The 57,261-nt window shown below is 63.1% G+C and carries 49 protein-coding genes (2 of these 49 only partly in view); 24 read left to right on the top strand and 25 right to left on the bottom strand.

The window, feature by feature from the left end:
* Both glgA and ATC00_RS15225 read left to right on the top strand, forming a co-directional pair.
* On the top strand, positions 1-1,329 hold the 3' portion of the coding sequence (gene glgA, locus ATC00_RS15230; protein ID WP_064253430.1) for a glycogen synthase GlgA. It extends 126 nt beyond the left edge of the window; the window shows 1,329 of its 1,455 coding nt (coding positions 127-1,455); the start codon falls outside the window, past its left edge; its stop codon occupies positions 1,327-1,329.
* A gap of 115 nt (positions 1,330-1,444) precedes the next feature.
* Entirely contained in the window at positions 1,445-2,356 is a 912-nt protein-coding gene (locus ATC00_RS15225) for a DMT family transporter (protein ID WP_064253429.1), read from the top strand.
* Between the two features lie 36 nt (positions 2,357-2,392).
* Here ATC00_RS15225 and ATC00_RS15220 read toward each other — a convergent pair whose 3' ends face one another.
* The 4 genes from ATC00_RS15220 to ATC00_RS15205 all read right to left on the bottom strand — a co-directional run bounded on the left by ATC00_RS15220 (position 2,393) and on the right by ATC00_RS15205 (position 5,327).
* Complete coding sequence (locus ATC00_RS15220; RefSeq protein WP_064253428.1) at positions 2,393-3,232, bottom strand: fumarylacetoacetate hydrolase family protein; 840 nt, start codon at positions 3,230-3,232, stop codon at positions 2,393-2,395.
* 283 nt (positions 3,233-3,515) lie between these two features.
* A complete protein-coding gene (locus ATC00_RS15215; protein WP_153045216.1) occupies positions 3,516-3,962 on the bottom strand; it encodes a hypothetical protein in 447 nt (148 codons plus the stop codon).
* A 113-nt stretch (positions 3,963-4,075) separates the two neighbouring features.
* Complete coding sequence (locus tag ATC00_RS15210) at positions 4,076-4,897, bottom strand: BA14K family protein (RefSeq protein WP_064253426.1); 822 nt, start codon at positions 4,895-4,897, stop codon at positions 4,076-4,078.
* 151 nt (positions 4,898-5,048) lie between these two features.
* Positions 5,049-5,327 (bottom strand): hypothetical protein, encoded by a 279-nt coding sequence (locus ATC00_RS15205; protein ID WP_037384125.1) that lies wholly within the window; start codon positions 5,325-5,327, stop codon positions 5,049-5,051.
* Between the two features lie 331 nt (positions 5,328-5,658).
* Here ATC00_RS15205 and ATC00_RS15200 point away from each other — a divergent pair, with 331 nt between their 5' ends.
* Complete coding sequence (locus ATC00_RS15200) at positions 5,659-5,925, top strand: DUF2277 domain-containing protein (RefSeq protein ID WP_037384122.1); 267 nt, start codon at positions 5,659-5,661, stop codon at positions 5,923-5,925.
* Between the two features lie 333 nt (positions 5,926-6,258).
* Here ATC00_RS15200 and ATC00_RS15195 read toward each other — a convergent pair whose 3' ends face one another.
* The 5 genes from ATC00_RS15195 to ATC00_RS15175 all read right to left on the bottom strand — a co-directional run bounded on the left by ATC00_RS15195 (position 6,259) and on the right by ATC00_RS15175 (position 11,172).
* Entirely contained in the window at positions 6,259-6,678 is a 420-nt protein-coding gene (locus tag ATC00_RS15195; protein WP_082912358.1) for a DUF1236 domain-containing protein, read from the bottom strand.
* Positions 6,679-6,936: 258 nt separating this feature from the next.
* Positions 6,937-8,007, bottom strand: a complete 1,071-nt coding sequence (locus ATC00_RS15190; protein WP_064253425.1) for an ABC transporter ATP-binding protein — start codon at positions 8,005-8,007, stop codon at positions 6,937-6,939.
* A gap of 24 nt (positions 8,008-8,031) precedes the next feature.
* Positions 8,032-8,880 carry a carbohydrate ABC transporter permease gene (locus ATC00_RS15185; RefSeq protein ID WP_064253424.1) on the bottom strand — a complete coding sequence of 283 codons (849 nt, stop codon included), beginning with the start codon at positions 8,878-8,880 and terminating at the stop codon, positions 8,032-8,034.
* Positions 8,873-9,811 carry a carbohydrate ABC transporter permease gene (locus ATC00_RS15180; RefSeq protein ID WP_064253473.1) on the bottom strand — a complete coding sequence of 313 codons (939 nt, stop codon included), beginning with the start codon at positions 9,809-9,811 and terminating at the stop codon, positions 8,873-8,875. Before ATC00_RS15180 ends, ATC00_RS15185 begins: the two co-directional genes overlap by 8 nt.
* Before the next feature lie 62 nt (positions 9,812-9,873).
* Complete coding sequence (locus ATC00_RS15175; RefSeq protein WP_064253423.1) at positions 9,874-11,172, bottom strand: ABC transporter substrate-binding protein; 1,299 nt, start codon at positions 11,170-11,172, stop codon at positions 9,874-9,876.
* A 205-nt stretch (positions 11,173-11,377) separates the two neighbouring features.
* Between ATC00_RS15175 and ATC00_RS15170 the strand changes: the two genes are divergently transcribed.
* The 4 genes from ATC00_RS15170 to ggt all read left to right on the top strand — a co-directional run bounded on the left by ATC00_RS15170 (position 11,378) and on the right by ggt (position 16,166).
* A complete protein-coding gene (locus ATC00_RS15170) occupies positions 11,378-12,583 on the top strand; it encodes an ROK family transcriptional regulator (RefSeq protein WP_064253422.1) in 1,206 nt (401 codons plus the stop codon).
* A 43-nt stretch (positions 12,584-12,626) separates the two neighbouring features.
* Positions 12,627-13,727, top strand: a complete 1,101-nt coding sequence (locus tag ATC00_RS15165) for a Gfo/Idh/MocA family protein (protein WP_064253421.1) — start codon at positions 12,627-12,629, stop codon at positions 13,725-13,727.
* A 17-nt stretch (positions 13,728-13,744) separates the two neighbouring features.
* A complete protein-coding gene (locus ATC00_RS15160) occupies positions 13,745-14,386 on the top strand; it encodes a ThuA domain-containing protein (RefSeq protein ID WP_064253420.1) in 642 nt (213 codons plus the stop codon).
* Between the two features lie 160 nt (positions 14,387-14,546).
* Entirely contained in the window at positions 14,547-16,166 is a 1,620-nt protein-coding gene (gene ggt, locus ATC00_RS15155; RefSeq protein WP_064253419.1) for a gamma-glutamyltransferase, read from the top strand.
* 222 nt (positions 16,167-16,388) lie between these two features.
* Here ggt and ATC00_RS15150 read toward each other — a convergent pair whose 3' ends face one another.
* Entirely contained in the window at positions 16,389-17,591 is a 1,203-nt protein-coding gene (locus tag ATC00_RS15150; RefSeq protein WP_064253472.1) for an MFS transporter, read from the bottom strand.
* A 377-nt stretch (positions 17,592-17,968) separates the two neighbouring features.
* Here ATC00_RS15150 and ATC00_RS15145 point away from each other — a divergent pair, with 377 nt between their 5' ends.
* The gene (locus ATC00_RS15145) at positions 17,969-19,477 is read left to right on the top strand and encodes a winged helix-turn-helix domain-containing tetratricopeptide repeat protein (RefSeq protein ID WP_064253418.1); all 1,509 of its coding nucleotides are present in this window, start codon (positions 17,969-17,971) and stop codon (positions 19,475-19,477) included.
* A gap of 24 nt (positions 19,478-19,501) precedes the next feature.
* Here ATC00_RS15145 and ATC00_RS15140 read toward each other — a convergent pair whose 3' ends face one another.
* The gene (locus ATC00_RS15140; protein WP_064253417.1) at positions 19,502-19,894 is read right to left on the bottom strand and encodes a GFA family protein; all 393 of its coding nucleotides are present in this window, start codon (positions 19,892-19,894) and stop codon (positions 19,502-19,504) included.
* Between the two features lie 204 nt (positions 19,895-20,098).
* Between ATC00_RS15140 and ku (ATC00_RS15135) the strand changes: the two genes are divergently transcribed.
* Genes ku (ATC00_RS15135) through ATC00_RS15125 form a run of 3 tightly spaced genes read left to right on the top strand, consistent with a single transcriptional unit; the run spans position 20,099 to position 23,791 of the window.
* Positions 20,099-20,965, top strand: coding sequence for a non-homologous end joining protein Ku (ku, locus tag ATC00_RS15135; protein WP_064253416.1), 867 nt, complete (start codon positions 20,099-20,101; stop codon positions 20,963-20,965).
* A gap of 3 nt (positions 20,966-20,968) precedes the next feature.
* Positions 20,969-23,521: a DNA ligase D gene (gene ligD, locus ATC00_RS15130; protein ID WP_064253415.1), complete on the top strand. Its 2,553-nt coding sequence runs from the start codon at positions 20,969-20,971 to the stop codon at positions 23,519-23,521.
* Between the two features lie 42 nt (positions 23,522-23,563).
* On the top strand, positions 23,564-23,791 hold the full coding sequence (locus ATC00_RS15125) for a KTSC domain-containing protein (RefSeq protein ID WP_064253414.1): 228 nt from the start codon (positions 23,564-23,566) through the stop codon (positions 23,789-23,791).
* Here ATC00_RS15125 and ku (ATC00_RS15120) read toward each other — a convergent pair.
* Both ku (ATC00_RS15120) and ATC00_RS15115 read right to left on the bottom strand, forming a co-directional pair.
* A complete protein-coding gene (gene ku / locus ATC00_RS15120) occupies positions 23,788-24,597 on the bottom strand; it encodes a non-homologous end joining protein Ku (RefSeq protein ID WP_064253413.1) in 810 nt (269 codons plus the stop codon). The genes ATC00_RS15125 and ku (ATC00_RS15120) overlap by 4 nt on opposite strands.
* A 97-nt stretch (positions 24,598-24,694) precedes the next feature.
* On the bottom strand, positions 24,695-26,098 hold the full coding sequence (locus ATC00_RS15115) for an aminotransferase-like domain-containing protein (protein ID WP_161951910.1): 1,404 nt from the start codon (positions 26,096-26,098) through the stop codon (positions 24,695-24,697).
* 38 nt (positions 26,099-26,136) lie between these two features.
* On the opposite strand from ATC00_RS15115, the gene ltaE reads away from it, so the two are divergent.
* Entirely contained in the window at positions 26,137-27,249 is a 1,113-nt protein-coding gene (gene ltaE / locus ATC00_RS15110; RefSeq protein ID WP_234782315.1) for a low-specificity L-threonine aldolase, read from the top strand.
* A 495-nt stretch (positions 27,250-27,744) separates the two neighbouring features.
* Here ltaE and ATC00_RS15100 read toward each other — a convergent pair whose 3' ends face one another.
* From ATC00_RS15100 to ATC00_RS15070, 7 genes are all read right to left on the bottom strand, one after another.
* Positions 27,745-30,714 (bottom strand): NAD(P)-dependent oxidoreductase, encoded by a 2,970-nt coding sequence (locus tag ATC00_RS15100; protein WP_064253410.1) that lies wholly within the window; start codon positions 30,712-30,714, stop codon positions 27,745-27,747.
* Between the two features lie 268 nt (positions 30,715-30,982).
* Positions 30,983-32,563 (bottom strand): BCCT family transporter, encoded by a 1,581-nt coding sequence (locus ATC00_RS15095; protein WP_064253409.1) that lies wholly within the window; start codon positions 32,561-32,563, stop codon positions 30,983-30,985.
* 143 nt (positions 32,564-32,706) lie between these two features.
* A complete protein-coding gene (gene sucD / locus ATC00_RS15090) occupies positions 32,707-33,606 on the bottom strand; it encodes a succinate--CoA ligase subunit alpha (RefSeq protein ID WP_037384078.1) in 900 nt (299 codons plus the stop codon).
* Positions 33,607-33,618: 12 nt separating this feature from the next.
* A complete protein-coding gene (locus ATC00_RS15085) occupies positions 33,619-34,803 on the bottom strand; it encodes a malate--CoA ligase subunit beta (RefSeq protein ID WP_064253408.1) in 1,185 nt (394 codons plus the stop codon).
* A gap of 12 nt (positions 34,804-34,815) precedes the next feature.
* Complete coding sequence (locus tag ATC00_RS15080; protein ID WP_064253407.1) at positions 34,816-35,757, bottom strand: HpcH/HpaI aldolase/citrate lyase family protein; 942 nt, start codon at positions 35,755-35,757, stop codon at positions 34,816-34,818.
* Between the two features lie 13 nt (positions 35,758-35,770).
* The gene (locus ATC00_RS15075; protein WP_064253406.1) at positions 35,771-36,958 is read right to left on the bottom strand and encodes an aminotransferase class V-fold PLP-dependent enzyme; all 1,188 of its coding nucleotides are present in this window, start codon (positions 36,956-36,958) and stop codon (positions 35,771-35,773) included.
* 178 nt (positions 36,959-37,136) lie between these two features.
* Positions 37,137-37,778 carry a response regulator transcription factor gene (locus tag ATC00_RS15070; protein ID WP_037384068.1) on the bottom strand — a complete coding sequence of 214 codons (642 nt, stop codon included), beginning with the start codon at positions 37,776-37,778 and terminating at the stop codon, positions 37,137-37,139.
* 304 nt (positions 37,779-38,082) lie between these two features.
* On the opposite strand from ATC00_RS15070, the gene ATC00_RS15065 reads away from it, so the two are divergent.
* On the top strand, positions 38,083-39,294 hold the full coding sequence (locus ATC00_RS15065) for a GGDEF domain-containing protein (RefSeq protein WP_412458389.1): 1,212 nt from the start codon (positions 38,083-38,085) through the stop codon (positions 39,292-39,294).
* A gap of 55 nt (positions 39,295-39,349) precedes the next feature.
* Here the strand turns inward: ATC00_RS15065 and ATC00_RS15060 are convergent, their stop codons facing one another.
* From ATC00_RS15060 to ATC00_RS15050, 3 genes are all read right to left on the bottom strand, one after another.
* On the bottom strand, positions 39,350-39,676 hold the full coding sequence (locus tag ATC00_RS15060) for a GYD domain-containing protein (RefSeq protein WP_037384063.1): 327 nt from the start codon (positions 39,674-39,676) through the stop codon (positions 39,350-39,352).
* 79 nt (positions 39,677-39,755) lie between these two features.
* The gene (locus ATC00_RS15055; RefSeq protein ID WP_234782316.1) at positions 39,756-40,892 is read right to left on the bottom strand and encodes an adenylate/guanylate cyclase domain-containing protein; all 1,137 of its coding nucleotides are present in this window, start codon (positions 40,890-40,892) and stop codon (positions 39,756-39,758) included.
* A gap of 132 nt (positions 40,893-41,024) precedes the next feature.
* Positions 41,025-41,588 (bottom strand): methylated-DNA--[protein]-cysteine S-methyltransferase, encoded by a 564-nt coding sequence (locus ATC00_RS15050; RefSeq protein WP_064253403.1) that lies wholly within the window; start codon positions 41,586-41,588, stop codon positions 41,025-41,027.
* A 303-nt stretch (positions 41,589-41,891) separates the two neighbouring features.
* On the opposite strand from ATC00_RS15050, the gene argE reads away from it, so the two are divergent.
* From argE to ATC00_RS15015, 7 genes are all read left to right on the top strand, one after another.
* Positions 41,892-43,016, top strand: a complete 1,125-nt coding sequence (argE, locus tag ATC00_RS15045; protein WP_064253402.1) for an acetylornithine deacetylase — start codon at positions 41,892-41,894, stop codon at positions 43,014-43,016.
* Between the two features lie 125 nt (positions 43,017-43,141).
* A complete protein-coding gene (locus tag ATC00_RS15040) occupies positions 43,142-44,065 on the top strand; it encodes a 2-hydroxyacid dehydrogenase (RefSeq protein ID WP_064253401.1) in 924 nt (307 codons plus the stop codon).
* A gap of 27 nt (positions 44,066-44,092) precedes the next feature.
* On the top strand, positions 44,093-44,446 hold the full coding sequence (locus ATC00_RS15035; protein ID WP_064253400.1) for a cupin domain-containing protein: 354 nt from the start codon (positions 44,093-44,095) through the stop codon (positions 44,444-44,446).
* A gap of 665 nt (positions 44,447-45,111) precedes the next feature.
* Positions 45,112-46,575 carry an aldehyde dehydrogenase family protein gene (locus tag ATC00_RS15030; protein ID WP_064253399.1) on the top strand — a complete coding sequence of 488 codons (1,464 nt, stop codon included), beginning with the start codon at positions 45,112-45,114 and terminating at the stop codon, positions 46,573-46,575.
* A 9-nt stretch (positions 46,576-46,584) separates the two neighbouring features.
* A complete protein-coding gene (locus tag ATC00_RS15025) occupies positions 46,585-47,628 on the top strand; it encodes a tartrate dehydrogenase (protein WP_064253398.1) in 1,044 nt (347 codons plus the stop codon).
* A gap of 15 nt (positions 47,629-47,643) precedes the next feature.
* Positions 47,644-49,101, top strand: coding sequence for an NAD-dependent succinate-semialdehyde dehydrogenase (locus tag ATC00_RS15020; protein WP_064253397.1), 1,458 nt, complete (start codon positions 47,644-47,646; stop codon positions 49,099-49,101).
* 377 nt (positions 49,102-49,478) lie between these two features.
* Positions 49,479-50,678, top strand: coding sequence for a CAP domain-containing protein (locus ATC00_RS15015; protein WP_064253396.1), 1,200 nt, complete (start codon positions 49,479-49,481; stop codon positions 50,676-50,678).
* A 139-nt stretch (positions 50,679-50,817) separates the two neighbouring features.
* Here the strand turns inward: ATC00_RS15015 and ATC00_RS15010 are convergent, their stop codons facing one another.
* Complete coding sequence (locus tag ATC00_RS15010) at positions 50,818-52,095, bottom strand: NAD(P)/FAD-dependent oxidoreductase (RefSeq protein ID WP_064253470.1); 1,278 nt, start codon at positions 52,093-52,095, stop codon at positions 50,818-50,820.
* Positions 52,096-52,106: 11 nt separating this feature from the next.
* Complete coding sequence (locus ATC00_RS15005) at positions 52,107-52,775, bottom strand: haloacid dehalogenase type II (RefSeq protein WP_064253469.1); 669 nt, start codon at positions 52,773-52,775, stop codon at positions 52,107-52,109.
* A gap of 325 nt (positions 52,776-53,100) precedes the next feature.
* On the opposite strand from ATC00_RS15005, the gene ATC00_RS15000 reads away from it, so the two are divergent.
* The 4 genes from ATC00_RS15000 to ATC00_RS14985 form a co-directional block, all read left to right on the top strand.
* Positions 53,101-53,937, top strand: a complete 837-nt coding sequence (locus ATC00_RS15000; RefSeq protein ID WP_064253468.1) for a GNAT family N-acetyltransferase — start codon at positions 53,101-53,103, stop codon at positions 53,935-53,937.
* A gap of 317 nt (positions 53,938-54,254) precedes the next feature.
* A complete protein-coding gene (locus ATC00_RS14995) occupies positions 54,255-54,971 on the top strand; it encodes an HAD-IA family hydrolase (protein WP_064253467.1) in 717 nt (238 codons plus the stop codon).
* A gap of 70 nt (positions 54,972-55,041) precedes the next feature.
* Complete coding sequence (locus ATC00_RS14990; protein ID WP_064253466.1) at positions 55,042-56,652, top strand: ABC transporter substrate-binding protein; 1,611 nt, start codon at positions 55,042-55,044, stop codon at positions 56,650-56,652.
* 85 nt (positions 56,653-56,737) lie between these two features.
* A protein-coding gene (locus ATC00_RS14985) for an ABC transporter permease (protein ID WP_064253395.1) crosses the window boundary here: on the top strand, positions 56,738-57,261 show its 5' portion. It continues 427 nt past the right edge of the window; 524 of the gene's 951 nt are visible here — the first part of the coding sequence; the start codon lies at positions 56,738-56,740; its stop codon lies beyond the right edge, outside the window.

The following is a 57,261-nucleotide window of genomic DNA, read 5'->3' as shown; positions in this document are numbered from 1 at the left end:
GGCTACGCCTCCGTCATCGAGGCTCTGGAGGCCGCGACACCGGTTGCCCGCTACGATTATCTTTTCGGAGAAGAGGCGACGCTGCTTGCCGGACGCGCCGCGGGGTTGGAGCTCTTCGTGCTCGATGCGCCGGGGTTCTTCTACAGATCGGGCGGTCCCTATACGGATGAGCACGGGGTGGACTATCCGGACAATTGGAAGCGTTTCGCCGCCTTCTCCCTGGTCGCATCGCAGATCGCGGGCGGACTCGTGCAGCACTGGCGGCCGGACATCATTCACGCGCACGACTGGCACGCCGCCTTGAGCCTGGTCTACGCCAAATACGCAGAGGACGTGCCGATCCCGCGCGTCCTGACCGTCCATAACATCGCCTTCCAGGGGCAGTTTCCCGCCCATCTCTTCTCCGAACTCGGCCTGCCGGACGAGGCTTATTCCATCGATGGCGTCGAATATTATGGCGATCTCGGATATTTGAAGGGCGGCCTGCAGGCCGCGGACGCCATCACCGTGGTCAGCCCCACCTATGCGCGCGAGATCATGACCCCGACCTTCGGGATGGGACTCGAAGGGGTGGTGAATGCGCGCCATCAAGACGTCGTCGGCATCGTTAACGGGATCGACGTCGACGTATGGGATCCCTCCATAGACCCCTATATCGAGTATTCCTATTCGGCGAGAACGCCACTCCGGCGGCTGCCGAACCGCGAGGCGCTGCTCGAGCTCTTCGGACTGCCGCATACGCGCGGTCCGGTCTTCGCCAGCATCAACAGGCTGACTTGGCAGAAGGGCATGGATCTTCTCGCAGCCGTCGTCGACGAAATCGTCGCGATGGACGGCCGGCTGATCGTGCATGGCAACGGCGACGCGGACATCGAATACGCCTTTCTCGACGCCGCCCGGCGGTTCCCGCACCACGTCGCCATGAGGCTCGGCTATGAGGAGCAGATCGCCCACAAGATCCATGCCGGCGCCGACGCCATGCTCGTTCCCTCGCGCTTCGAACCCTGCGGGCTGACGCAGCTCTATGCGCTTCGATACGGCTGCGTCCCGATCGTGGCACGAACCGGGGGCCTGTCGGAAACGATCATCGACGCCAATGTCGCCGCGCTCCAGGCGCAGGCCGCCACCGGAGTACAGTTCTCCCCGGTCGATACGGAGGGATTGCGGCACGCGCTGCGCCGCGCCCTCAAGCTCTTCCGGCACCGGCGCGTCTGGGAGAGCCTGCAGCGGCAGGGGATGAAGACCGACTCTTCCTGGCGCCACAGTGCGGCCAAGTATGCGGAGCTCTACGGCGACCTCACCGCGACCGACATGCGCTTGGCCGGCTAGCACCAGCGGGTCAGCTTGACGTCTCATTTGCAACGCTGATGAGTCGATCAAGAACGATGCATGGATTGCGGCGCCGGAATATGCCAAGGGCTAAGCACTCCACGAGGACTCCGCCATGGCCGTCGAGACCGCGCCCGCCGCCCTATCCACCGCATCAAACGCCACCCGCACCGGCGTGCTGGTCATGCTTTCCGGCATGCTGATGTTTTCGCTCAACGACGTCATGGGCAAGTGGCTGGTCGCAACCTATTCGGTCGGTCAGGTCGTGCTGATCCGCAGTCTCGCCGCGGCGATCCTGCTTGTCCCTTTCCTCTGGCTCGGCGGGGCTCGCAAACTTTTCGCCATCGAGCGGCCGTGGCTCCAGGTCGCCCGCGTCGTTGCGTCGACGGCGGAGGTCTTCGCCTTCTATTTCGCCGTCGTCTACCTGCCGCTTGCCGACGTCATGACCTACTGGCTGGCAGCGCCGATCTATGTGGCGGCCGCCTCGCCGCTCCTGTTGAAGGAACATGTCGGCTGGCGGCGCTGGACGGCGATCGCCTTCGGTTTCGTCGGCGTCCTCATCGCACTCGAACCTTCTTCTGAGGCGCTGACCCTGCCGGCGCTGATCTCGATCCTCGGCAGCATGTGCTTCGCCTTCATGATGGTGTCCGGCCGCTCGCTGCGCGGCACGCCGGATACGACGCTCGCCTTCTGGCAGCTGGTCGGGGCGGCGCTTGCCGGCCTCCTCTGGGCGCCTTTCGACTGGACGCCGCTGAAGCCGCTCGACACGGCGCTCCTCTGCCTGCTCGGCGTCGTCGCCATGATCGCCCATGTGCTCGTCAACCGGGCGCTGAAGCTCGCCGACGCCGCGACGGTGGCGCCGCTGCAATATACGCTGCTCTTCTGGGCCATCGTCTTCGGCTGGCTGATCTTCGGCGACACGCCGCGCCTGCCGATGGTGCTCGGCGCCGGTCTCATCGTCGCCTCCGGCCTCTTCATCTTCTTCCGCGAGCAGCAGCTAAAGCGGCAGGGACGGCTGAAGGCCTAGACCCGGCGGCGCCCTCAAGGGGCGCCCCCGGCAATATCAGTCGTCCGCAACGACCGTCTGCTTCTGCTTGCCGAGCCCTTCGATGCCGAGTTCGATGACGTCGCCGGCCTTCAGGTATTGCGGCGGCTTGAAGCCCATGCCGACGCCGGGCGGCGTACCGGTCGAGATGATGTCACCCGGATGGAGCGTCATGAACTGCGAAAGATAGCTGACCAGATAGGAGACGCCGTAGACCATTGTCTCGGTCGAGCCATTCTGCTTCGTCTCACCATTGATCTTCAGCCACATCGCGAGGCTTTGCGGATCGGCGATCTCGTCGCGGGTGACGAGCCAGGGACCGGTCGGACCGAAGGAGTCGCAGGACTTGCCCTTGGTCCATTGGCCGGAGCGCTTGATCTGGTAATCGCGTTCCGAGACGTCGTTGATGACGCAATAGCCGGCGACGTGGTCCATCGCTTCGTCGCGGCCCACGTATTTGGCCTTCTTGCCGATCACCACGCCGAGTTCGACTTCCCAATCGGTCGCGACCGAACCGCGCGGGATGATGACATTGTCATTCGGACCGACGATCGCCGAGGTGGCCTTCATGAAGACCACCGGCTCAGGCGGAACGTCAAGGCCGGACTCTGCCGCATGGTCGGCGTAGTTGAGGCCGATGCAGATGAACTTGCCGCTACCGGCGACGCAGGGGCCGAGCCGGGGCGCGCCCTCCACCAGCGGAAGGCCTTCGACGTCGAGACCGCGCGCCCAGCCGAAATCGGCGATTGCCGGACCGGCGACGTCGGTGATCACCGCCGAGAGATCGCGAATTCGGCCGGCACCGTCCAGGACGCCCGGCTTTTCTGCCCCTTCGGGTCCGTAACGCAACAACTTCATTCTGTTCCTCCAAGCGGTCGAGACGAAAGGCTGTGCCTCACAAACCAAAGGAAACGGTGGATGTAAAGTTGTTTTGCAAGGTGGCGGAAGAAAAGCGGATCCTCGTGAGGTCCGGACCGCGGCGGAGGGCACCAACTGGAATCGAAAGAGGTGGAACCTTCCCGTCACCGGCCGGTTCGATGCGCTGCGCGTTGTGCGCGCTAATAAGAAGGACAACGCATATGAAAAACAATTATCTTCTGGCCGCGGCCATCTCGCTTGCAATGGCATCCGCCGCCTTCGCTCAAAGCAGTTCAGGGTCAACATCGGGTGGTGGCACTGCAGGCTCCGCATCAGGGACGACCTCTGCCTCTCCTTCCGGGAGCAGCTCGGGAGCGCCGGGGATGATGCAGATGAACGAAGCGGAAAGGAGCACCACGTCGAAATGGTCGGATCCGGTACGCAACGCCCTCTTCTCTGACGCTTCAGGGACGAGCTTGCGCAGCCAGGATGAAATCAAGGGGAACTGGTCGAAGCTGACGGCCGAGCAGCAGAACCAGATCAAGCAGGATTGCAACACAATGCAAACCGCATCGGCAGCGGGGGCCGGAAGTGCATCAGGCAATGCAAGTGGGTCGGCGGCCGGAACTACACCCCAGGTTTCGGGCGAAACCACTGCGAGCACCACCACCGGATCGACCTCGTCCGGGTCGGCGGCGGGCACTGCGGCCACAGGCGGCGCAATGACCATCGCGCAACTCTGCACCATGGTCAACGCGATGTAGAGGAAACCCGGCCCTATCGCGGGGGGGGACGCTGCCGCGATAGGGCTATTCCGCTTTAACTTCTCCGCAACATCTCGGCTTATCGGCACTGACGGCGCGGCCCGCCATCATAGGGTTGGTAGGTGTTGTCTTCCGGGCGGTACGAGCGGTATCGACTAAAGCAATATTCGACATGTTCGAACGACAGGTTCGTCGCATCGGCCGAGAGGTCCATCTCGGCTGGAAAATCCTCGACGCTTTCCTCAGGGGTTGGCTCCGGCGATACATCTTCCGACGGGGTTCCGGCCGCGTTCATATAGGGAGAAACGCAGGTCCGCGGTCCGCCGCTAAAGGATGTGTAGCTGTTGTCGCCGGCACGGTAGGACCGATAGCGGTTTGCACACCATTCGACATGCGCCGTCGGCTCGGTCGCCGACACCGGCTGCTCCTCGCTGGGCATCGTTTGAACTGAGCCGGTGGCCATCGAATCCAGAGAAGGACGTTCCTTCTCGTCCCCGGTGTCCCTTGCGGTCACCTCGGGTTCCGAAGGAAGGTCTTCTACGACCTCCTTGCCTTGCGTGGTCACCGCGGGTTCCGGGAAGTCCTCCAATGCCTCTTTGCCTTTTGTGATCGCGATGCGTTCTGAAGGCGGGCTCACGGCCGGCTCTTCGCCGTTTTCGGTCACCGCAGGCGCTCTAGGAGAGACATCACTTGCCGCCGCGCGGGCGGGGAGCCGCTCGAAGTGCTGAGCCGCCGGATTCACGGCGCGCGGCTGCTCGGCCCAGATTTCCGACTGATTCATGTCGAGCCGCGGCTCGCGTGCCGGGTTCCCGTTGAGGATGAACGTTGCGACAGCCGCTCCACTCAGGAAGAGCGCAAGCGACAGCGCGAACCCGCAAAGTCCGGCCAACAAGCCTTTCACTGGACCCTCCTTCGTTCGTCCTCACGAAGAATGCGACGGCTCCCTCTCCGGTTCCGCCGTGCGTTGAGAATCCCTTGAAATTTGAAGGGGCCAGCAACTTCTCGCGCACGTCCGCAGAAATGCCTGGCAGGCCCAACTTCGCGGCCCGTCGCTAATGCAGGGTGCCCGGGCCGTTCTTCCGGCTGTTCAAGAGGTGGACGAACGTGATCCCCTGCTCCAGGAGCAGTTCGGCCGCCTTCAGGTCGCACGCTTCAAGACCGGAGGAGCAGCCGCGCAGGCTGCATGCGAGCGACATCGAGTTCGCAACAGCGCGCGCGTCGCCGTCCTCCTCGGCTTCGTCGGCGGCTGACTCCAGGGCGTCGGCTACGGCCGACATCAGGTCCGCCAGTTCCCTCACATTCATTTCTTCAACAGTTTTCAGCACTTGCATGACGTCTCCTTGGCGCGCGACAATTCGCGGCGGCAAACAATGCGCGTTTCTCATAGCGAAAGTTGTGGAAGTGGTCTGATGTGATATGGCGATGGGACCCCCCGCCTACAAGTCATGGCTACCATGTCCGCGGCGCATGCCCCTGTCACCTTCGCCCGACCGTAACGCTGGGGTAACCGGCCCGCTCAAGCGTTTCGCGATGAAGGGCAACTTGCGCGCTACCCAAACGCATCCATTTTTGAAAAGATGCGGGATGATGCGTGTCAACGCCTGCCGCACAAGTCGCTAGCGGAATGTGACCTGAAGCGACGACGATGATCGGGAGCAAGCCATGTGCCGAAACATCAAACCCCTCTTCAATTTCGATCCGCCGGCCACGGACGAGGAGATCCGCGATGCCGCACTGCAGTTCGTGCGCAAACTGAGCGGCACGACCAAGCCGTCGAAGCGCAATGAAGCGGCGTTCGAGCAAGCCGTCAGCTCGATCGCAGCCTGCGCCCGCGAACTGCTCGAAACGCTGGAGACTTCGCACCCGCCGCGCAACCGCGAGGAAGAAGCCGCTAAGGCGCGGGCAAGAATGGCGATCCGCTTCCCGTAACATGTACGGGCGTAAAATTCTGTCAAGAGTTGCATCAGCAAAGGGACTCGACCTCTAGGTATTTCTCTGGTTTTATCTTCAGCTAATATTCCTGGGTGGAGAGGACAGAGGATGGTTTATGACTGGGACGGAAAGCGGACTCGTCGCCTTCAGATGCTGAAATTCTTCAGCGCTCTGGCGATACCTGCCCTTCTTTTCGGTTCGGCCGTTGCGGCTGTGGAGTGGACCGACAGGGGCGCACCGGGCATCAAGGCCACTCGGATCCGATAGCGGCACTAGTGGACGCTTTGGCGTTCACCCGGCGAGCTCGGAAGCTCACCGGGCAAATTAGGTTTATTGTATGACCTGTACCACCGTGCGGCTTTTCGGGTCGGCGATGACCCGCCGCTCGTTCACGACCGCATAGGCATACCGGGTATCTTCGGGTACCGGGGTAAGAACGACCGTCTCAGGCAAGGGCTTGCCGACCACGACCTGTTCCTGGATGACGACTGGCTGTGCCGGAAGCGGCTGCGCTTCGACATAGGCAATCACCTTCGGCGGTGGCGGGTCGATGACCGCTCCGGCGATCGCGCCTGCGACGCCACCAACAGCGGCTCCGACCGGACCGCCGACGACCGCGCCCGCGGCGGCTCCGCCCGCGGCGCCGGTCACTGCGCTATTTCTGGACGTGTCTTCCGCTGCAGCAGGGAGAGCTACGGCGCCGATTCCAAGACCCAGAGCAACAGCACTCTTGAGGAGCATAGCTTTCATCAGAAGTTTCTCCTTGTGCGTCCCTTCGGGTCGACAAACCATATGGCCCGGGCTTTTGTTCCGGCGGTCCACCGCTTCCGACTCGCGCGCGATGCTGTGGTGCCGCCACTGTGTCCAGGCGGGTGAGCCGGCGACCGCCGTATCGCCGATCATAACTTGCGGGGTTCACCCGCACCGCAAGGGCGCGCAGTTCGTCCTACGCCCGCACGCCCATAAAGCGCTACCGCCTGCACTCGCCGCGAGATTCGTGTCAGACCATCATAAGGCGGCGCCGGTGGCCCGGTCGAAAACATAGACCTGGTTGCGTTCCATCGCCGCCTGAAACAGGCTTCCGTGCCGGGCCGGATGATCGCCGTCGACGACCGCCGTGATCTGCTCGCCGGCGAATTCGAAGAGCACATGCGTCTGGGCGCCGGTCGGTTCGACGAGTAGCGTTGGACCCGAAATGGCATTGCCCGCGCCGCTGGCGACGAAATGCTCCGGTCGCAGTCCGATCCGCACCGCCTGACCGAGTCGGACCTTGCGTTCGGGCGCAATGCGGATCGCGGATCCGTCGCCGAGGCGCACTGCCGGTTCTCCGTCTGCGGCGTCGACCGTGCCTTCGAGCACATTCATGGCAGGCGAACCAATGAAGCCCGCGACAAAGAGGTTGGCGGGCGTGCGATAGAGTTCGAGCGGTGTGCCCACCTGCTCGATACGGCCGCCATTCAAGACGACGATTCGGTCGGCGAGCGTCATCGCTTCGATCTGGTCGTGGGTGACGTAGATCGAGGTGGTGGCGACCTTCTGGTGCAAGGCCTTGATCTCGGTGCGCATCTGGACCCTGAGCTTGGCGTCGAGATTGGATAGCGGCTCGTCGAACAGGAAGACGGCGGGATCGCGAACGATCGCCCGGCCCATGGCGACCCGCTGGCGCTGGCCGCCGGAAAGCTGGTTCGGCTTGCGGTCGAGAAGCTCCGTAAGCGCCAGCATCCGTGCCGCCTCGCCGACGCGCTTGTCGATCTGCGGCCGGGGAAGGCCGGAGAGCTTGAGGTTGAAGCCCATGTTCTCGGCCACCGTCATGTGCGGATAGAGCGCATAAGACTGGAAGACCATCGCGATATTGCGCTCGCGTGGCGTCAGCGGATTGACCACCCGGCCGCCGATCAGCACCTCGCCGTCAGAGATTTCCTCGAGCCCCGCGATCATCCGCAACAGCGTGGACTTGCCGCAGCCGGAGGGGCCGACAAGCGCAATGAACTCTCCCTCCACAATGGCGAGCGACACGCCGTGGATCACCTCGAGCGCGCCGTAGCTCTTGCGGATGTCCCTGAGTTCGACCGATGCCATATGCTCTCTCCTTGTAATGATGGCTCAGGATTTCACCGCTCCGGCCGTCAGGCCCGCGATGATGTGCTTCTGGGCGACAAAGAAGACGATCACCGTCGGCAAGATCGTCAGCGTGATGAAAGCGAGGACCAACTGCCAGTCGGTGCCGAATTCGCCGCGATAGACCATGATGCCAAGCGGCCACGGGTATTTCTCTTCCGTGTTCAGCATGATCAGCGGCAGGATGTAGCTGTTCCAGCTATGCACGAAGGTGATGATGCTGACCGTCGAGACGATCGGGCGCGAAAGCGGCATGGAGATGTGCCAGAAGAAGCGGATGTAGCCGCAGCCGTCGACAAAGGCGGCCTGGAACAGTTCTTCCGGCAGATTCCGGAAATAGTTGCGGAAGAGCAATATGCTCATGCCGAGGCCGAAGGCGACCTGGGGCAGGATGACGCCCCAGTAGCTGTCGAGGAGGCCGAGATCGCGGATGCGGATGAAGAGCGGCAGGATCGCCGTTGCCGCCGGGAACATGAGCCCGATCAGGAAGTAATTCAGCAACTGGTTCGAGCCGAAGAACTTCACATGGGCAAAGGTGAAGGCGGCCATGGCCGAGACGATGACTGTCAAAGTCACCGTCATGATCGCAATGAACAGCGAGTTCAGCATTTGCCGCCAGTAGCGGTCGCCGAAAAGGATATCGAGATAGTTCGACCATAGCCACTCCGACGGCAGGCCGAAGGGATTGACACGCAGGTCGCCAAGCGACTTGAAGCCGCCGAGGGCGGTGGTCACCAAAGGCATCAAAACCAGGATGGCGATCAGCGACAGCGAGACGTAGAGATAGAGGCGGGTGCCAGCTGTCATGCGAGCGGAGGAGGTCGTGTCAGTCATGGCGCATGAATATCCGTTTGTAGCCGAAAGCGAGCGTGACGCAGATGACGAAGAGCACGACGCCGACCGCACTTCCGAGCCCGACCTGCATGCGCGTGACTCCATAGGTGTAGAGGAAGGTCACCATCGTCTGCGTCGAATTGGACGGTCCGCCGCCGGTCAGCGGCATGACGAGGTCGAAGAGCTGCAACGAGCCTATGACGGCGAAGAACACCGACAACCTGACGGTCGAGCCGAGCAGCGGCAGCGTCACGTAGCGGAATTTCTGCCAGCCGGTCGCCCCGTCGATCTCGGCGGCCTCCAGCACGCTTCGGTCCACTGCCTGCAGGCCGGCGATGAACAGCATCATGTGGAAGCCGAAATATTTCCAGATGATGACCGCGAGCACCGCATAGATGGCAAGGCCGCGATCGGCCAGCACATAGGGGGTCGCAGCGCCGAAGAAACCGGCGAGCGCCGCGACGAGGCCGTAGTCACCGTCATAGACGAATCGCCAGATGAGCCCGGCGGCGACATCCGCCAGGACGTAGGGCAGAAAGAAGATCAGCCGGAAGGCGACGACGCCGGCGATCCGGTGGGCGAGCATCATCGCGAGCCACAGGGCGAGCGGCACCTGCAACAGCACCGAAACGAGAATGATGAGCCCGTTGTTGATCAGCGCCTGCGAGAAAGCCGCATTGTTGAACAGCACCTCGAAATTGCGAAAGCCGACGAAATGCTCCGGCAGTCCGTAGCCATTCCAGCGATAGAGGCTGTACCAGGCCGCCTCTCCCATCGGCAGGATGACGAATAGCGTGAAGAGCAGCAATGCCGGCGGCAGGAAGAGGATGAGCACCGGCAGCCGCCCGCGAACGGTCGGGCTCTTGTAGCGCACTTGCTTGCGCCTCGCCGTGGCCGGCACCGCGGCCATTGTCGCAGTCATGTCGGTCATCATGTCCTCGCGCAATTCGTTGCGAACGACTAAAGGCGGGCGACGGGGACGCGCCGCCGCCCTCACTCGAGTTCGCGTGCGTCCTGGATCATCCGAGCGCCCTCTTCGGCGGACATCTGCCCGGAGACGATCTCGACGGAAACGTCGTTCACGACGCGGCCGACCGATGGGCCCAGATCCTGGTCGAAATAATTCTGGTGCCAGGTGGAGGCTGCGAGCTGGTCGGCCGCCGCGCGCAACAGCGGATTGGCAATACCGTCCTCGGCGCCGAGCGCCACCGGAACGATCATGCCGATGCTCGCCATCAGTCGCTCGTTCTCGGCATTGGTGAGGTAGCGCAGGAAGTCGAGCGCTTCCGGCGGCGCATTCTTCGTCACTGCCCAGCCGTTGAGCCCGCCGAGCGTGTCGCTTATAGCGCCCGCCCCGCCTTCGACCGCCGGAAAGGGGAAGCGGCCGATATTCTCGAGTGCAAGGCCCTTGCCGTCGCCTGAATTGGCGCGCTGCGTCGCCTCCGTGTGTTCGAAGCTCAGGATCATGGCCGCCTTGCCGTCGCCGAAGAGACCGAGCGTCTGCGGCCAGGTCGCGCCGAGATAACCGCCCTGGAACGGCTCGAGCTTGCCAAGTTCGGCGAGTTGCTCGCCGGCCTTGATGATGGCAGGATCGAGGAAGCCCTCACCCTCATTGTTCTTCGCATTCTCGAAGACCGACTGGCCGCCATTGCGCATGACAAGATAGCTCAAGTAAAAATGCAGCGGCCACTTGTCGCCGCCGCCGCCAGCGATCGGCGTAATTCCGGCGCCCTTCAGAGTCTCCACAGCCTTGAGGAAATCGGCCCAGGTCTTGATGTCCTCAGCCTTGACGCCGGCCTTTTGGAAGAGTTCCTTGTTATAGAAGAAGCTGATCGTTCCCATTTTGAAGGGAACCGCAGAAATTCGGCCGTCGAAGGTCAGACCCTTGACGGCGGCGGGATTGTAGCTCTTCTCCCAGGCTCTGCCATCGGCCTGCATCGCCTCCGTCAGATCCATGAGCGCGCCGGTTTCCGCCTGCTGCTTCAGCACGCCGCCACCCCAGCTATAGAAGAAATGCGGGGCGTCATCCGATTGCAGCAGTGTCGGCAGCTTTGCCTTGAAGGCCTCGTTTTCCAGGAACTGCAACTGAATATCGACGCCGGAATGCTCGGATTCGTATTTGGCGGCGATATCCTCCCACATCTTCAGATGAGCAGGGACCGTCTCGAGATGGAGCCATTTGACCACCGTCTCGGCCGATGCCTGGCTCGCGCCAACGAAAAGCGCCATGCCGGCGGCAAGCGCGGACAGTCTGGCGGCGCGCAGGGGCGCTAATCTGCGTTCAAGCGTCATCGTGGATCTCCTCCCGGGGTCAAAGGTCCTCACCAATATTTCCCTAGCGCGGATTAATTCAGAGGAGATCTTGGAAAATGTCAACAGACAAGCCGAATATTTCCGGGTTTCTCTTGACAGGGTGCATTGATTGCCGGTTATTAATTTCGCATTCCGGCTAAAAAAATACTTCCACAGTTCCAAGCTTGCGAGCATCCTGCAGACCATGAAAACCGCCGACCCCGAACTGATGCGCGCGATAAACCGCTTCAATGTGCTGGACACGATTCGGCGGCACGGCCCCATATCCCGCGTCGAGATCAGCGAGCGCTCCGAGCTTTCGACCACAACCGTTTCCGCGATCACGGCTTCGCTGCTCGACGATGGCCTCATCCTGACGCGGCACGAGGGGGATATTCGCAACGCAGCTGCAAGGGGCCGACCACGCGTCATGCTCGAGCTCAACCCTGATGCCGCCCGCGTCGTCGGCGCCAAGATCGCAGCCAATCGCATGGTCTTCGCCGTCACCAATTTCCGCGGCGAGGTTCTGTCTGAACTCACCCTGCCCATCAGGGTCGACCGCCAGCCCATCGCCGTCATCGCCGATCTGATCGAGGATGGCGTGCGCCGCTGCGTAATCGATGCCGACCTCTCGCTCGACGACATCGATTCGATCTGCATTGGCCTTCCCGGCGTCGTCGAACACCGCACGGGTCATGTCCGCTCCAGCCCGATCTTCCGCGAAACGGATGTCGACTTCGCAAGCGAGATGACGAGCAGGCTTAGCGTCGCCACGATCGTCGAGAGCGACGCGCACGCCATCACGCTTGCCCACCACTGGTTCGGCCGCGCTCGCGATCTCGACGACATGGTGCTCGTTTCGCTGGAGCAAACGCTGGGTCTCGGCGTGCTGCACGGCGGCCAGCTTTTCCGCGGTGCCGGAGGTTTGAGCCACAACCTCGGCGATCTCGTGCTCGGTGTCGGCCAGAGCCAGACCGTCCGGCTCGCGACCCTTGCCGGCGAGAGCGCGATCCTCGGCGAACATCCGATGGACGGGCGTTTCGCCGAGGCGGTGCGGCTCGGCCGAGGCATGGCGCATGCGCAGACGCTGATCGCGGCGGAGGACAACAGGCTGATCGCGGCTGCGACACGGGCGGGAGAGGCGATTGGTCTCGCCATCGCCAACATCGTTACCCTGTTCGGACCACCCCGCGTCGTCATCGTCGGCTCGAGCCTGTCGCTCGGCACCGTTTTCGTCGAGAGCATACGCCAAGCTTATCAGGCAGCGATTCCACCCTCGATCCGCACCGTCGCGGAACTCGTCTTCGACGAGTCCGCCGACGAGACCTGGGCGCAAGGCGCGGCGGTCGTAGCACTCTGCGAACTTTACGAGTCCCCCTGGGGGACGACCGGGCCGGCACCGGCGCTTTGACGCGCTTCGCCAGCTTCGCCATTTCAACTTCAGGAGGAGACTGATGGAGAAACTCGGTATCGGCATCATCGGCTGCGGCAACATATCGTCAGCCTATCTGAAGGCGATGGCGTCCTTCCCGATCCTCGATATCCGCGGCATCGCCGATTTGAACCGAAGCCTCGCCGAACAGCGCGCCGCGGAGTTCAATCTCGAGGCGCGGGAGGTGGCGGAACTCCTCGCCGATCCCTCGGTCGAACTCATCGTCAACCTGACGGTGCCGAAGGCGCATGCCGCCGTGGCGATGCAGGCGCTCGAGGCCGGCAAGCACACCTATTCGGAAAAGCCGCTCGCGACAGAATTTGCCGACGGGCGCAAGCTTGTGGTCCTGGCGCGGCAAAAGGGCCTGCGCATCGGCGCCGCCCCGGACACTTTTCTTGGCGGCTCGCATCAGACGGCCCGGGCGATCGTCGATGCCGGCGCGCTCGGCACACCGGTCGGCGGCACTGCCGCCTTCATGTGCCCCGGCCACGAGCGCTGGCATCCCAATCCCGATTTCTACTACGAGGTGGGCGGCGGTCCGATGCTCGACATGGGCCCCTACTACATCACCCAACTCGTCAACCTCTTCGGGCCCGTCGCCAAGGTCGCCGGTTTTGCCATTGCGGCGCGGAAGGAACGGACAATCACCAGTGCGGCGCGCAATGGCGAGCGCATTCCCGTGCATGTGCCGACCCATGTCACCGGCGTAATGGCCTTCGAGAACGGCGCCGTCGTGCAGATCGGCATGAGCTTCGATGTCGCCGGCCATAAACACCTGCCGCTTGAACTCTACGGAACGGAGGGCACGCTAATCGTTCCGGATCCGAACCATTTCGGCGGACAGATCGAGCTTCTGAAAAAGGGGGGCGCCTTTGAGCCGCTTCCGACGACCGAGCCCTATGCGGACGGCAACTACCGCTCGCTCGGCGTCGCCGACATGGCCCACGCCATTCGTTCGGGGCGGCCGCACCGGGCGAGCGGAGACCTGGCGCTGCACGTGCTGGAGGTCATGGACGCCTTCCACAAGGCGGCGGAAACCGGCACGACCATCAGCATCACAACGAAGACCGAGCGCCCGGCTCCCCTGTCGGAATCGCTCGTCGACGGCCGGATCGGCCGCTGATCAAGGAGGAGTGAGACATGCGCGAGGCACTGATCGTCTGGGGCGGCTGGAGCGGGCACGAGCCGCAGGAATGCGCCCATATCATTCGCGACATGCTTGAGGAGGACGGCTTCAAAGTCTATCTGGAACACACGACCGAGGCCTTTGCCGATCCCTCCATTCACGACCTTTCGCTGATCGTGCCGATCATGACCATGTCGAAGATCGAGAAGGAAGAGGTGAAAAACCTCGCCACTGCCGTGCAAGGAGGCGTCGGCATTGCCGGCTATCATGGCGGGGCCGGCGATGCGTTCCGCGAATGCGTCGACTACCAGTTCATCATCGGTGGCCAGTGGGTGGCCCATCCCGGCAACATCATCGATTACCGCGTGAACATTACCCGCCCCGACGACCCGCTGATGGAAGGCATCCCCGATTTTCCCTACACATCCGAGCAGTATTACATGCATGTCGATCCCTCGAACGAGGTGCTAGCGACGACCACCTTTTCCGGTGAGCATGCCTGGTGGATCGAGGGCGTGGTGATGCCGGTCGTCTGGAAGCGCAAGCATGGCAAGGGCCGGGTCTTCTATTCCTCGCTCGGCCACGTGTCGAAAGAATTCGAGATTCCGGAGATGCGCACGATCTTCCGCCGCGGTGCCAACTGGGCGGCGCGCTGAACTGCGTCTTCCCTCTTGAAGGTCTTCAAGGCTACCTTCTTTTGGGAAGCGTCGCGCCGCCGTCGGTGATTTCGACCGCTCGCGACGCGCCTGTTTCCATCGAAACGGCCCCGGCATAAGCTCCGGACTGCTTTCTCGATCCTTCCGGAGTTCCATTCCCATGCGTGACCTGCAATTTCCTGGCCGTTCCGTCGTCATGGGCAGGCATGGTGCCGCGGCGACGTCGCATGCTCTTTCGACGCTCGCCGCCATCGAGATCCTGCGCCGAGGCGGCAACGCGGCCGATGCCGCGATCGCCGCCTGTGCCGTCCAATGCGTGGTCGAGCCGGGCTCGACCGGCATCGGCGGCGACAATTTCGTCCTCTTCGCTCCCGCGTCTACCAATCCGCCGGGCACCGACCCTACGACGAACGGCAAGGTCTACGGTCTGAACGGCTCGGGGCGCGCGCCGAGGGGCCTCACCGCCGAGCGGCTCTTGAGGCAGGGAGTGAAGGAGATCGCCCTGACGTCGGTGCATGCGGTGACCGTCCCGGGCGCAATCGATTCCTGGGCCAAACTGAACCAGCGCTTCGGCTCCATGCCGCTCGGCGAGTTGCTGCAGCCTGCCATCCGCCATGCCGAGGAAGGCTTTGCGGTGACCGAGCGCGTCGCCACCGATTGGGCCCGCAACGAAGGCAAGCTGAAGGCGGATGCCAATAGCGCGCGCATGTGGTTGAAGGGTGGCCACGCTCCCACCGCCGGTGAGGTGTTCCGCCAGCCAGAGCATGCGAAAGTCCTCCGGGAGATCGCCGCCAAGGGCTGCGACGGCTTCTATACCGGCTGGGTCGCCGAGGACATGGTGGCCTATCTCCGCAGCCTAGGAGGTACGCATTCGCTGGAGGATTTCGCCTCGCAGGAGGCTTTTTGGGTCGAGCCTATTTCGACCAGCTATCGCGGCATCGATATCCTGGAAATCCCGCCGAACGGCGTCGGCATCACGACTTTGCTGATGCTCAACATCCTGAGCGGCATCGACCTGGGCAAATACGATCCGGTCGGCGTCGAGCGCTTCCATATCGAGGCCGAGGTCACAAGACTGGCCTTTGAGGTGCGCGACACGTATGTCGCCGACCCGGCCTTCGCCGATGTCCCCGTGCAGAAGCTGCTTTCGGCCGACTTCGCCGACGAGTTGCGCGGCCGCATCGACCTGAAGAGAGCCATGCCGGCTCGAGGCCCGCTCGGCACCACGACTTATCGGGATACCGTCTATATCAGCGTGGTCGACGGAAAGGGCAATGCCTGTTCCTTTATCAACTCGCTGTTCTGGCCCTATGGCACCGGCCTTTCCAGCCCGAAGACCGGCGTGCTGCTGCACAACCGCGGTACGGGCTTTCTTGTCGATCCGGCGCACCCCAATTGCGTGGCGCCGCAAAAACGCCCGCTGCACACGATTATTCCGGCGATGGCCATGAAGGGCGGCAAACCGTGGCTCTGCTTCGGCGTCATGGGCGGCGGCTTCCAACCGGTCGGCCAGACCCACGTGCTCACCAATATCATCGACTTCGGCATGAATGTGCAGGAGGCCATCGACTGCGCCCGCGGCTTTCACCAGATGGGCCGCTTCGAGGCCGAACGCGGCATCCGCGAGGATGTGCTGAAAGGCCTCGCGGCCCTGGGCCATGATATCAAAATGGCCGAGATGCCACTTGGCGGCGGCCAGGCGATCCTCATCGACCCGGTGAACGGCGTGCTGCAGGCCGGCTCGGATCCGCGCAAGGACGGCTGCGCGCTGGTCTACTGAGCCCTGCTCGCAACCAGAACTTTCGGCTCACCTTCGGAACCTTGCGCGGCGCGAGACGTTAGAGCCCGTCGCTTTACCAAGCGACGCTTGACGCAATGGGGGTCGGCTCTTCCCCTCCCACTACTCCCGAGTCGACCTTGTCGGCAGCGCCCCTCCTCCCTCCTCCGAGGGGCGCTGCCTCACCCTAGATATGCTCGGCGGTGATGTTGCCAGGTGCCTCGATCAGGGCCGCCGTCTCTCCGCCATCAGACACACCGCGAGGACACAGCACAGGAAGCCGAGGGATGATGGCAGCCCCTGATGGCCGATCATCTGCATCGCCAATCCCGTCGCGGGCGAGCCGACGATGCCTCCGATACCCCATACGACGGCGAAGGCCGCGTTACCGGCGACCAGCGCCTGACCGGTGAACCGCTCGCCGAGCCGGATGAGCGATACGGTATAAATCCCGAAGGAGACTCCGCCCCAGACGAAAACGAGCGGCCAGACGAGCCATGAGTCGAAGATCGACGGCAGCAGCAGGCAGCCGGCGAGCGATGCCAGGGCACAGAACAACAGGGTCCGCGTCGAGCCGAGCTGTTCGGCCATGCCCCCAAGCAAAATCTGTAGAACGGCATTGCCAGCGATGAAACAGGCGATGAGCGAAGCGATACGAGCCTCGGCGCTACCGAGTGCGGCGCCATAGACCGCCAACAAAGAGAGCAGGGTCTGCTCGAAGGCGGCGGCAGTGAAGACCGCGAACAACAGGAGCGGCGCCCGAGCGAAGAAGCCGCCGACCGATATTGCCTCTCCTTCCTGCGGCATCGTCGGGAGGCGCGGCACGACCGCAAGCACGATCAGGCCACAGAGCAAGAAGGCCGAGATGCCGATCAGGAAGGGCGGCCAACCCTCGGTGCCGGTGAGACCGAGCGACAGCGGGCCGATGGCGAAGCCCCCTGAAACGATCGATGAATAGAGGCCCAGGATGCGGCCCCGGCGTGGCGCAGGCGTGATCGACATCAGCCAGGTTTCGCTGATGACGTAGAGCGGATTGGCGAAGAAGCCGAGCAGGAAGCGCAGCGGCATCCAGGCCCAAACGCCCTGCATCCAGGCGATCGCGGCCAGCGTGAGCGCCGCCAGCAGCGAACACAGGATCGCAAGCCGCGCCCCGCCCACGCGCCGCGCCAGCGCCGGAACGAGGGGTGCGGATACAATGAAACCCAGCGGCGTCATCGCCGCCGACAAGCCGATCAGGTCCGGCGTCGTCCCCTGCCGCTCGAGGATGAAGCTGAGCAGCGGATAGGTCAGCCCCTGTGCCACGGCAAACACCGAGACGGTGGCGATGATGCCCGCCATCGCGGCCAAAGGAATCCGATCCTCGCTCGACGTGCTTTCCAAGTGCCGGCAAACCACTGCGGCAGGCGGAAACTGGCGATCCGGTGTCATTGCAGCACCCGCCTTTAGGGGCGGCATCGGCCCTTGCCAGAAGGGCTTGGCGATCTCTGCCTCAAACTGCCGTTTGGTCAGGCCGATGTCGGCGATCAAATGCGGATCGTCCTTCAACTTCTGTTCGAGTTCCCGGCGAAAGCGTATCCGCTCGCGCCAGGTCGCCATGATGCTCCGCAGGGTCACGAGGCTGTAATGTCGATGCAGCGGGGCCGAAGCAAGGGTGGGAGTCTCGTTCATGCCAAACCTCCTCATGGTTTGAGGGTCGGGGACCCTCGACCTGAAAGAGGATGAATTCTGCGGGAGACGAACAGCGGCGTAATTAAGCGCTCCCAAAAAGTTCTCAAAATTTTCCAAACGAACTATAGACTTGCCCTATGCAGGGATCGCGCATTGCTTTTGGTCCGTTCGTGATTGATCCGGCTGCGGGAACGCTGCTTCGGAACGATGCCCCCGTTGCGGTCGGCTACCGCGGGCTGAAGCTGCTTGCGGCACTCGTCGGACGGCCTGGCGAAATCCTCAGCAAGGCCGAGTTGATGGACGCGGCCTGGCCCGGCACGGCCGTCGAGGAAGGCAACCTCACCGTCCAGATTGCGCAGCTTCGGAAGCTGCTTGGTCCGTCCGCCGACGGCGGAGAATGGATCTCTACGGTCCCGCGCGTCGGCTACCGCTTTGTCGGGGCGACCGAGCAACTCGGTGGCGCGAAGCGAGCGCCTTTGCCGCTGCCCGACGAGCCATCGATCGCCGTGCTGCCCTTCATCAGTTTCAGCAGTGATCCCGAGCAGGAGGCTTTCGCGGATGGGCTGACCGAAGACCTGATCACCGACTTGTCCAGGATCTCCGGCCTGTTCGTCATCGCCCGCAACTCGGTCTTTGCCTACAAAGAACAGGCGGCGGACGTGCGCGAGATCGCTGAGGATCTCGGCGTGCGCTACCTGCTCGAGGGTAGCGCACGACGCGCCGCGGGGCGCGTGCGCATCAATGCCCAGCTCGTCGACGCGCTGAGCGGCGCTCATCTATGGGCGGAACGCTTCGATCGCAGCCTGGAAGATATCTTTGCCGTTCAGGACGAGGTCACCGGCAAGATCGTCGAGGCTCTGCTCGGCCGGCTGCGCCCGCCGCCGCCGCGCAATCATCCGAAAAATCTCGAGGCTTACGATCTCTGCGTGCGGGCGCGCAGGCTGATCGACGATTCGCCGCAGACGGCGCGGGAGGCGCATCTGATGCTCACGCGCGCGGTTTCGCTCGATTCGCAATATGCCGAGGCCTATCGCTGGCTTGCCATGAATCATTGGATGGGGTGGGTGCATTGGGGCGAACCGATGGAACCCAACCGTGGCGTTTCCTTGGAACTGGCGCGCAAGGCAGTAGCGATCGATCCCAACGATGCCGGCTGCCGCTGGGTGCTGGCCAACCTGCTTGCCTATGAACGCAGCTTCGCCGAGGCGGATGCGGAATTCGCCAGGGCGATCGAACTCGACCCGAACGAGGCCGATACCTGGGCGACCTTATCCGACATTGCGGTCCTGGCCGGCCGGATCGAGGAGGGACTTGAGCACATCAGGAAGGCGTTCCGGCTGAACCCGTTTCCGGCAAGCTGGTACTATCTGACGCTCGGCCAGGCGCAATATGCGGGCGGCGAATACGAAGCGGCTGTCGTGACACTCAGCAGGGACGAGACCTATCGCACGGGCTCGCGCCGCTTTCTGGCGGCAAGCCTTGCCCAACTCGGCCGGCTCGATGAGGCGCGCGCCGAGGTCGAGCTTTTCCTCGTCGGCAACCCGCATTTCACGATCCGCCAATGGGCCACGACCGAGCCGTTCCGCGACGACGCGACGCTCGAGCATTTCGTCGACGGTTTCCGCAAGGCCGGGCTTCCGGAGTGACGCGCTTCGCGCGGTTCGCTCGACCTACTCCTCGAACCGACCCGAGCCCTCTCGATCGCGCTCGTATCGTCTCGTGAGCGGAAACGGCGGCAGCCAGGCCTCACGGCGAACGATCCAGCTTTCATAGGTCGGCATCAGTTGGTCGGGGGCGTCCAGGGATCCCAGGTTCACTTCGATTTCGTCCGCGCTGCGGCCGAAAAGGGACGAGCCGCAGCGGGGGCAGAAAAACCGCCCGGCATAGTCGCGCGTTTCGCCATCGACCGTCACGGCGCTTTCGGGGAATATCGCGGAACCGTGAAAAAGCGCCCCGTGATGCTTGCGGCAGTCGAGACAGTGACAAAGGCCGACCCGGTATGGCCGACCCGACGCCACAAGTCGAACGTTGCCGCAGAGGCAACCGCCCATGAACCGGTCCATGCTGCGTGTCCTCCAAAATCGAGCGGAGCGATAGTTTTACAACGGACGGTGCTGTCATTGCAATTTTCCGCCGCCAGCGAGGGATTCACGGACCGATGCGCCCCGCTTGCGAGGGGAACAAACCGCCACGCCTCCACGTTCCCGATCGTCGAGCACGTTGCGCGAAACCATCCCAGTGCTCCGTTCCCAAAGGGAGGCCGCATCGTGGCGCCGAGAGCAAATTGGAAGGGCTATCTGAAGGTCGCCGAGGTCAGCTGCCCGGTCGCGCTCTACACAGCCGCATCGACCTCGGAACGAATTGCCTTTCACACCATCAACCGTGCCACCGGGCATCGCGTTCACCGGCAATTCGTCGACAGCGAGACCGGAAAGCCGGTCGAAAAGGACGATCAGGTCAAGGGCTATGAAGTCGGATCCGGCGACTACGTCGTGCTGGAGCCCGAGGAGATCGCGGCGGCCGTTCCGGAGAGCGACAAGACCCTGTCGATCTCGGCCTTCATCGCCTGCGGCGATATCGACAACGTCTATTTCGATAAGCCCTATTACCTTGCTCCGACGAAGAGCCATGCCGAAGACGCGTTCGCTCTGATCCGCGAGGGCATGCGCAAGAAGAACGTAGCGGCCATTGCTCGGGCAGTGCTGTTCCGGCGGGTGCGCACGCTTCTGATCCGCGCCTATGAGGACGGACTGATCGCAACGACCTTGAATTTCGACTACGAGGTCCGCTCCGCCGAAGAAGCGTTCGATGACGTGCCGGATCTGAAGATCGAGGGCGAGATGCTGGAACTCGCCGAGCACATCATCAAGACCAAGCGCGGAAAGTTCGACCCCGCAAAATTTGACGACCGCTACGAGGCGGCGCTCGCCGAGCTGGTCAAGGCGAAACTTGAGGGCAAGAAGATCGAGCCGCGCAAGGAGCCGAAGCTCGAAAAGGTCGTCGACCTGATGGAGGCATTGCGGCAGAGCGCCGGCGTTCCGGTCAAGAAGGCAAAGGCGACCACCCACACCAAAAAGAAGGCGACCCCTGGCGCGAAGACGAAGGAAGCTTCGCCGCGTCGCAAGGCGGGCTGAGCCATGGGCCTCGAAACCTATCGGGAAAAGCGCGACTTCGCCTCCACACCCGAACCGAAGGGCGGCAAAGCCCGCCGATCCAGCAACAGTTTCGTTGTCCAGAAGCACGACGCCACGCGGCTGCATTACGACTTTCGCCTGGAGATGGACGGGGTGTTGAAGAGCTGGGCCGTCACCAAGGGTCCGAGCCTCGTTCCCGGCGAGAAGCGCCTTGCCGTTCACGTCGAGGACCACCCTCTCGAATACGGAGAGTTCGAAGGGACAATCCCGAAAGGCGAGTATGGCGGCGGGACGGTCATTCTGTGGGATCGCGGCACGTGGGCGCCGATCGGCGATGCCCGGCGGGGCTACGCGAAAGGCCATCTCGAGTTCGAGCTCAGCGGCGAAAAGCTCGGCGGCCGCTGGCATCTGGTTCGAATGGCCGGCAAGCCGCGCGAAAAACGGGAAAACTGGCTGCTGATCAAAGGTGACGACGAGGCGGCGCGATCGGAGCAAGACCCCGATATTCTCGAGGAGCGGCCGGAGTCGGTTCTGACCGGCCGCGAGATCAAGGATGTTGCCGGCGAAGAGCCGGGCTGGTCGTCGAAGACCGGCCGGATACGCAAGCGGGCTCGCGGCAGGAAGGCCGCCGCTCCGCGGGGGCAGGAGCCCGAGGCTCCTTCGAATGTCCCCGATCCCGCGAAGATCAAGGGCGCCAAGCCGGCCCCCTTGCCGGACTTTGTCGAGCCTTCATTGGCGACGCTCGTCGCTTCCGCGCCCGCCGGCGAACGCTGGCTCCACGAAATCAAATTCGACGGCTACCGGTTGCAGGCGCGGATCGAAGCCGGGCGCACCAAGCTTCTCACCCGCGGCGGGCTGGACTGGACGAAAAGGTTCGGCAAGGCGCTGGTGTCGGCGGTGCAGGCGCTACCGGTCGGAACAGCTGTGATCGATGGCGAGGTCGTTGTCGAAACGGGATCCGGGGCCTCCGACTTTTCCGGGTTGCAGGCCGACTTGAGCGAGGGTCGCAGCGATCGCTTCCGCTTCTATGCGTTCGACCTTCTCTACCTCGACGGCTATGACCTGCGCGCTCTGCCGCTGATCGAACGCAAGGAGCTACTCGGCCAGTTGATAAGCGAAGACGAAGGCGTCATCCGCATCAGCAGCCATTTCGAAGAGGAAGGCAGTCTAGTGCTGCGTCATGCCTGCAGGCTGAGCCTCGAAGGCATCGTCTCGAAGCTGCGCGATGCGCCCTATCGTGCCGGACGGAACAAGAGCTGGTTGAAATCCAAATGCTCGGCGCGTCAGGAGTTCGTCGTTGCCGGCTACGTGCCGTCGACGACCTCGCGCAAGGCGATCGGCTCGCTCGTGCTCGGCGTCTACGAGGGCGGCAAGCTCCATCATGTGGGCCGCGTCGGAACGGGGTTCACCGCGGCCGTTGCGGAGGGGCTCTTCAAGAGGCTTGACCGCTTGCGGATACCCGAAAGTCCGTTCGCAACGCGGCTTGCGGCGGAGGATGCGCGCCAGGTGCGATATGTGAGGCCGGAGCTGGTGGCCGAGGTTGAGTTCAGGGCCTGGACCGCCGACGGCCTTCTCCGCCACGCCTCGTTCAGGGGGGTGCGGGACGATAAGCCGGCCCGCGACATCGTGCGCGAAGCGCCCAAGTCTGCGGCCGCAGCGCCGAAAGCTCCGCGTCGGACCGTGAAGCTCACCCATCCCGACCGGCTCTACTGGCCGGACGAGGGCGTGACCAAAGAGGGGCTCGCCGATTACTATGCCGATGTCTGGCGCTTCGTCGGGCCACACATCGTCGGTCGCCCGCTCGCTTTGGTCAGATGCCCCAACGGGATCACCGGGGAGAAGTTCTTCCAGAAGCATGCCTGGAAGGGCCTGAACCCCAACATCGTGCTCATCAATGATCCGAAGGAGCCCCCCGACGAACAGCTGTTGAGTATCAGAGACCTCGACGGCCTGATGGGGCTCGTCCAGTCCGCGGTTCTCGAAATCCATCCTTGGGGCTCGACGGTCGCCGATTGGGAAGGACCGGACACGATCATCATGGACCTCGACCCTGGCGAGGACGTGCCGTTCGAAACGGTGATCGAAGCCGCGCTCGAGACGGCAGAGCGCCTGAAGGCGGCCGGCCTTGTTCCCTTCGTCAAGACTTCCGGCGGCAAGGGGCTTCACGTGGTGGCGCCGTTGAAGCCGAAGGCGGAATGGCCGGCGGTCAAAGCCTTCACCAAGTCGATTGCCGACGCGATGGCCTCCGACAGTCCTGATCGCTTCGTTTCGACGATCAGCAAATCCAAGCGCCGCGGCAAGATCCTGGTCGATTATTTGAGAAACCAGCGCGGCGCGACTGCGGTTGCACCCTATTCGACGCGAGCACGGCCGGGCGCCGCCGTATCGATGCCTCTGTCCTGGGATGAATTGGCCCCCGGGATCGGGCCGGCCTATTTCACGGTGGCGAACACGCCGACGCGGCTGGCGTCACTGCACGCCGACCCGTGGGCGGATTTTCGTGCGGCCGCCGTTCCGCTCAAGGAGGCTAAGGCCGGGCGAAAGAAGGCCGCCTGAAAGACGCACTCACAACGGACCGTTACGAGAGGCGGTGAGGCAATGCCGTCGCATCTGATAAAGAGGGCAGATTATGATGCCGAGACGCGGACGCTCTCCATCTGGCTCCTGACCACGGAAAAGCGTTATGACTATGAGGACGTGCCTCCCGAAACCTATGCTGCCTTCAGGCGCGCCTTCTCGAAGGGCCGCTTCTTCAACGCGCATATCCGCGATCGCTTCAACTATCGCGTCTCGATGCCGGGCGAACACCGGGATGCCGGGGGTTAACTCTTCGACTTTTTCTTCTTTTCCGAACTGAGGCTCTTACGAAGCGCGTCCATGATATTGACCACGTTGCTGGGGCGCTCCTCTTCCTCGGCCTTTGCCTTGGCCGGTCGTTTCCGGCCCTTCTTCTTGGCGGATATGATGTCGAGGAGGCGCGCCTGAACGGGATCGCTCACCATATCGGGATCCCACGGTTTGCTACGTTCTTCGATCAGCTTTGTCACGAGCCGCATCAGTTCGGGATCGGTGTCGCTGTCATCAATGTTGCGGAAGAACTCCTCGGGTTTCCGCACCTCGTCGCCATAGCGCAGCGTCCAAAGAACGATCCCCTTCCCTCTCGGCTCGAGCATCACGGCGCGCTCGCGGCGATACATGACAAGCCTTGAGATCCCGACCGTCCCGGTTGAGGCCATCGCATCGCGGATCACTGAAAAGGCCTCCTCACCCACGGGATCGTCGGGAACGAGATAGTGCGGCTTGTCGTACCAGATCCAGCGAATGCTGTCGGCCTCGACGAACATGTCGATATCGATGGTGCGCGTGCTTTCCAGCCCGACCGCTTCGAGTTCCTCGTCCTCTAGGAGGACGAAGTCGTCCTCGCCACGTTCATAGCCCTTGACTTCGTCATCTTCGTCGACGGCTTTTCCGCTCACCGCATCGACATACTGGCTGACGACGCGATTGTTGGTCTTTCGGTTGAGCGTGTGAAAGCGGACCTTTTCGTTTTCGGTCGTCGCCGGCGTCATTGCCACCGGACAGGTGACGAGTGACAGTTTCAGATAGCCTTTCCAGAACGAGCGGGGCGCCATTTGGTTTCGCCTCGAAGCATCTCGGTTGAACTTCCGAAACGGGGCCGAGCGCGCGTTTGTTCCTCCGCCTTTCGCCAAGGTCGCCGAACGAGCCTGCTCATTGCCGTTGCTTCACCAGCTGACCGAGATGGGCGATAGCCTCTTCCTGCTCTCGGCTCCACGGATAGCCCGCATTCAGCCGCAGGCAATCATCAAATTCGCGTCCGCCGAAAAGATATCCGGGCACGAAGCCGATGCCCGCTTCGCGGGCGCGAGTGAACAATTGCCGCGTGCTGACCGGATGGCCTTCCGCTTCGGGAAGGCGAACCCAGGCGACATATCCTCCCTCGGCATGTGATACCTCTGTGCCGAGAGGAAAATGCCGGACAACGGCCTGCCGCAACTCGGCATGCTGCCTGGCGAGCCTTTGACGCAGCCGCTTCAGATGGCGCGTGTAGCCGCCATTCTCCATCAGTTCCGCGGCAGCCACCTGAAACAGCTCCGAGGTTGCCATGGTGCTCGTGTATTTCAGCGCCTGCACCTGCGCGGTAAATCGGCCCGCCGCTACCCAGCCGAGGCGAAGGCTCGGCATCAAGGTCTTGGACAGTCCGCCACACCACAGCACTCCCCCTTGTCGGTCGAAGCTGCGAAGCGCGGGCGGGCGGGAAGGCGCGAAACAGACGTCGCCGAACATGTCGTCTTCGATAAGCGGTATTTTGCGATCGGCGAGCATGGCGACGAGCGCCGCCTTGTCCTCGTCATCGGCTACGCTTCCGACCGGGTTGTTGCCATTGGCGACCGAAACAACCGCCGCAATCCTCGTCGTCTGCAATACTTCGGCCAGCACGGCGAGATCCATGCCTCGGAGGGGATCGCAAGGTATGGGCACGGCCACCAGGCCCAGCGCCCGCAGCATCTGGAGCAGCACGAAATAGCAGGGAGATTCGACGGCAACGCGATCTCCATGACTGGTCACGGCGCGAAGCGAGAGGTTGAGCGCTTCGATGCAGCCGTTGGTAACGATGATTTCTTCAGGAGAAATCCGGCAGCCGTGGTCGAGCGCCGAACGAACGATCTGCTGCTTGAAAGCGGCATGGCCGGTTCCCCGGGCAAGTGCCCCGAGGAGCAGCGGCGAACGATAACTCGCCCGCCGCACCAGCCGACCGAAACGATCCAGCGGATAGAGGCCCGGATCGCCCGTGGCCAAATCGAACCTGACGCGACAGGGTGAACCGACAATGGAAAGGTGAACCCTGGCATCCTCTTCAAGCTCGCTGTCGAACTGAAATCGCGGCGCCGCAGCCACCGATCCCGCTCTGTTAAGGACGAAATAGCCCGAGCGCGGACGCGCCTCGATCAGGCCTTCGCCTTCTAGTGAACGAAGCGCTTCGAGCGCGGTGGTCGTGCTGACGCTGTGCTGCCCGGCGACGGCGCGAACCGACGGAATGCGCGTACCCGGCTCGAGAATTCCCGACCGAATCGCTTCACCAATTTGCCCGGCGATGGTCTGGTATTTCGTCATGGAAGAAAGGCAACGGAAGAGAGGACATCGCATCTGTTATGCAACAGATCGAGCAGATCTGTATATATCGCCCGCCGATTGCCACAGCTAACTTCCTGCCGCTGCAACCGGAAAGGACTTGGCAAATGATCCAGCATGATTTTCGAAGCGATACAGTGACCCGCCCGACAGGAGCGATGCGTGAAGCAATGGCCCGAGCAGACGTCGGTGACGACGTCTTCGGTGATGATCCCACTGTCCGCAACTTGGAGGAAGCCGCGGCTGATCGGCTCGGCAAGGAAGCCGGATTGTTCTTTCCGACGGGGACGCAATCCAATCTCGTCGCGTTGATGGCGCATTGCGAGCGTGGTGACGAGTATCTCGTCGGCCAGCTTGCGCACTGCTATCGCTGGGAGGCGGGCGGAGCGGCCGTCCTGGGCAGCATTCAGCCGCAACCGATTGCCCACCGACCGGATGGCACCCTGGATCTCGCCGCGATCGAGGCCGAAATCAAACCCGATGATCCCCATCATGCCCGCACCCGGTTGCTGGCTCTGGAAAACACCCTCGGCGGGCGCGTCCTCTCTCTCGATTATGTGCGAGAGGCCTGTGCGGTGGCGGAACGCCATGGCCTTGCGCGTCATCTGGACGGCGCGCGCCTTTTCAATGCCTCCGTCGCACTCGGCCAAGACATTGCGCTGCTGGCTCAGCCCTTCGACAGCGTGTCCCTGTGCCTGTCAAAGGGGCTGGGCGCCCCTCTTGGCTCGGTGCTCGTCGGCGATCCCGCCTTCATCGTCAAGGCAAGGCGGCTTCGCAAGATGGTCGGCGGCGGCATGCGGCAGGTCGGCGTGGTCGCCGCCGCGGGACTTTATGCTCTTGAAAACAATGTCGAACGGTTGGCGGAAGATCATGCCCTGGCGCGCAAGCTGGCCGAAGGGATCGGTGCCTTTTCCGGGCTCGAAGTCACCGCTCCCGATACCAACATCGTCTTTGTCGATATCGATACATCCATCGCCGCCCCACTGGCGGCCCATTTGGCTGGAGCCGGAATCGGCATCACATCAAGTGCCGGCGGGCGGCGCCAGCGCTGGGTCACGCACATGGACGTCGATGCCCAATCGGTCGGCGCTGCCTTGGCCGCGATCGATGCCTTTTTCGCGAAAGGAGTGTGAACCAGAGCAGGGGCACGGCGGCCGCCCTGCGGCGGGCTGTCCCACTCTATCCGATGAGCGCGACGTCGACCCTAAGCGCCCCCCCGTCGCGGGCGCTCTCTGCTATCGGTCTCTGACCCTTTCAGCCAAGAGACACGGGTCTCTGACGCCTTCCTGATAGAACGCGACCAGCCTCCTTGCGAGCGCTTCGGCTTCCTCCGTGTCGCTCCTCAGCTTGGTTCGGGCGAGTTCGGTTTCGAACACGCCTTGCAACATATTGATCTCGCTCGGTCGGATGACGCAGTCAAAGTCGCGGAAAGGATACATGGCGCCGGCTCCTAGGATGGGGCGAAAGCGCGATGATCTCCCAGCCAGTGGCGCCCTTGTTGATAGCCGCTGATACCACGCAGCATGCGCTTCAAACGAGGCCGCAGCAAGGGGCACCTTTTCGCCTGTCCTTCGCTCCTTAATCGAGCGAAGGACAATGGCCCTCTGTGCAATCTTGGACCGGCAGTCCTACTCCTTGGCAGCAGGTGCTAGCAGGCCAGCAGACTTTAGAAGTTGAACCTGCTTCATTGCGTTCTGCGCAAGCAGTGACCGGTAACGCTCGACGATCCGCGCTCTGTGCGCCTCGTCGGACACCGCTTCGAGCGATCCGAGGATCGCGGCTATCTTTTCGCTCGCCTCCCGCAATTGCACGAGAAGGCCCTTGTCGTTCGCAATTCGGTCAAAGACGGAGCGCGTGAAAAGTCCAATGCCAGAGGGGCTGCTTGCACCTTGCGATACATAGCCCTCGGGCAGATCACCCTTGAGGTTCGTGACCGACAGCAGACGTATCGAGTCGATGATCTGGTGGACGGCTTGCTTCGCGCCGGCGACACGTGTCGGATGGTCGGTGTCCGCCGCGGCATGCGGGAGGAGTTCGAGCTTGTCGGCATGCTTCGGAAGAAGCGAAAGATAGGGCTTCATCGGGCCGCTCGGGCCGTCCGACGACTTGAAGATGTCGGCATCGATCGCCGCATGCCTGACCTTGCCGGATGTCAGGGCCGCCTCCAGGTCCGTCACGTTCACGAGCTCGCCGCGATCGTAGTTGAGCAGCACTGCCCTGTCGTTCAGAGCGGACAGGACCTCGCCATCGACGACTCCGGCATTGGAGAATTTCCCAGTGGCCGGGTCCTGTTTTCCGAGGCCGAGATGGACCGACAGGACGTCCGAACCACGCGCCGCCTCCGCCGGAGTAGCGGCGTATTCATAGCCTTCCGCGATGATGTTGTCGCGATGCGCGGGTCGAGCATAGACGACCACATCCATGTGGAACGCCTTGGCAAGACGTGCGAGTTCCCTGCCTATGTTGCCGTAGCCGAGGATCGCGATCCTTTTTCCCTCAAGCTTCTCGGTCGGATATTCGGCCAAGTTCTTGCCCGTATCGAAGTCGCCGCCAACGACGCGGGCATGCAATTCTTCCACCGGCAGATCGGGCAGAACCTTGAGAAGCGCCTTCATGGCCATCTGCGCGGTCGCCCGGCTATTGATCCCCGGCGTGTTCATCAGCGGGGCCTCGCCGCCTTCGCCGTTCGGCCCGCCCCAGGAAGCGGAACCCATGTTTCCGGTGCCCGTGCCGATACGGACGCCGCCAAGGCGGAACTTCGCGGCCTGGGGGATGAATGTTGCGGCGGCGATCACCGCATCATACTGCCCCTCGCCCGCTTCAGCGAGGATCTCGTCGGCGGTGCTAAGGTGGGGTCGGTAGTAGAAGTGAATCTTGCCATCGTCGGCCGTGCTTGAACCGTTCGCGGAATTTTCGTGGAACACGCCGCCTTTTTCGTGGATGTATGCGGCCAGTTCGCTGTGATCGAGACGGCCCTCAGCATCGAAGCGGAGGCCGATCGCATCCGCGATCAACACCTTGAAAGTGCCCTCGCGCACCGATGCGGCACCGGCGCCGGCAGATTCGGCGTAGCCAACGCGGCTGCCTCTCTTCTCGAGCTCTTCTTCGATGACGACGATCTTGGCCCTGAGATAGGCGTATTTGAGATTGTCGAGCAGAGCGGTGACATCGGCAGCGTCCCGAATGCCGCCGATCCAGGCGCGATAATCCCCCGGAGTTCCGGGGAACGCGTTCACATAGCGCGCCGCATCCAGCCCCTTTTCATGAACACCGTTCGGATGGGTAATTCCTTCATAACCCAGGATCTGCTTCGACCGCGCGATGATGCGCTGATGCAGGTCCGACGAGGAGATGCTGCCGTCATTGACCTTAAGCAGCGTTACCGCCGCGCCGCGGCGATCCTCTTCCTCCACTACGAGACTGAACAGCGGGTTGCGGTCCACCCATTCGTTGACGAGCTTGCGGTTCTTTGCCGAGCGCTTGTTGAGTTCGCTGACGGACCCGACGCGCCGTTCGGTCTGCAAGAGCCCGAAGGTAGTCTCGGCGAATGCCAGGGCGCTATAGGTGTTGATGACGCCGCCGAGCATCCTGTCTTCCTGGGCATCGTAAAACGGGCCGGCATCGACCGACCGCTTGCTGCTGAACGGCTGCCGGGGATTGATCGGCGGCGCAATCTTGAGCTGCCTCGGGATCGCCCAGGACGGATTGCTCTGGTTGCGCTCGATCAATGCCAGAGCCGCCGGCGTGAAGGACGCCACAAAGTAGCCGGAGACGCCGCCGATCGCCTTCTGGAACGGCATGAACAGGCAGCACTTGGCCATCACCGCCCGCACGACATCGGGCTCCCAAGGCATCGCTCCCAGCATGGACGTCGCGTCGAAAACGGCATGACGGTTCTCAGGGTCACCGTCCAACCAGGCTAGAAGCTCGATAATCTCCTCGTTGGTGTATGAATTGGCACCGGTCGTTTCGTGACCCACGCCAATGAAGATCGAAACGCCGAGTTCTGCGAGCGCGCTTGCCGAAGGAATTTGACCCTCGCGCTTCGCAAAGTGAATCCTGTTTTCGTCGCCCTTTTCCGCGAAGCGATGCATCTCTATGAGCTGGGTTGCCCAGGATTGCCGGAAGAAACCAGAGGCATCAGCGCGGTCACTTTCGGGGCGCGGGGTATCGACGTACACCCGCTGGCTTGCGTTATTTGCGTTCAGAAGGTGCTGCACGCACACGGTATAGCCGCTGTGTCCGCCGCCGAGGCCGACTGCAATCCTGTTCGACTTGGGAAACTCGAAATAGCGATGGATCGCCTGCATCATATCGAGCAGAATCTTGTCTGCCGGGTAACCGCGATGCATGCTGCGGGAGAGTTCAGCGGTCGTAAACGCGCCGATATCCTTCCCGGTGTCATCGTATTTCCGGTAGGTGCTCTCTATCCAATTGTCGAATTCATAGCGGCGCAGCCTGCTGTCGACCTCGTCCTTTGTCGCATCGGTTATCGGGCCGACCCCGAAGAACGGATTCGTCGGCAGCGAAGGGACGCCGCCTTCGGTGCGTTTCATTGCGTCGAGGCGATGCGCGACAAGGTCTGAATCGGAAATCATTTCTACCTCTGTTCATCCTGGGGCAGCAGGTAATCGCTCCCCGTCATTTGTGATCGCCAAAACTGACGCTGCGGCCGAACGTGCAAGCTCCGGTCCCGGATCGGGCGATTTCTCCGGCGACAATGTTGGACAATTCAAAAATCCACGCAGTACGAATTCCGAACGTATTCCCATCGAATTGCGACATGGGAGGCTCGACACGTTCGAACGCATGCTTTTCTTAAGAGCGGCCGATCCGAAGATCGGCCGCTCTTAGATATCAGCATCGTTATTGTGCGGCTTCAGGTGCCAGTCCGGCCGCTTCACCAGCGGCAGCGGCGGCAGTCGGCACCGTCCGTGGCGACCGCCCCTCCTCCAGTTCGTCGAGGAGCGAGTGCCAAAGCGAGATGCAGAGCCCGACCATGACGACCAGGAACGGGGCCGCTGCGATGATCGAGGCCGTCTGCAACCCCTGCAATCCGCCCATCATGAGCAGGACCGAGGCCGAGGCGCCCGCCAGCACGCCCCATAGCACGACGACACCGGGGGGCGGCTCGAGTGTGCCGTTGGACGAGAGCATCCCCATCACCACCGCGCCTGCATCGGCACCGGAGATGAAGAAGATCGCAACCAGGAAAATGGCGATCAGGGACGTCAGCCAGGCGAAGGGATACTGCGCCAGCAAGGCAAAGAGCGAGACTGCCGCACCCTGGTTGTTGACCGCGTCGACGATGCCGCCGGCGCCGAAAAGCTCCGAGTGCAGCGCGGTTCCACCCATGATAGTGAACCAGACGAAGGTGACGCCGCTCGGGATCAAGAGAACGCCGATCACGAATTCGCGGATCGTGCGGCCACGCGAGATGCGGGCGATAAACACGCCGACGAAGGGCGCCCAGGAAACCCACCAGGCCCAATAGAAGATCGTCCAGCTGCCGAGCCACTTGCCGTCGCTGAAGGCCGCGGTGCGGAACGACATTGTTACGAGGTCGCTGAGATAAAAGCCGAGCGATTCCGTGAAGGTGTTGAAGATGAAGATCGTCGGACCGATGCAGACCAGGAACAACAACAACAGCATCGCGATGATCATGTTCATGTTGGAGAGGAACTGGATGCCTTTGCCCACGCCCGACACCGCCGAGAGGATGAACAGCACCGACATGACGCCGATGATCGACAGCGCGATTGTGTTGGAGGTCCCGGTCCCCCACAGGAAGTCCATGCCGCTGTTGATCTGCTGGGCACCGAGGCCAAGCGAGGTCGCCGTGCCGAATAGCGTCGCGATGATCGCCAGCACGTCGATCGCCTTGCCGATCGGCCCGCTTGCAGCCTCGCCGAGGAGCGGCGTGAAGGCGGATGAAATCAGGTTCGACTTGCCCTTGCGGAAGGTGAAATAGGCAATCGTCAGGCCGACCACGGCATAAATTGCCCAGGGGTGAAGCGCCCAGTGGAAATAGGAGTACTTCATGGCGAGAAGAGCCGCCTCGAGGCTCTTCGGCTCCGCCTGCCCATGAGGCGGGGTTGAAAAATGGAAGATCGGTTCTGCAACGCCCCAGAACATGAGGCCGATGCCCATGCCGACGCTGAACATCATGCAGATCCAGGATGCGGTGCGGAATTCCGGCCGCTCGTCGTCCTGTCCGAGCCGGATCTTGCCCAGGCGGCTCGCGGCAAGAAAAAGTGCGAAAACCAGGAAGCCTGCCGACGAGACGACGAAGCCCCACCCGAAATCGTCGATGACCGCGTTGAGGACCACCTTCGAGACCGAGGACAGGCTGTCGGGGAACACGGCCCCCCAACCGACAAATCCCAGTATGATGGTGATCGCCGGCCAGAAGACGGCCGGATCGACCTGAGGTTTTGATCCTTGCATTTGGTTGCTCCTCCTAGTTAACCGGGCTGCCCGCCTTCTCCCAGGCAGCCTGTTCCCACTCGCGCGATCTGCCGGGGCGGATCATGTTGCTTTTGTTGCCGTGTTGGGCGAGCACGCCCGTGCTCCACGGGCGGCCTTGCCACTCAGGCTGCCTTGTTCATCGCCGACAACACTTCGGCGACACTCTCGCCGAAGGAGGACGGGGTCGGCACGATGGTCACACCCGCGCCCTTCAGGATCTCGACCTTTTCCTGCGCCGATTCTCCAAAGGCGGAGATGATCGCGCCGGCGTGACCCATGCGGCGGCCCTTCGGCGCCGAAAGCCCTGCGATATAGGCAATCAGCGGCTTCTTCATATGGTCACGCGCCCAGAGCGCGGCTTCCGCCTCTTGCGGGCCGCCGATCTCGCCGATCATCAGCACCGCGTCCGTTTCCGGATCCTGTTCGAACAGCTCCAGCATGTCCTTGAAGGACGAGCCGTTGACCGGATCCCCGCCGATGCCGACCGAGGTCGACACGCCGATGCCGAGAGCCTTCATCTGGCTCGCCGCCTCGTAGCCGAGCGTCCCCGAGCGGCCGACAATGCCAATGCGGCCGGGCAGATAGATGGAGCCGGGCATGATGCCCATCATCGCCTTGCCCGGCGTGATCATGCCCGCGCAGTTCGGCCCGATCAGGGTCATGCGATCCTCGAAGCGATAGCGCCTCATGTATCGCTTGACCCTGATCATGTCCTGGGAGGGAATGCCGTCGGTGATGCAGACGCAGAGCCGGATGCCCGCATCCGCCGCCTCCATGATCGAATCGGCCGCAAAGGGGGGCGGCACGAAGATGATCGAGGCCTCCGCACCGGTTTCCTGCACGGCGCCTTTCACCGTGTTGAAGACCGGCATGCCGAGATGGGTCTGGCCGCCCTTGCCGGGCGTGACGCCGCCGACCACGTTGGTGCCGTAGCGCTTCATGTCCTCGGCATGGAAGCTGCCGATCTTGCCGGTAAAGCCCTGGACGATGACGCGGGTGTTCTTGTCGAGCAGAATGGACATGTCTTGGCCTCCTCAGGCAGCCTTGCCGGCAGTGAACGATCGCCACGCGGCGACCGCCTTGTCGGCAGCTTCGGCCAGCGTTTCCGCGACAATGATGTTTTCGCCGGATTCGGCGAGGATGCGCCGGCCCTCTTCCATGTTGGTGCCGGACAGGCGGACCACGAGCGGCACCGGCACGCCGACTTCCTTCAGCGCCTTGATCACGCCCTCCGCCACCCAGTCGCAGCGGTTGATGCCGGCGAAGATGTTGACGAGGATCGTTTCAACGTTCTTGTCGTGCAGCACGGCGCGGAAGGATTTCGCAACGCGGTCGGGCGAGGCCCCGCCTCCGATGTCGAGAAAATTCGCGGGCTCGCCGCCAGCAATCTTGATCATGTCCATGGTCGCCATGGCCAGGCCGGCACCGTTGATGATGCAGCCGATATTGCCGTCGAGCCCGACATAGGAGAGGCCGCGGTCGGACGCGTAGGTCTCGCGCGGATCTTCCTGGCTCTTGTCGCGCATCTCGGCGATATGCGGCCGGCGGAACAGCGCGTTCTCGTCGAAGCTCATCTTGGCGTCCAGCGCCACGAGATCACCGCGGCGGGTCACGACCAGCGGATTGATCTCAAGCATCGCGGCGTCATAGTCGACGAAGGCGCGATAGCAGCCCATGAGCGTCTGCGTGGCGCGGCCGATCAGGGCATTGTCGATGCCGAGCCCGAAGGCAATCTCGCGGGCCTGGAAATCCTGCATGCCGACGCCCGGATCGACGGTGGCGCGGATGATGGAATCGGGCTCCGCCTCGGCGATCTCCTCGATCTCCATGCCGCCCGAGGACGAGGCGACGATCATGATGCGCTCGGATTTGCGGTCGAGGACGAAGCCGAGATAGATCTCGCGCTCGATATCCATCGCCTCCTCGACGTAGAGGCGGCTGACCAGCTTGCCCTGCGCCCCGGTCTGGTGCGTCACCAGCTTGGCACCGAGCATGGCATCGGCAGCCGCGACGATCTCGTGGTCGGACGAGCAGAGCTTGATACCGCCGGCCTTGCCGCGCGCCCCGGAATGGATTTGCGCCTTGACGACCCAGCGGTCGCCGCCGATCTCGCTTGCGCGATAGGCAGCCTGTTCGGGACTGTAGGCCAGCCCGCCGCGAGGAATGTGGATATGATAGCGGGAGAGAAGTTCCTTGGCCTGGTATTCGTGGATATCCATGGCTTCCTCCTCTCAGCGGCGGGCCGTGATGGCTTCATGGGTGGCGAGCACGTTGCGCGCCATGCGCTCGGAAGCGGCATCGATCATCTTTCCGTCGAGCGAGGCTGCACCTTTGCCCTCGCTCTCGGCGACCTTCAGCGCATCGATAATGCGGCGGGCGCGCTCGACCTCCTTCTCGGGCGGGGAAAAGATCTCGTTGGCAAGCGCGATCTGGCTTGGATGGATGGCCCACTTGCCCTCGATGCCAAGCGCAGCGGCACGGCGGGCCGCGGCCTTGTAGCCTTCCGGATCGGAGAAATCGCCGAAGGGACCGTCGATGGCGCGCAGGCCATAGGCGCGGCAAGCAACGGTCATCCGCGACAGGCCGAAGTGCCACTGGTCTCCCGGATAGTCGGGATTGAGACCGCCGATATTGACCGTGCGGGCCTTGAGGCTGGCGGCATAGTCGGCAACGCCGAAATGTAGGGCTTCCAGCCGGCCGCCAAAGGAGGCGATGGCCTCGACATTGGCCATGCCGAGAGCCGTCTCGATCAGGGCCTCGAGACCGACACGGGTCTTGTAGCCCTTGGCGATCTCGATCTGGTTGACCATCGCCTCGACCATGTAGAGGTCGGCGGGCACGCCGACCTTCGGCACCAGCAGCGTGTCGATCCTGTCGCCGGCCTGCTCCATGAGGTCGACGACGTCGCGGTACATGTAGTGCGTGTCCAGCCCGTTGATGCGCACCGAGATGGTCTTGCCACGGCCGCGCCAGTCGATCTCGTTCAGCGCTGCGACGATATTGGCGCGGGCCCGCTCCTTGTCCGGCGGGGCGACGGCATCCTCGATGTCGAGGAAGATGTAGTCGGCGTCGGAATTTGCGGCCTTCCCGATCATTTCGGGGTTCGAGCCCGGTACGGCGAGTTCGCTGCGCTGCAGCCGCAGCCGACGGAGATGGTTTATCGTGTGGCTCATGATTCCTGTCCTTTCAGGCTGCCTTGGCGGACGACACGGCGGCGGAGCGGAATTGGCTGATCGCCGCACCCACGCCCGCGCCCGGTTCGATCTTCACGCCGCAATCGAGCAGCGTCAGTTCGGCGGCGGAAAGTGCGCCCAGAACCATGACCTCGTTCAGCGAGCCGAGATGGCCGATGCGGAAAACTTTGCCGGCCACCTTGCTGAGCCCGCTGCCGAGCGAGGTGTTATAGGTTTGGTAGGCGTGGCGGATGACCTCGACCCCATCGATGCCTTCCGGCAGACGGATCGCCGAGACGGTGTCGGAGTGCCACTTCGGTTCGGTCGCGCAGAGCTTGAGCCCCCAGGCGGAGACCGCGGCGCGCACGCCATTGGCGAGGTGATGGTGGCGGGCGAAGATAGTCTCCAGGCCTTCTTCGAAGATCAGGTCCAGCGCAGCTCTGAGGCCGCGCAGCAGCTGTGTCGGCGGCGTATAGGGGAAATAGCCGGTGTCGTTGGTCTTGATCATGTCCTCGAAGGAGAAGTAGCAGCGCATGTGGCGGGCGGTCCTGGCGGCCTCAAGCGCCTTCTGGCTGACCGACAGGAAGCCGAGGCCGGCGGGCATCATGAAGCCCTTCTGCGAACCGGACACGGCACAGTCGACGCCCCACTCGTCCTGGCGGAAGTCGATCGATCCGATCGACGAGACGCCATCGACGAAGAGCAGTGCCGGATGACCGCAGGCGTCGAGCGCGGCGCGCACGGCGGCGACATCCGAGGTCACCCCGGTCGCGGTTTCGTTATGCGTTACGAAGACGGCCTTGATCTCATGCGCCTTGTCGGCGGCGAGCCGTTCGGCATAGAGCTCGACCGGCACGCCGGTGCCCCATTCCCTGTCGAGGCAATCGACCTCGAAACCGAGGCGCTCGGCCATGTCGACCCACAGATGCGAGAACTGGCCGAAGCGGCTCATCAGCACCCTGTCGCCGGGGGAGAGCACATTGGTCATCGCCGCTTCCCAGGCGCCAGTGCCGGACGACGGATAGATGAAAACGCGCCCGGTCTTGTTCTTGAACACCTCCTTGATATCGGCGAAGAGCGGCAGCGTCAGCTCCGGATAGCGTGGAGACCGCATGTCCTCCATCGGCAGGTTCATCGCCTGGCGAACCCGTTCGGGTATGTTGGTGGGGCCCGGAATGAAGAGATGATTGTAGCCTGACATCGTTCCTCCAATGGCTGCGTCCGCGGACGGCGTTTTCTCGGCGCCAAAGCTGCCTTTTCGGGGCATGCCCGCACAACACTCGCTCAGGCAGAAAAGAATGCCGGACGGGCAGCGCGAGCGCGGCCCTGACGGGTGGTCACTTGGAGGAGATGGGTAGGAGAAGACTACCCGCAGGTAGTCAATCCGGATTGCGCCGGCGCTCCTTGGTGTAGAGTGCCACGGCCATGGCGCGATTGCGCACCTCGAGCTTGTCGTAAAGATTCTTCAGGTGGTATTTCACGGTATTTTCGGAAATGCCGGTTCGGGCGGCGATCTGAATATTGGTCCAGCCATTGGCGAGCATGCCGAGCAGTTCGCTCTCGCGCGAGGTGAGCTGCTGGAAGGGCGTGTTCGAGATTTTCGAGAGCACCGTATAGGGAATGCAGATCCGGCCCTTCATCACCGCGGTGAGCGTCGCGAACAGGATTTCAGGATCCTCGAACTGATAACAAAGCCCGTTCACACCCAGCCTGATCGTCTCGTTGACGACGGCGGGATCACGGGTATCGGCGAATAGAACGATCCTCGGATCGAGTCCGAGCCGGCCGAGATCGGCGAGCACGTCGGGTGCCTCGGCATCGTCGAGCTGCCAGGAAAGCAGCACGCAATCCACTTCGGCGATGGCAAGCTTCTCATAAAGCTCAGCCGATGTGCTCGCGGTGTCGGCGATAAAAAAGCGGGCATTCTCGGAAAACAATCCACGGAGGGCAGCAATGACGAGCGGATTGCGTTCCGCGATCAGAACACGCCCGACCGCCTCCTGCGGCACGGATGCAACCATGCGTCTCTCCCATTGACGCAGACCTGTTCGACGACTGCATGTCTCCTTAAATCGATCTCGATTTAAGGGCAAAGACATGCAGCAATTCAAAGTCTACAGCGGCCTTTGCGCGTCTGATTAGACGCGCGGCGCTGTAAGGGAACGTATCATTTGCGTCGGCGGCCGGGTCACCGCGAAGCGACGGAACATATTCAAATAGCCCGCTTTGTCTTTACTTGCCTGCGGCCGATGCTCCACTACATGGGTGGGCATGGACATTGAGGAGAGCGCAGTCTCAGCGAGTGGGGTTAACCCATCCACACAGATGCAGCTTCAGGCGCAAGATCCCGCTATCATGGCCGAAGTTGCGCGCCTTCTTGCCGGGCGCACGCGTGACATCCGCCTCAAGGGCGAGCTTCGCCGCCTGTTCCAGGAGCGGTCCTGGCGGCGAACCGCCAAGGTCATTCGTGCCTGGATGGTATGGGTGGCGCTGTTGGATGTCCTTACCTTGGGCCTCAACGCCATCCTGCTTCCGAAGGCGATCGTCCTGCCGATGCTCTTGCCCGCCTGCATCCTGCCGCCCGCAGCTCTCGCCACCGCCTTCGTCTGGCGAAAGCCGCAAGCGACCTGGCTCCAGGGGGTGTCAATCATCGCAGGCCTGTTTTTCATCCTCCTGTCGGTAGCACTGGTGGGCGTCGGCGCGGGTGGCGAGTTCTACGAGCGCCACCTGACCATCATGCTGTTCGTGACCATTACCGCGATCATCATCTTCAGCATTCCGTTGGCTTGGACGGTCACCGTTGCCGCCATGGCGCTTGGTCTCTACCTGGTTTTCCAACTGCTGAACCCCGGCCTGGAGACGGGAAGCGCCGTGGCTGCGACATTGTTTTTTGCGAGCGGCATCGTCGCCACCGTCGTTGCGCGGCGCACGATGACGATCCTGGCGCAGAAGGGTTTCCTTCTCGAGCTCAGAGACCGCAGCCGCGTCGCCGAACTTGCCGACGCGAATGCCCGGCTGGAGCGTCTCGCGAGAACCGATCCGCTGACCGGAATCGCCAACCGGCGCTGGATGATGGAAACGCTGAACCGGCTCTGGAGCGCCGGTCTGGACAGCCGCGGCTGCGCCATGCTGATGTGCGATATCGACGAGTTCAAGAAGCTCAACGATCACCTCGGCCATGCGGAGGGCGATCGCTGCCTCGTGAAGGTTGCGGGTATCATTCAGAGCAGCGTGAAAAGCGATCGCGATCACGTGGCCCGTTACGGCGGCGAGGAGTTCCTGATCGTGCTTCCGGGCGTCGACGAGGCCGAGGCGATCTTTCTGGCCGAACGGATTCGCGGGAGCGTCGAGGCCGCCTCTCTTCCGAACCCGGCATCCCGCATTTCGCCCTACGTCACTCTCAGCATCGGAGTGGCGACCCAGCCGCCGGATGAGAAGGTCGTCTCACCGGAACAGCTTCAGAACCAGGCCGATGCGGCACTCTACCTTGCCAAGCAAGCCGGACGGAATCGTGTGGTGCTACACGATCCGAGTTGACCGACAGCTTCGAGGAAGTGCATCCGCTTCGCGCAAAGTATAGACAGTGCGGCGCCTACGTTGCCGGAGGGCGGTACCGTACCTGCTTTGCCTTTGCCAAGGCGTCAATGGTATCCTCGACGCTGAGGAGTACGGTGGTCTCGATGGAGCTCAGCGCCCCTCCCGCGCCGATCGCGATCGCGACAGCGGCCATCGAGACGCTGTCGGGCGCCTCCCAAAGCGTCCAACCGTCATGCTCGCCAAACGCGTACCAGAAGCCGTGGAGCTTACCGCCCACGGCCTCGATATACGTTCGAGCCGCCTCGCGTCGATCCTCGGGATTCTGAATCATGCGCGCCCATGTTTCGGGCGTATAGCTGAAGCGCGTGAGATACATGGTCATGGCTCACCTCCTGCGTGAGAGCATTCAGTTAACGCTCAAGCCGCGGGGAACGCGAGTCATTTCCAGGATGGGTTCCGACCTACTTGGTACCCAAGAGGGCAAACACATCGACCGGTTCGTCCAGTCCTCTCAGGGCATAGGAGCCGAGACTTTCAAGCTCTCCGGCGCATCCTGCCCTATCGACAAAGGCTCTTGAAAACAGAACGGGGCGCTTGAGCTCCTTGGTCAGGCTCTCGAGCCGGGAGGCGATGTTGACGGCCGGTCCGATGACGGTGAAATCGAGGCGCTTGCGCGAACCGATATTGCCGTACATCACGTCGCCGACATGGACGCCGATGCCGTAGCCGAGCGGATCATGGCCCTTTTTGAGGTTCGCCTCATTGAGCCGGGAAAGCGCCGCCTGCGCTTCGTCGATGGCGGCGAGAAGCTGGCCGCAGGCGCAAGGGTCGGTGAGAGGAAAGATCGCCAGCAGTCCGTCGCCCATGAATTTCAATATCTCTCCGCCATGCCGCTCGATCGGTTCGGACATGGCGTCGAAATAGTCGTTCAGGAGCTCGATGACGTCATCACGCGGCCAGAGATCCGACAATCTCGTGAAGTCGCGCAGGTCGCAGATCAGGATTGCCGCGCCGACCGTCACACCGCTGCCGCGCGTCGTCGCCCCTGCCATAATCTGTTCGCTGGCATGCGGGCCGACATAGGTTTCGAGGAGCGTGCGCGCCATACGGTTCTTCAGCCGGATTTCGCTGACGAGCGCCAGCGCCGGCAGAATGTCTCCAAGGAAGGCAATATCGTCAGCGTCGAAGCCGCCCGGTCGGTCGCTGGCAAAGGTGATCGCGTGCCGCTTGCCGAGCGTATGGTAAAGCGGCCAGATCATATAGTCGGTGAGGCCCTCGGCCCTGAGCTCCTCGTAGAGCGGGTAGTTCGGACCCTCGGCCGTCGGGTCGTCCAGGTGCCGGCGCACCTCCTCGGCCCCTTCGTTGAACGCGTGCAACGGGCTGTTCAGATATTGCGTGCTGTCTTCGACGCCATATTCATAGGTGTCGATCTCCGCCTCCGACAATCCCTTCCGCCACAGGATGCGCGCGCCGATCCATTGCGGGTGGTGTATCCTGAAATGCAGCGTCGCACGGGCAACCGGCACACCGGCTTCCGACAATCTCTGGCACAGTTCCACGAAGATGTTGTCGATGAAGCGTTCTTCGCGCGTCTCCATCACCAGCCAGTCGAGAATCTTCCGCCGCTCGACGGACGACACCCTATCGCTCTGGCGAGCGGAACCCCACCGCGCCTCAGGTAAAGTCTGCATTGCTCCCTCCTTCGGCCGGGATTCCATCGCTGCCATTGTTCAAAATCCCAGGGATTGCTGTGCCGGCTCCGGCGGACCGATATGAACGCCTTCCAATTCGAGCATGCGCAGCTTCGCCGAGGCGCCGCCCGGTGCCGAAAACCCGCCAACCTTGCCGCCGGCCGCCAGGACACGATGGCACGGTATGATCAGTGCGACGGGATTTTTCGCCATCGCCTGGCCGACGTCTCGCGCCGCTTCCGGGCCGGCCCCGAGCTCCTTGGCCAGCGCGCCATAGGTCGTCGTGCGCCCCCAGGGGATCTTTCGCGTCGCTGCATAGATTTGCTTGAACAAGGCGTCCTGTTCACCAAGGTCGAGCGCGAGCCCGGAGAAATCCGTCTCCTTGCCTTCGAAATAGCGTTTCACCTCGGCAACGGCCTCCACGACCTCCGACGGCGGCTCTTGTGGTTTCGCCTCGGGCAGACGCCTGAGCAGAAGCCGCTCAGTCGCCTCCGCACTTTTGGTCGGCAGTTGAAAGCGTGTGATACCGCGCGCGCTCCAGGCGATGCCGCAGAACCCGGCCGCCGTGTCGAAGATCAGGTATCGGTGTGCTGTCCGGCCCATAGCCGCAGCCTCCCGCGCGATTCCAGTTTCCATGAAAATCGTGCGGCCAGGCTGCGAATTCAACCCGTTTCTTGGGTGCCGCTTGTCCGCAACATAAAACACTTCAGATTCTTGCAATACGGCACTTTCCACTGAAGGCTCGGGACATTCGGCAAGCAGTTGCCCCGCGTCGACCTATCCTGACAGGACAAGACACGGATCTGTTCCGCTGCGACAGGCCCTGCGTCGATCCGGCACCCTGCCGACACGAGCGGATGATCGGCGGAACCGACCTCGGCAAGCTCGGCATGCTGTGAGAGAAAAATGAAGACAGAAGAGATCCTCGCCCGCCTCATAGCCTTTCCATCTGTGGTCGGAACGGCGAACCACGACATCGTCGACTGGATCCGCACCTACCTGACCGGGCTGGGCGCCCAAGTCAGCGTGCTGCCCGGTCCGGAAGGCGATCGCTCGAACCTCTTCGCCAGCATCGGCCCGGCCGACCAGCGGGGCATCATCCTATCGGGCCACATGGACGTGGTGCCGGCTGCCGAACCGCCATGGAGCAGCGATCCGTTCAGCCTCAGGCGTGAGGGTGAACGGCTCTATGGGCGCGGAACCAGCGACATGAAGGGCTTTCTCGCCTGCGCTCTCGCGGCCCTGCCGACCCTCGCCTCCTTGCCGCTCTCCCGGCCGCTCCACCTCGCCTTCTCCTACGACGAGGAAGCCGGCTGCCGCGGCGTCCCGCACCTGATTTCGCGCCTGCCGGATCTCTGCGCAAAGCCCCAGGGCTGTATCGTCGGCGAGCCGAGCGGCCTGCGTGCGATCCGCGCCCACAAGGGCAAGGCCGCCGCGCGCATCGAAATCGTTGGCCGGGCCGGCCATTCCTCGCGGCCGGACCTCGGTCTCAACGCCATCCACGCCATGGCGGAGATCGTTGCCGAGGCAGTCTGTTCCGCTGACGCCCTGACGAAAGGTCCTTTCGACGGCAATTTCGAGCCGCCCTATTCGTCGCTCCAGGTCGGCACCATTGCCGGCGGTCAGGCGGTGAACATTATTCCCGAGCGCTGCACGATCGAGCTTGAGGCCCGTGCCGTGGCGGGCGTCGATCCCTCCTCGCTTCTTTCGGACATCGAGACCAAACTCGAAAGCCTGACAGAACGCGGCTTTAAAACGCGCTGGGAGACGTTGAGTGCCTATCCGGCGCTGTCGCTCAAGGAAAATGCGCCGCTGGCCGTCCTGTTGCGCGACCTGACCGGGCAGGAACCGCTTCCCGCCGTCAGCTACGGAACGGAGGCCGGGCTTTATCAAGCGGCCGGAATTGACGCGATCATCTGTGGTCCGGGCGACATCGCGCGTGCCCACAAGGCGAACGAGTATATCGAGAGCGGCGAGCTTGCGGCCTGCAGAACCATGATCGAGGCGCTGGGGCAAAGGCTGCGTGCCTGAATCCGGACGACCGGCAAGTCGCGATCACCCACTAACTCGGTGCCAAATGCCGTTGATTCGGCCTGCTTCGGAGCATTCTGCCGGGGCAATGCAGCAAGCATGCGTGGAAAGAAGCGAGGACGGCAATGGCCTTTCTGTTCAATTCGGACGCCGAACGGGCGAAGATTTTTGCGGCTGAACTCGCCCGCGAGCTTCCCTCGCTCCCTTTCATCACGGACGCCGGCAGCGTCGATCCTGCCGCGGTCCGCTATCTGCTGACATGGACCGCACCATCGGACCTTGAGCGATACGTCAATCTCGAGGTCCTTTTCTCTATCGGCGCCGGCGTCGACCAGTTCGCGCTCGACCGCCTGCCGAAAACGGTCAAGCTCGTCCGGATGATCGAGGACGGTATCACCCGGATGATGCAGGAATATGTGACGCTTGCAGTCCTCGCGCTGCATCGCGATCTTCCCGGTTATCTTGGCCAGCAGAGCGTCGGCGCGTGGCGCGGGCGCCCGGTCCGCCAGGCGACGGAGCGGCGGGTCGGCGTCATGGGCCTCGGCAATCTCGGCCAGGCGGTGCTGGACCGGCTCCGTCCCTTCGGCTTTCGGCTGTGCGGCTGGAGCCGCTCGCCGCACGAAATCCCGGGCGTCACCTGCTACAATGGCGATGAGGGGCTTTCCGACTTTCTGGCCACCCAGGACATTCTGATCTGCCTTTTGCCGCTCACCGCCGAGACACGCGGCATCTTCGATGCCTCGCTTTTCGCGAAATTGCCGAGCGGCGCCGGTCTCGTGCATGCCGGGCGTGGGCCGCAACTCGATACCGGCGCGCTTGTTGCGGCACTCGACAGCGGGCAGCTCTCCGGCGCCGTCCTCGACGTCACCGATCCGGAACCGCTGCCGGCGGACCACCCGCTCTGGCGCCACCCGAAGGTGATCATCACCCCGCACATCGCCAGCGTCACCCAGCCGGAAACCGCCGCGAAAACCGTCATCGCCAATATCCGGCGCCACGAAGCCGGCCTCGACGTCGTCGGCCTCATCGACCGTGACCGCGGCTATTGATCCCATAGGAACCCCGAAAGGTAAGCCATGTCTCTGCTGAAGAAAATCGACACCAATCCGCAGTTCGAGCCGAAGCGGTCGACGCCGACCCCCGAACGGCTGATTTCCGGCAGCCCGTCCTTCAACACCTGGGCTCAGGACGTCGCCCGCGACGGCATGATCATTACCGGCGTCTGGGAAGCGACCCCGGGCGAGACCCGCTCGATCAAGGGTGAGACATTCGAGTTCTGCCACATCCTCGATGGCGTCGTCGAACTCACCGAAGAGGGCGGCACCCCGGTCACCTATCGCGCCGGTGACAGCTTCATTATGAAGCCCGGCTTCAAGGGCGTCTGGCGGACGATCGAGACCGTCCGGAAAATCTATTTGACCGTCGGCTGATGGTGAGCTTCGGGACCGGCCGGTCTACGAGGTCGAGCGGGACGGCACCAACCGCTCCCGGTTCGACCTCCCCTGATCCAGCAGTATCTCGCCGAGGACTCCTCCTGGAACCCTCGGCTTCGACCGCGCTCTTTTCTGCGCCCTCGCCGTCTTCGCATCTTCGCAACGTCTTCACCCTGCCACTGATCGCGGCGAGGACTTGCCGCCGAGCTAACAAAGGGCGCCCGCCAGCCCCTAACCCGCTCACATCTGGATGCTCACCACGCAGGGTGTCCGCCGACAAGCCGCTCGCTGAAAGGGCGAAACGACCGCTGTCGACCTAACACCTGATCTTTTTTAATTCCCCGCCGGAAGAAATCGGCATGTAGCGGTGCAGACCGCGCCCTCGGTCGCGTGACTCCGCTTGTCATAGGGGCTCGGGCATGGCGCTCTCGACGGCTCGGCTTTTGACGATTTCGACGCGCCCGCCGCCCGCCTTTTTCAGCCGCGCACCGCGATGCACCTCGCGTTCGCAAAGCCATTCCTCGCTTACCTCGCGACCGAACGGCGGAAGATTGCGCTGAACCGCTCCCATTAAACAGCGTATTCGATCATCGCCATCGGCGCAGTCGACTGAAACTGCCGGTAAAGCGCCGCTAATCTTGCCCGGAAGGCAAGGAGCAGCGATGACCCTCAGTTTCAACCCCGATACGCTCGAACTCCCCAAGGGCCATTTCATTGGCGGCCGCTATGTGCCCGCGGCGGGCGGGCTCGCCATGCATCGTCCTTCCGACGGGGTGGCCTATGCCGAGTGCCCCGTCGCCGGCGAAGACCTGGTCGATCAGGCGGTCGCGAGCGCAAGGCGTGCGCTGAAGGAAAGCGGCTGGTCGGGCCTGCGTCCGCGCGAAAGGACCCGCGCTCTTTCGCGGTGGGCCGACCTCATCGAGGCGGAAGCGGCGACGCTTGCCCGCCTCGAGGCGGTCGCCTCCACCCGTCCCGTCGGTCACCTCATCGACGGCGATATTGCCGTCACCGCCGAACAGATCCGCTTCTTCGCCGAATTCGCCGACAAGGAAGGCGGCGACTTGGTTCCGACCGACGACGACAATCTCGGCATGATCATGACCGAGCCCTATGGCGTCGTCGGGGCAATCACGCCCTGGAATTTTCCGGTCTCCATGGCCGGCTGGAAACTTGGGCCGGCGGTCGCCGCCGGCAATGCGGTCGTCTTGAAGCCGTCCGAGATGACGCCCTTTTCGACGCTCTACCTCGCCGAACTTGCGGTGCGCGCCGGTCTTCCGGCCGGCCTTGTCAATGTCGTGCTCGGCGATGGACCAACCACCGGCAATGCGATGACCGGACATCCGGGCATTGCCAAGGTGAGCTTCACCGGCTCGACGGCCGCCGGAGCGGCGATCATGGAAAACATCGCGCGCACCGGCATCAAGCCGATGACGCTCGAGCTCGGCGGAAAAAGCCCGCAGCTCGTCTTCGCCGATGCGGATCTCGAACGCGCCGCGCAGGCGATCGCCCGCAACATCCTCGCCAATGCCGGGCAGGCTTGCGTTGCCGGCTCGCGGCTGATCGCCGACAGGAGAATTGCCGAGCGACTGACCGCAGCGATCGTCGGCCACATGTCGGCGATCCAGCCCGGACCGACCTGGGACGCGGCGAGCCAATATTCGCCGATCATCTCCGAGCGCCAGATCGGCCGGATCGATGCGATCGTGCGGAGAGCCGCGGCGACCGGCGGCGAATGCCTGCTCGGCGGCCAGCAGCTTGAGCGGGAGGGCTATTTCTACGCGCCGACGCTGATCGCCGGCGTCGACCAATCCTCTCCCGCCGTCACCGAGGAGATCTTCGGGCCGGTGCTGACACTTCAGACCTTCGACGAGGAAGAAGAGGCCCTGGCGCTCGCCGACCATCCCACCTACGGGCTCGCCGCCGGCGTTTTCACCCGCGACCTGTCGCGCGCCGTCCGCGTGACGCGCCGGCTCGAGGCGGGAACCGTCTGGGTCAACCGCTACGGCCGCTCGCGCGACCACATCCTGCCGACCGGCGGCTACAAGAGCTCCGGCATCGGCAAGGATCTCGGCCGTGAAGCCTATATCGCCAACCGCCGCAGCAAGAGCGTGCTGATCAATCTCTGAGGGACCAAGATGAAGAGCTATTCGATCGCGCTGATCCCCGGAGACGGCATCGGCAAGGAGGTGGCGACCGCCGCCTGGAAGGTGCTGGAGAAGGTCTCCTCCCGGTCGGGCTTCGAGCTGAAGGCCACGACCTTTCCCTGGTCCTGTACCTACTACAAGGAGACTGGGGCGATGATGCCGGCCGACGGCATCGAGACGCTGCGCGGCTTCGACGCCATCCTGCTCGGCGCGGTCGGCTGGCCGGCCGAGGTTCCGGACTCCGTGTCGCTGCACGGCCTGCTGCTGCCGATCCGCAAGGCCTTCGTGCAATATGCCAATATCCGTCCGCATCGGCTGCTCCCCGGTGTCGAAGGTCCCTTGAAGGCCCGCAATTTCGACATCCTCTGCATCCGCGAGAACACCGAGGGTGAATATTCCGGCGCCGGCGGACGTGTGCATCAGGGGACGGCGGACGAGGTCGCGGTCGAGACGTCGATCTTCACCCGAACCGGTGTCGAACGCATTCTCCGCTTCGGCTTCGAACAGGCCCGCGCCCGCCGCGGCAAGCTCGCCTCGGTGACGAAGTCGAATGCGCAGAAATATTCGATGGTCTTCTGGGACGAGATCACCGAACGTCTTGCCAAGGAATATCCGGACGTGACCGTCGCCAGCTACCACATCGACGCGATGGCTGCCCGCATGGTCATGGCGCCGGAAAGCCTCGACGTCGTCGTCGCCTCCAATCTCTTCGGCGACATCCTCACCGACCTTGGCGCCGCCATCCAGGGCGGCCTGGGCTTCGCGGCCTCCGCTAACATCAACCCCGATCGCAGCGCCCCCTCGATGTTCGAGCCGGTGCACGGATCGGCACCGGACATCGCTCATCTCGGCATCGCCAATCCCATCGCGGCGATCTGGTCGGCGGCGATGATGCTCGATCATCTCGGCGAGACGGCCGGGGCGGAAGCGATCATGGCGGCGATCGCGGCGACTACCTCCGCCGGCATCGGCACGGTGCCCGGCAAGGACAGAACGGAAACCATCACAGCCGCGGTTGTTGCCGCGCTCGACTGATTACAGGGGAACGATATGCTGAAGTTGAACGACACGGACCTTTTCCGCCAAGCGGGCCTGATCCACGGCGCCTGGACCGCCGCGGCTTCGGGCGAAGTCGTCGAGGTCATCGACCCCGCGGCTCAGGACGTCCTCGGCACGGTTCCGGACATGGGGACGGACGAGACCCGGGCTGCGATCGAGGCTGCCGCTGCCGCCTTTGGACCGTGGAAGAAGAAGACGCATGCCGAACGGGCGGCGCTGCTCGAACGCTGGCATGCGCTGATGATCGAAAATCTCGAGGATCTGGCGCTGCTGCTGACGATGGAGCAGGGCAAGCCGCTCGACGAAGCGCGCGGCGAGATCCGCTACGGCGCCGCCTTTGTCAAATGGTTCGCCGAGGAAGCCCGCCGCATCGGCGGCCATACGATCCCGTCGCCGACGGCGGATCGCCGCATCGTCGTCTTGAAGGAAGCGGTCGGCGTCTGCGCCATCGTCACGCCCTGGAATTTCCCGAACGCGATGATCACCCGTAAGGTCGCCCCGGCGCTCGCTGCCGGCTGCACCGTTGTCATCAAGCCCTCGGAATTCACACCGTTCTCGGCGCTCGCGCTGGGCGTGCTGGCCGAGCGCGCCGGCATCCCGGCCGGCGTCATCAACATCGTCACCGGCATGCCGACGAAGATCGGCAACGAGTTCATGGGCAACGAGACGGTGCGCAAGATCTCCTTCACCGGATCGACCCGTGTCGGTTCGCTGTTGATGCGCGGCGCCGCCGACGGCGTCAAGCGGCTCTCGCTCGAGCTCGGCGGCAACGCCCCCTTCATCGTCTTCGACGACGCCGATCTCGATCTCGCCGTCGAAGGCGCGATCGCCTCGAAGTTCCGCAATGGCGGCCAGACCTGCGTCTGCGCCAACCGCATCCTGGTGCAGGCCGGCGTATATGACGCCTTCGCCGAGAAGCTCGCCGCCCGCGTCGACGCCATGAAGGTCGGCCCCGGAACCGAGCCGGGCGTCGCCATCGGCCCGATGATCAACGCGGCGGCGATCGAGAAGATCGAACGCCATGTCGAGGATGCTTTGGCCAAGGGCGCGAAGGTCGCGGCGCGTAGCAGATCGGTGCCGGAGGGCAAGCAATACACTGCCCCGCTGGTGCTGACCGGCGCCACCACCGAGATGCTGCTTGCCGGCGAAGAGACCTTCGGTCCGGTCGCGCCGCTCTTCCGCTTCGAGACCGAAGAAGAAGCGATCGCTATTGCCAACGGCACGCCGTTCGGGCTCGCCGCCTACTTCTACACGGAAAGCCTGAAGCGCTCCTGGCGCGTCGGCGAAGCGCTGGAATTCGGCATGATCGGTCTCAACACCGGCGCCATCTCCACCGAGGTCGCGCCCTTCGGCGGCGTCAAGCAATCCGGCCTCGGCCGCGAGGGCGCCCAATGCGGCATCGAGGAATATCTTGAAATGAAGAGCTTCCACATCGGCGGGCTGGCGTAACTTCGGATACTCACAAACCGTATCCCTCCGGCGGGAGCCGCTTCGAGCGCGAAGCGGCCCCGCCAGGCGATCATTGCGTCGACCGCGTGAACAGCGGGCGAAACAATTCCTCCGAACGCTGAGGACCTTCATCCGTCCTGCGCCTTAGCCTCGGCTCATGTCCCCGCGATAATAGCTCCTCTCCGCGACAATAGCTCCACAGTAACCGAGTGCGGGATTTTGCCATTCGCGACACCGCGCCAAGGCAGCGGCGAAGATATATGTGCGAATCCTCAAGTTGGACAATCTTATTCCGCACCTTGGACACAGTTCGTTCCTATGGGGCGATGGGCAATGCACTCAACCAACAAGGAACGACTGTCAGGGAGACTTTCTGAATGCCGCAGCACAGCGCGAATGAACAATACCTGCTAGAGTTGATCAATGCCGAGAGGGCGAAAGCGGGCGTACAGCCGCTGGCCTTCGACAACGATCTCAGCGAAGCCGCCCAAGGGCACAGCCGGTGGATGCTCGCTGCCGACGTTTTCTCGCATACCGGTTCTGGGGGATCCAGTTCGACACAGCGCATGCAAGCGGCGGGCTATGTCTTGCAGGGGTCCTGGTCCACCGGTGAGAATATCGCCTGGGCAACGACCCGAGCCCCCACCGGATATCAGGATGAAGTCAAGCTCCTGCACACCAACTTGATGAACTCGTCCGGTCACCGCGCCAACCTTCTCAATCCGAATTTCCGCGAGGTCGGCCTCGGCGTCGAGGTCGGCGACTATGGCGGCCGCAGCAGCGCATTCGTGACGGAGGATTTCGCAAAGACCGGTTCCGAACTCTTCCTGACGGGTGTGGCTTTCGACGATCGCGATGGCGATCGCTTCTACGATCCCGGCGAGGGCCTCGGCGGCGTTACGGTGACCGCCAAGAATTCAGCGGGCCAGCTTTTCAAAACGACGACGACCGCCGCCGGCGGCTATGACCTCGCACTGAAGCCCGGCACCTATACCGTCACGTTCTCGGGCGCCAACATTGCCACGTCGACCCAGACGGCCGCCATCGGCACGAAAAACGTGAAGAAGGACCTTATTGATCCGATCATGACGTCAGGAACGCTGAGTGCGAATGCCGCAGCGGAAAATTCGGCTTCGGGTTCGACGCAGGTCCAGGCTCCGGTTCCATCCGATGAATCGGATGGCGACGGAATGCCCACTTCGAACGCCTGGCTTGCGGATTTCCTCAAAGACAGCGGTGATTGGGACGTGGTGCAGAACGACCGCTTAACCGGTTCCGCCAGCGATGAGGCAAGCGCCCCGGTGGCCAAGAATGGCGATCATTTCGCTCTCGCGCTCAACGGTGACCAGTTGCATTTTCAACCGTCCCTTGAGACTGGCGGCGGCTCCGACGAAATCGCCGACTTGTTCGAGGAGATGGTTGCCAATTTCGCTCACCGCGATGCTCTCCCGTCTCGGTTCGCGGACCACTCGGCCGACTTCCAGGCGCCGGCGGACGTCGCCGATGGCGCGCAAGATGCGCTCGCCAACATCCTCGCGACAACCAGAGGTAGCCTGAATTCGGATCTTTTTATCTGAGGTTCATCCGCCAGCCGGAGGTCATGGGTCCCCGCCAAGGCGGGGATCCGCGAGTAGGCAAGGACCGCTTGCAAGAGGTGAGCGACGTCGATCTGTGGGCCTGGCTCGCCGCACCCCCCCGTTGTTGGCCTCCCACCGGCTACTGCACCCTGTCCAGCATCTTGTAGTACATGCCGACCAGAGGCAGGAACCACGGCTTGCCGAAATGTCCAGGCACGGCTGGCCAGCTTAAATCCTTGACCGGGTTTCGGTCTGCCTTGCCGAGGATCGCGTCGGCGATCAGCATGCCCATATGGGTCGACATCTGCGCCCCGTGGCCGGAATAGCCCATGGCGTACCAGAGCCCATCGGTGAAGCCCGCCCGTGGAAAGCGGTCCTTGGTCATGTCGACAAGACCGCCCCAGCAGTAGTCGATTTCGACCTTGGCAAGATGCGGGAAGATCTCGGCGAGGCTCGCACGCAGGATGGCGCCGCTCTTTTCGTCGGAGCGCTGATCCGATGTTGCCGAGAACCGCGCCCGGCCGCCGAAGATCAGCCGGTTGTCGGGCGACAGCCGGAAATAGTTGCCGATATTGAGGGAGGTGACACAGGTGCGGTTGCCGGGCATCGTCGCGGCAATCTCGGTCTCGGTGAGCGGCCTCGTCGCGATGATGAAGCTGCCGACCGGCACGATGCGGCGGCGGAAATAGCCGAAGGCACCGGTCGTATAGGCGCCGGTCGCCAGCAGCACGGTATCGGCCTTCACGCGGCCGCGCGGCGTCGCCAGTTCCTGCTTGCCGCCCAACTGGTGCCTCGCCGTCACCGGCACATTCTCGACGACGGTGGCCCCGTGGCGGACGGCCGCATCGGCAAGCCCGACGACGAAGCGGCCCATATGCATCATGGCGCTCCTCTTCGACAGCATCGCCCCATGGAAGCAGTCCGAGCCGACCTCTGCCTTCAGGTCGCCTTTCGTCAGAAGTGCCGTGTCCGGGTCGACCTCGCGGTTCACCACCTCAAAGTTCCGCGCGATCGCCTCGAAATGCGCCAGCTTCGAGGCAAGCTTCAGCTTGCCGGCCCGCCGGAAGCTGCAGTCGATCCCCTCCTCCGCCACAATCCGTTCGATCGTGTCGACGGACGCGTCATAGGCGCGGTAGAGCGCCGCCGCGCGCTCGGGCCCGAGTTCGGCCTTGGCGGTGACGAAGCTGTGGGCGATGCCGTTGTTGAGATGGCCGCCATTGCGGCCGGAGGCGCCCGATCCGACCGCCCCCGCCTCCAGCACAATCACTTTCGCGCCGGCCATTGTAAGCTGGCGTGCAGCCCCGAGCCCCGTGAAGCCGCCGCCGATGACGGCGACGTCGTAGTGGCCCTCGACCGGTGCGCGGCTGCCCTCTTCGAAAGGCCGGGCCGTATCGTGCCAGTAGGACTTGAGCTGCATGGCCATCTCCATCAGAGCCCGAAGACACCGGGCAGGCCGGAGATATCCGCGATCTCGACATAGCCGTAATAGGGATTGGCCGGTTCGTGGCCGCGGTTGACCCAGACCTTGTTCTTGATGCCGATGTCGTGGGCCGACATGTGGTCGTAGCGGAAGGAAGACGAGCAGTGCACGACGTCTTCCGGGCCGCAGCCGAGCATGTCGAACAGGTATTCGAACGCCTGGAGGCGCGGCTTATAGGCCTGCGCCTGTTCGGCCGTATAGACCGCATGGAACGGCGCGCCGAGCTTTTCGACATTCGACATGATCTGCGAATTCATCGCATTCGAGAGAATCACCAGCGGGATCTCCTTGGCGACCTTGGCAAGGCCGGCCGGCACGTCCGCATGTGGGCCCCAGGTCGGCACCCGCTCATAGACCATGCGGGCGGCTTCTTCGCGGAACTTGATGCCGTTACGCTTGCAAGTGCGCTCCAGCGAATTGTGCACCACCTCTGCATAGGGCTTCCAGGCGCCGAGGACCTCGTCGAGGCGATAGGCGGCGAAATTCCTGATGAACTCCTGCATGCGCGGCTCGTCCAGCTGCTCGCTGTAAAGGTCGCGCGCCGCCTCGGCCATCTGGAAGTTGGTCAGCGTGCCGTAGCAGTCGAAGGTGATGTATTTCGGACGGAAGCTCGCCATGCGCATTTCTCCTCTCCAATGACGCGATCCGGAATGTCTAGGAAGGATCATAGGCAAGCGCCTGCCCCTCGGCGTGCGTGATTTGGCATGGATCGAAGCAGATTGTACCGTATCCACGGCCAGCTTTGGCACATGGTTGTGCGCACTTGCCTTTGCCGCGCCGCCGCTTTACGCCCGCCCCTCCCCGCGTTCGCGCAGCCGTGGCGGCATAAGATGCGGCGACCCGCCGGAGCAAAGATATAAGATACCGCCCCGGCCGCCGCCTTCGGACGATCTGCCGGTCGGCCTTCCTTAACACTTGCTGCAGGAATTCAAGGACCTGTCCATGCAGCTAAGTCAGATCGAACTTGCACCCTTCGGCTCCGAGCATCTGGAGAGCGCCGTTCGCCTCTCCCGCGAGGCGGGCTGGCCGCACCGGCTGGAGGACTGGCAGATGGCGCTGGCGCTGAGCGAGGGCGTCGTCGCAATCGAGGCCGGCCGGGTCCTCGGGACGACATTGGTGACCGCCTATGGAAACGACTGCGCGACGATCAACATGGTGATCGTCGACGAGGCGATGCGCGGCCGCGGCCTCGGCCGCGGGCTGATGGATGCGGCCCTGCGGATCGCCGGCGACCGCCCGCTCCGGCTTGTGGCGACAGCGGACGGCCTGCCTCTTTATGAAAAGCTCGGCTTCCGCGAAACCGGTACCGTGCTGCAGCACCAGGGCATCGCGAGAGAACTTGCCGCCCCCGCTGGAATCGATCCGGTGACCACAGAAGATACTGCGGCGATCACCGCCCTCGACGGCGTCGCCTTCGGCGCCGATCGCCGGGATCTGATCGCTTACATCGCCAAGGTCGGCGAGTTCGCCGTCATCCGCCGCAACGATCGTATCGACGGCTTCGCCGCCCTGCGCGCCTTCGGCCGCGGCAACGTCATCGGGCCCGTCGTCGCTGCAAATGCCGACGATGCCAAGGCGCTGATCACCCATTTCATCGCAAGGCGTGCCGGCCAATTCGTCAGGGTCGATACCACCGCCGAAACCGGTTTATCCCCGTGGCTGTCGGACCAGGGGCTGATCCATGTCGGTGGTGGAATCGCCATGGACCGACCCGCCCTCGGCCGCGCCGCCGACCGCGCGGCTTTCACCTTCGCCCTCGCCAATCAGGCGCTCGGGTGATCTGGAGGACCCAGACGTCCGCGCGGCCCTCGCCTGATACGCGGGCATCCGATCCGAGAAGGATCGGATCGGTGGTCGGAACGGCGAAATACCGGTTTATTCCCATATTCGCAATTTTGTGCCGCCATCCTTCTCCCATTCAGAGAATCCGGCGAGCCGATGCTGCGAAACTGGATGGGCTAAGCGACGCAGAAATGCGGGGAAAGCAGGATTTTCCCGAAATTTTGCCGGCGCCAGCGGCCTGTTGAGAACAGCATTTTCTTCTGATGCAGCCCAGCGCGGGCGATCTCCGGTCGCGCCAAATCGAGGAAAGAGACTTGGCAAAGACCTTCGCGGATTTCAAATATCTCACCTTCGACGTCGTCGGCACGCTGATCGACTTCGAAGGCGGCATCAAGGATTGCCTGGCCGACATCGCCAAGGAAGCGGCTGTTGCAATCGACGGCGAAGGGGCGCTGAAGCTCTACCGGACGGCGCGCTATTCTGCCGATGCCGATCTCTTCCCCGACGATCTGGTGCGCGTCTATCTCGCCATTGCTCCGGAGCTCGGCCTTCCTGCCGAAGCAAAATATGGCGAGAGGCTGCGTGATTCCGCCAAGGGCTGGAAGGGCTTTGCCGACAGCGCGGAGGCGCTTGCCCGGCTGGCCAAGCGCTACCGGCTGATCGCCATGACCAACGCCCGGCGCTGGGCTTTCGAGCATTTCTCTCGTGAGCTCGGCAATCCGTTCTACGCCGCCTTCACCGCCGACGACACGGGAACCGAGAAGCCCGATCCTGCCTTCTTCGAGAAGGTCTTCGCCTTCGTCGCGGCGGAAAGCAATTCGAAGGACGACATCCTGCACGTCGCCCAGAGCCAGTATCACGACATCGGCGTTTCGCGGAAACTCGGGCTGACCAATTGCTGGATCGAGCGGCGTCACGCCCAGAAAGGCTATGGCGGCACAATCGAGCCGGCCGAGTTCACCAAGCCCGACTTCCATTTCACCTCCATGGCGGGCCTTGCCGACGCCGTGGAGAAAGCCAAGGCCGCCTGAACATTCCACCAGAACCCCGCATGCAAAGAAGACGGGCCATCCGAGCAACCACCAATGAATGGGGAACGACATGACTGACAAAATCACCAACTGGACCAGAAAGGACGACGCAGTCGTCGAAAACGCGATTCGCCGCGGCGCCACCCGCCGCGAGCTCCTGCAGATGCTGCTCGCCGGCGGCGTCGCGATGTCGGCCGGCGGCCTCGTGCTCGGCCGCGCCGGCAATGCGGTTGCAGCAACGCCGGTCGCAGGCGGCACGCTGAAGGCGGCCGGCTGGTCGACCTCCACCGCCGATACGCTCGACCCTGCCAAGGCCTCGCTTTCCACCGACTATGTCCGCTGCTGCTCCTTCTATAACCGCCTCACCTTCCTCGACCAGGGCGGCACGCCGCAGATGGAACTGGCCGAGGCAATCGAAACCAAGGACGCGAAGACCTGGACCGTCAAGCTGAAGAGCGGCGTCACCTTCCACGACGGCAAGCCGCTGATCGCCGACGACGTGATCTTCTCGCTGAAGCGCCATCTCGATCCGTCGGTCGGTTCGAAGGTCGCCAAGATCGCCGCCCAGATGACCGGCTTCAAGGCGGTCGACAAGCAGACGGTCGAGATCACCCTTGCCAATCCGAACGCCGACCTGCCGACCATCCTGTCGATGCACCACTTCATGATCGTCGCCGACGGCACCACCGATTTCTCCAAGGGCAACGGCACCGGCGCCTTCGTCAGGGAAGTCTTCGAACCCGGCGTTCGATCGGTCGGCATCAAGAACAAGAATTACTGGAAGGCCGGCCCGAACGTCGATTCCTTCGAGTACTTCGCGATCAGCGATGACAGTTCCCGCGTCAACGCCCTGCTTTCCGGCGACATCCATCTCGCCGCCGCGATCAACCCGCGTTCGATGCGCCTTGTCGAGGCCCAGGGCGATGGGTTCGTATTGTCGAAGACGACGTCCGGAAACTACACCAACCTCAACATGCGACTGGACATGGAGCCTGGCAGCAAGCGGGACTTCGTCGAGGGTATGAAATACCTCGTAAACCGCGAGCAGATCGTCAAGTCGGCGCTGCGCGGCCTGGGCGAAGTCGGCAACGACCAGCCGGTTTCGCCGGCAAATTTCTACCACAATGCCGAGTTGAAGCCACGGGCCTTCGATCCCGAAAAGGCGAAATTCCATTTCGAGAAGGCCGGCGTCTTCGGCCAGTCGATCCCGGTGGTCGCCTCCGACGCAGCCACGGCATCAGTCGACATGGCGATGATCATCCAGGCGTCTGCCGCCGAGATTGGCCTGAAGCTCGACGTCCAGCGCGTGCCCTCCGACGGCTATTGGGACGATTACTGGCTGAAGGCGCCGGTCCACTTCGGCAATATCAACCCGCGCCCGACGCCCGACATCCTGTTCTCGCTCCTCTATACTTCGGAAGCCCCGTGGAACGAGAGCCAATACAAGTCCGAGAAGTTCGACAAGATGCTGATCGAGGCGCGCGGATCGCTCGACCAGGAGAAGCGCAAGGCGATCTACAACGAGATGCAGGTCATGGTCGCCAGCGAAGCCGGCACCATCATCCCGGCCTACATCTCCAATGTCGACGCGATCACCGCCAAGCTCAAGGGCCTGCAACCAAACCCGCTCGGCGGCCAGATGGGCTATGCCTTCGCGGAGTATGTCTGGCTCGAAGCCTGACGAGGCAAACTGCCGGGGGCTGCAGCCGCGCCGCTGCGGCCCCCGTCCCATTTACTCTTTGTCTCGAAACTGAAAGGGGGCGCGCGTGAACAGCCGGGTCCTATCTCTTGTCCTGAGCAGACTGCTCATCGCCCTGATCACTCTGGTGATTGTCTCCTTTGCCGTCTTCTTCGCGACGACGCTGTTGCCAGGCGACACGGCGACCATCCTGCTCGGCCAGGCCGCCACGCCGGAAGCCGTCGAAGGCCTGAGAAAGGCCATGCATCTCGACGAGCCGTCAATCTTCCGGTTCCTGCGCTGGATCGTCGGCCTCATGCAGGGCGATCTCGGCACATCCTATGCCAACGAGATGCCGGTCGCGGATTTGATCGGCGGCCGCTTCGTCAACACGCTGAAGCTGGCCGGCGTCACGGCGCTCTTTGCCGTGCCGATTGCGCTGACGCTCGGCATCACCGCGGCCATGCTGCGCGGTTCGCTCTACGACCGCATCGTGACAGTGCTGACGATCGGTGTCATCTCGGTGCCGGAATTCATGATAGCAACCTCGGCGGTCCTCGTCTTCGCCGTCTATCTCAAGTGGCTGCCGGCGCTCTCCTTCGCCAACGAGAT

This window comes from Sinorhizobium americanum (assembly GCF_001651855.1).
GTDB classification, from domain to species: domain Bacteria; phylum Pseudomonadota; class Alphaproteobacteria; order Rhizobiales; family Rhizobiaceae; genus Sinorhizobium; species Sinorhizobium americanum.
The sequence above is the reverse complement of the archived record's forward strand: the minus strand, read 5'-3'. Positions and strand labels throughout refer to the sequence as shown.

What these genes read in the sequence shown, in the direction of transcription:
- ATC00_RS15225 (WP_064253429.1), top strand. Translation starts at nt 1,445, where the DNA reads ATGGCCGTCGAGACCGCGCCCGCCGCCCTATCCACCGCATCAAACGCC.
- ATC00_RS15220 (WP_064253428.1), bottom strand. Translation starts at nt 3,232, where the DNA reads ATGAAGTTGTTGCGTTACGGACCCGAAGGGGCAGAAAAGCCGGGCGTC.
- ATC00_RS15215 (WP_153045216.1), bottom strand. Translation starts at nt 3,962, where the DNA reads ATGGTCATTGCGCCGCCTGTGGCCGCAGTGCCCGCCGCCGACCCGGAC.
- ATC00_RS15205 (WP_037384125.1), bottom strand. Translation starts at nt 5,327, where the DNA reads ATGCAAGTGCTGAAAACTGTTGAAGAAATGAATGTGAGGGAACTGGCG.
- ATC00_RS15200 (WP_037384122.1), top strand. Translation starts at nt 5,659, where the DNA reads ATGTGCCGAAACATCAAACCCCTCTTCAATTTCGATCCGCCGGCCACG.
- ATC00_RS15195 (WP_082912358.1), bottom strand. Translation starts at nt 6,678, where the DNA reads ATGAAAGCTATGCTCCTCAAGAGTGCTGTTGCTCTGGGTCTTGGAATC.
- ATC00_RS15190 (WP_064253425.1), bottom strand. Translation starts at nt 8,007, where the DNA reads ATGGCATCGGTCGAACTCAGGGACATCCGCAAGAGCTACGGCGCGCTC.
- ATC00_RS15185 (WP_064253424.1), bottom strand. Translation starts at nt 8,880, where the DNA reads ATGACTGACACGACCTCCTCCGCTCGCATGACAGCTGGCACCCGCCTC.
- ATC00_RS15180 (WP_064253473.1), bottom strand. Translation starts at nt 9,811, where the DNA reads ATGACCGACATGACTGCGACAATGGCCGCGGTGCCGGCCACGGCGAGG.
- ATC00_RS15175 (WP_064253423.1), bottom strand. Translation starts at nt 11,172, where the DNA reads ATGACGCTTGAACGCAGATTAGCGCCCCTGCGCGCCGCCAGACTGTCC.
- ATC00_RS15170 (WP_064253422.1), top strand. Translation starts at nt 11,378, where the DNA reads ATGAAAACCGCCGACCCCGAACTGATGCGCGCGATAAACCGCTTCAAT.
- ATC00_RS15165 (WP_064253421.1), top strand. Translation starts at nt 12,627, where the DNA reads ATGGAGAAACTCGGTATCGGCATCATCGGCTGCGGCAACATATCGTCA.
- ATC00_RS15160 (WP_064253420.1), top strand. Translation starts at nt 13,745, where the DNA reads ATGCGCGAGGCACTGATCGTCTGGGGCGGCTGGAGCGGGCACGAGCCG.
- ggt (WP_064253419.1), top strand. Translation starts at nt 14,547, where the DNA reads ATGCGTGACCTGCAATTTCCTGGCCGTTCCGTCGTCATGGGCAGGCAT.
- ATC00_RS15150 (WP_064253472.1), bottom strand. Translation starts at nt 17,591, where the DNA reads ATGACACCGGATCGCCAGTTTCCGCCTGCCGCAGTGGTTTGCCGGCAC.
- ATC00_RS15145 (WP_064253418.1), top strand. Translation starts at nt 17,969, where the DNA reads ATGCAGGGATCGCGCATTGCTTTTGGTCCGTTCGTGATTGATCCGGCT.
- ATC00_RS15140 (WP_064253417.1), bottom strand. Translation starts at nt 19,894, where the DNA reads ATGGACCGGTTCATGGGCGGTTGCCTCTGCGGCAACGTTCGACTTGTG.
- ligD (WP_064253415.1), top strand. Translation starts at nt 20,969, where the DNA reads ATGGGCCTCGAAACCTATCGGGAAAAGCGCGACTTCGCCTCCACACCC.
- ATC00_RS15125 (WP_064253414.1), top strand. Translation starts at nt 23,564, where the DNA reads ATGCCGTCGCATCTGATAAAGAGGGCAGATTATGATGCCGAGACGCGG.
- ku (WP_064253413.1), bottom strand. Translation starts at nt 24,597, where the DNA reads ATGGCGCCCCGCTCGTTCTGGAAAGGCTATCTGAAACTGTCACTCGTC.
- ATC00_RS15115 (WP_161951910.1), bottom strand. Translation starts at nt 26,098, where the DNA reads ATGACGAAATACCAGACCATCGCCGGGCAAATTGGTGAAGCGATTCGG.
- ltaE (WP_234782315.1), top strand. Translation starts at nt 26,137, where the DNA reads ATGCAACAGATCGAGCAGATCTGTATATATCGCCCGCCGATTGCCACA.
- ATC00_RS15100 (WP_064253410.1), bottom strand. Translation starts at nt 30,714, where the DNA reads ATGATTTCCGATTCAGACCTTGTCGCGCATCGCCTCGACGCAATGAAA.
- ATC00_RS15095 (WP_064253409.1), bottom strand. Translation starts at nt 32,563, where the DNA reads ATGCAAGGATCAAAACCTCAGGTCGATCCGGCCGTCTTCTGGCCGGCG.
- sucD (WP_037384078.1), bottom strand. Translation starts at nt 33,606, where the DNA reads ATGTCCATTCTGCTCGACAAGAACACCCGCGTCATCGTCCAGGGCTTT.
- ATC00_RS15085 (WP_064253408.1), bottom strand. Translation starts at nt 34,803, where the DNA reads ATGGATATCCACGAATACCAGGCCAAGGAACTTCTCTCCCGCTATCAT.
- ATC00_RS15080 (WP_064253407.1), bottom strand. Translation starts at nt 35,757, where the DNA reads ATGAGCCACACGATAAACCATCTCCGTCGGCTGCGGCTGCAGCGCAGC.
- ATC00_RS15075 (WP_064253406.1), bottom strand. Translation starts at nt 36,958, where the DNA reads ATGTCAGGCTACAATCATCTCTTCATTCCGGGCCCCACCAACATACCC.
- ATC00_RS15070 (WP_037384068.1), bottom strand. Translation starts at nt 37,778, where the DNA reads ATGGTTGCATCCGTGCCGCAGGAGGCGGTCGGGCGTGTTCTGATCGCG.
- ATC00_RS15065 (WP_412458389.1), top strand. Translation starts at nt 38,083, where the DNA reads ATGCAGCTTCAGGCGCAAGATCCCGCTATCATGGCCGAAGTTGCGCGC.
- ATC00_RS15060 (WP_037384063.1), bottom strand. Translation starts at nt 39,676, where the DNA reads ATGACCATGTATCTCACGCGCTTCAGCTATACGCCCGAAACATGGGCG.
- ATC00_RS15055 (WP_234782316.1), bottom strand. Translation starts at nt 40,892, where the DNA reads ATGGAGACGCGCGAAGAACGCTTCATCGACAACATCTTCGTGGAACTG.
- ATC00_RS15050 (WP_064253403.1), bottom strand. Translation starts at nt 41,588, where the DNA reads ATGGGCCGGACAGCACACCGATACCTGATCTTCGACACGGCGGCCGGG.
- argE (WP_064253402.1), top strand. Translation starts at nt 41,892, where the DNA reads ATGAAGACAGAAGAGATCCTCGCCCGCCTCATAGCCTTTCCATCTGTG.
- ATC00_RS15040 (WP_064253401.1), top strand. Translation starts at nt 43,142, where the DNA reads ATGGCCTTTCTGTTCAATTCGGACGCCGAACGGGCGAAGATTTTTGCG.
- ATC00_RS15035 (WP_064253400.1), top strand. Translation starts at nt 44,093, where the DNA reads ATGTCTCTGCTGAAGAAAATCGACACCAATCCGCAGTTCGAGCCGAAG.
- ATC00_RS15030 (WP_064253399.1), top strand. Translation starts at nt 45,112, where the DNA reads ATGACCCTCAGTTTCAACCCCGATACGCTCGAACTCCCCAAGGGCCAT.
- ATC00_RS15025 (WP_064253398.1), top strand. Translation starts at nt 46,585, where the DNA reads ATGAAGAGCTATTCGATCGCGCTGATCCCCGGAGACGGCATCGGCAAG.
- ATC00_RS15020 (WP_064253397.1), top strand. Translation starts at nt 47,644, where the DNA reads ATGCTGAAGTTGAACGACACGGACCTTTTCCGCCAAGCGGGCCTGATC.
- ATC00_RS15015 (WP_064253396.1), top strand. Translation starts at nt 49,479, where the DNA reads ATGCCGCAGCACAGCGCGAATGAACAATACCTGCTAGAGTTGATCAAT.
- ATC00_RS15010 (WP_064253470.1), bottom strand. Translation starts at nt 52,095, where the DNA reads ATGCAGCTCAAGTCCTACTGGCACGATACGGCCCGGCCTTTCGAAGAG.
- ATC00_RS15005 (WP_064253469.1), bottom strand. Translation starts at nt 52,775, where the DNA reads ATGGCGAGCTTCCGTCCGAAATACATCACCTTCGACTGCTACGGCACG.
- ATC00_RS15000 (WP_064253468.1), top strand. Translation starts at nt 53,101, where the DNA reads ATGCAGCTAAGTCAGATCGAACTTGCACCCTTCGGCTCCGAGCATCTG.
- ATC00_RS14990 (WP_064253466.1), top strand. Translation starts at nt 55,042, where the DNA reads ATGACTGACAAAATCACCAACTGGACCAGAAAGGACGACGCAGTCGTC.